The organism is Pseudomonas tremae, from assembly GCF_023278125.1.
In the GTDB taxonomy this organism is placed as follows: domain Bacteria; phylum Pseudomonadota; class Gammaproteobacteria; order Pseudomonadales; family Pseudomonadaceae; genus Aquipseudomonas; species Aquipseudomonas tremae.
Map to the genome: position 1 here is coordinate 947,336 of NZ_CP066270.1, position 57,671 is coordinate 1,005,006.

A 57,671-nucleotide genomic window follows, 5' to 3' on the forward strand; every position below is an offset into this window, starting at 1 on the left:
TTCACAAGATGATCGGCGGCCTGCAAACCGGCTCTCAGCACGCGGTGCTAAACATGAATGAAAGCCAGATATCGAGCCAGGACAATGTCGAAGTCGCCAATCAGGCAGGCAGTCGACTGCGTGACGTGACCCGCCGCATCGGCGAGATCGACGGCATGAACCAGTCTGTGGCAGCCGCCACCGAAGAACAGACTGCTGTCGTCGAAACGCTCAACATCGACATCAACCAGATCAACACCCTCAACCAGCAGGGCGTCGCCAACCTGAACGAAACCCTCAAGGATTGTGCTGCGCTTTCGCAGCAGGCCGGGCGTTTGAAGCAGTTGGTGGAAAGCTTCAAGATTTGAGCAGAATCATTAGACCACTACAGTCAGCGAGACCGGACCACGTGAGTGTGGTCCGGGGTTTGAGGTGGAAGCGATGGGGCGGTTGGCTGAGTCGCCATCAGAAAAGCTGGCCGCTACAGATCCTTTTTAACCTCTTTATCAATGTGCTTATCAGCCTTGTGACGCTCTTTGTCGTCATGCTTCGCGCCCTTGTCGACCTCATCGGCATCGTGTTTCATGCCTTTGTCCACTTCCTTGGCGTCATGATCAACACCTTTATCCAGCTCACGATTATCGTGGCGGACACCCTTTTCGAGCTCGCTTTCTGCAAACGCAACGGGCGCTAAAGTGCCTGCCAGGAAGAGGGCGGCAGTCATTGAGAGGACGAGTTTTTTCATGCTTTGCTCCTTTGGAAAATACTGGCTCTTCATGAGTCAACATTTTCGAGCATAGACCAGGTCTTCAGAGTGACAACGCGATTAAGCGAAAGGCAGGTGAGAGAGGAAGTTGTACGCCAGAAACAAGAAAGCCCGCACTAGGCGGGCTTCTTGTTTGGTCTGCAGACTTCGAAAAGTCATCAGACCGGTACTACACAGTCATTTGAACTGGATGATTAAGCCTCTGTATTTGTTGGTTTTTATACTGGGTCATAAATCTGGGCATACAGGTGGGCATACAAGGGCCTGTTCGTTGTCAGCTTTTTGGGCTTTCCTTGGTGGGCTCCTCAAGAGCCTTCTCCCTAGCCTTCAGATCAGCCTGGCGAACGACCCGACCGGACTTGTCGTCGATTTTAAACACGGTCTGATCGACTAGCAGGAAGGTGCTCTTGCTATCGGCCAGAATGAGATGGCCGGTCAGCCTCACCTGTTTGTCAGTGACGATTGTTTGAAGGCTCTCCAATCCATGTGGTGTTTTCAGATGTGTGAATTTGGTGAAATCCTTTTGACCTTCGTCTATGCCCTTATTTACGCCAATAGCTGGAGCGAAGAATGCTACAAACATCGAGATCCCGATCCACGTAGACAAGCCGATAATCACTTCCGCTTTTAGCCGCTTGGTGATTACCGTAACGAAAACTGCAGCTAAGAGAACGAACGCCAATGCCATCAGGCCAGGGCCAATGATCGGAAAAGAATTCGAGGCCCTGAGAGCACCTGTCAGTATGTTTATGTACCCCTGCAACAACAGGGTGGGCGTGCTTAGCGCAAGCTCATTGGTATTTATCCCGAATTGTTCGTAGTACCCCACCATGTGTGAGTACCCGTAAATCACTAGGGCCGTCTGCGAGGCGACTGCACCTAAAGTCACCAGCTTTAACGCCAGATCCGTATTGGTTTTGGAGTCCTGAGATGTTGCCGTGCTTGGAGCTGGGGGTGGTTGGTTGGGTGAGTGTGAGACTTCAAGGGCCACGGGTGTCATCAGTTTCACGTTGATCGTTTTATCTCTGTTCCAGAACATTTCGCTTCCCTACGAGCATCGAAAGGCAACGAACATACCCTCATATCCCATACCCAGGCCAGAGCCTTTGCAAAGAGCGCTGGGGACCCTGTAGTTTTCACGAAAGCACGGGGCATGAAACCCGCGTGGGTTTGGTAGCTGCTGCTCGGTTGACGTTGGTTGACAGTTGACGGGTTGACAGCAGCACATCAGTAGCTGAAGGAATGAACATCTGGGTTCACCACCCGATTGGGTGAGTTCACCGGGCTCACCAGTTCACTAAGCTGTGAAAACGTCGGCTACTCAAGATGCGCGGGTTCGGGGGTGTAGTGGTCTAATGATTCCGGACACTCATTTAGGCGAGAATATCGCCAGATATAGAGGTGTCTGATGACCAAGCAACGCCGTACCTTCTCCGCTGAATTCAAACGTGAGGCCGCAGGCCTCGTGCTCGATCAAGGTTATAGCCATGTCGAAGCTTCTCGCTCGCTTGGAGTGGTCGAGTCTGCGCTGCGTCGCTGGGTTAGCCAGCTCCAGCAGGAGCGCAATGGCGTGACGCCTCAGAGCAAAGCCCTGACGCCCGAGCAGCAGAAAATTCAGGAGCTGGAAGCGCGCATCGCTCGTCTTGAGCGGGAGAAATCCATTTTAAAAAAGGCTACCGCGCTCTTGATGTCGGAAGAACACGAGCGCTTGCGCTGATCGATCAGCTAGGTGCCCATGAGCCGATCGAATTGCTGTGCGAGATGTTCGAGACACCTCGCTCGTGCTACTACGACCATTGCCAGCGGCGTCGGGCTCCAGACACCGAGCGGGTTCGTTTACTCAGTCGAGTCAATGAGCTGTTCGGGCAAAGTCGAAGCGCTGCTGGCAGCCGCAGTATCGTTTCGGTATTGCAGGAAGATGGCGAGCAAATTGGCCGGTTCAAGGTACGTGGCCTGATGCGGGAACTGGGATTAATCAGCAAGCAACCTGGCTCTCATGCTTATAAAAAAGCAACAGTGGAGAGGCCTGACATTCCGAACATTTTGAATCGGCAGTTCGATGTACCCGCGCCCAATCAGGTTTGGTGTGGCGACATCACCTACATCTGGGCGCAAGGAAAATGGCATTACCTGGCGGTGGTTATGGATCTTTATGCGCGTCGGGTGGTGGGCTGGGCGTTTTCAAACAAACCGGACACGGACTTGGTCATCAAGGCGCTGGACATGGCTTATGAGCAACGCGGCAAGCCTCAGGGCCTGCTGTTTCACTCAGATCAGGGCTCCCAATATGGGAGCCGACAGTTTCGCCAGCGGCTTTGGCGATACCGCATGCGCCAGAGCATGAGTCGCCGAGGTAATTGCTACGACAACTCGCCGATGGAGCGTGTATTCCGCAGCTTGAAAACCGAGTGGATACCCGCCGTGGGCTACATGACGGCCCAAGAGGCACAGCGGGATATCAGTCATTATCTGATGCATCGCTACAACTGGGTTCGGCCACACCAGTTCAATAATGGACTGGCACCCGCTCAGTACGAGAAAAAACTTAACGTCGTGTCCGGGATCAGTTGACCACTACAGGGGGACTCTTTTCTCCGACATTATCTTCCTCTCACTTAAAAGGCTTGCGTACTGCGATAGCCGCACCCTGACCGATTGGCGCCATATTCGGGTGGAGAGAAAGGTACTTGTAGACGGAGGAGGGATAAATCCATTAACGAGTCATGAACTGTTATTCAATTAATACCAACGGGCCGCGTGCTAACGCCTTTTCTCTTCAAATAGCGCACTTACCCACTCGACGAATACCCGCACATTGGGTGAAAGATGACGTCGATCTGGAAACAATACGGAAACGGTCTTTGGCTCGACTGAAACATCCGGCAATACCTCTATCAGACGCCCGCTGTCGATATATCGCTTCAACGCCGGTCGTAGTCCCTGCACCATCCCGATCCCCGCCAACGCGCAGTAAAGCAACGCCTCGGCGTTGTCGACGACAATGCCGCTGCGCATCTTCACATTGATAGTTTTACCGTTGGCCCTAAAGCGCCAGGGCATGATCTGGCGGCGCTGCTCAACCATGAAATTGACTGCCAAGTGGGCCTGCAAATCATCCAGCGTATCGGGTAAGCCATGTTTCTTTATGTAGGCGGGAGCCGCGCAGGTCACCAACGCTACCTCGCCGATACGTTTGGCAATCAGGCTCGAATCATCCAGATCACCGAGCCTCACGGAACAATCGATGCCGTCCGCAATAAGGTCGTTCAGGTTGTCAGAGGCCCCCAAAGATATTTCCAGGCCAGGGTAGCGTTCCATGAACTCGGGCAGTCGAGGGATGATCACCGCGTGACCGAGTACGGTCTGCATGTCGATCCTGAGCTTGCCTCGCGGCGCACGAGTCGGCGAAAACAATTCCAGTGTTTCCGCTAGTTCACTGAGTAATTTTAGGCTGCGTTCGTAGAACTCGTCGCCAGCGGGTGTGGTGTTCACTCTGCGCGTGGTGCGGTGTAAAAGCTGCACGCCCAGTTCGTGCTCTAGATTCTGGATGATCTTGGAGACTGCCGGACGATGCACATTGAGCGCCTCAGCCGCTTTGGTGTAGCTGCCCTGGTCAACCACTGCAACGAACATTTGCATGGCTTCAATCAGGTTCATCGCCAGCCTCCATTTTAGTGGGCGTTGGGCCACACGTACTCTGCACTGAGGACGATAGCGAAGTGATGCTTGTCTCTCCTAGGCAACAAAGTAAAATAAACCATCACCGCGTGGGGAGTAAACATCGATGGCGTACGGCAGCCAATCTGGCTGCCGAAGTATGTTACTCAGTCAACCACGACGACGATCTTGCCGATCTGCGCGTTCGACTCCATTCTGCGATGTGCTGCCGCGATGTCAGTAAGCGGGAAGACCTGATCGATGACCGGCTTGAGTTGACCGCCCGCCAAGCCTTTGGTGACGAACGCCTTGGCATTGGCTAGCTTTTGCATATCCATGGTGATTTCGAATAGCTCGTAGCCGCGCACGGTCAGATGCTTGCCAAGAATGTCAAAGACGGGAACCGGAATATCGCGGTGATCCAGTGCACCGTACTGAAAGAAGATCCCGGCATTGGCCATGGACTTGATAAGCTTGGTTGCCTCGGGGCCGCCAACGGGGTCGAAAACGATACGCGCACCTTTGCCATCAGTGATCGCTGCCACCTCGGCAATCAGATCCTCTTCCTGGGTGGCGATGACATATTTTGCACCCGCATCCAGCAATGCCTGACGCTTGGCACTTGTGCGGGTAAGGGCCACCGGGATCGCTCCCTGCATATTGGCGATCTGGATCGCTGCCAGCCCGACACTGCTCGACGCAGCCGGGATGAGCACGGTTTCACCAGTCTGCAGATTTCCATACTCAATCAAGGCGCCGTACGCAGTAACAAACATCATCCAGCTGGCCGCTGCCTCTACGAAGCTGAGATTGGACGGATGCTTGACGACAGCATGCGCAGGCGCATTGACCACCTCACCATACATGCCGTAATCAGCGAAAGAGAACGCCGGCACGACACTGACTATGTCACCAGGCACAACGTCGCGGACCTCACTGCCAACCGCGCGGACAATCCCGGCCGCTTCATAGCCTAGCTTCGCCGGGAACTGGGGCTCAATCACGTATTGCCCAGTGCGGTACATGATTTCAGCACGGTTAAGGCCGATGGCTTTGACGTCGATCTGGACCTCACTGTTTTTCGGCGCCGGTACAGCGACTTCATCGAGAGTCAGAACATCAGCGTCACCAGTACGGTGAAAGTGGACAACCTTGGACATGGCACACCTCATTAATGGCTACTTCTGAAAAGTTATGCCCATGTTACTGACCTTCTTGCCTGCGAGAGAGCGCTGATCGGCTCACAGATTGGTACTCGAAAAGAACCAATCCCTGGCTGATAGGGAAATGAAAAGGCCACAGGGATACCGTGGCCTTTTCATTAAGCGGGGCGTTATTTAGCGCTCAGAGTTAACTGGGTTTCGGTACTCAACCGGCACCCAGCTTTAGCCCTTTTCTTCTTTGCGCAAATGTCCGATACCAAGAAAGGGCAGGTGAGCCGCTGCCACCTGCAGCGGCGGCGAGGCCAAAGCTAGCGGCGGCACGGTGAGCTTGTCCGCTGGCCGACGCGGGTAACGATTGGGCGATAAAGCCTTCCAGCGTGCGGCGCAGGATGGCGGACCGCGCATGGCGTTTGTCGGGCTCACACAGCGCTATGAGAAAGGCGGTGAGCGGTGTGCGGTAGTATTCGCAACTCGCGCTTTGAGTGCGTTCGACAGCGCCGCTGCGTCATCGAAGCCGTTCAATGCCTCGCACATGCCCAAGACTTTGCTGGCGTCGGCTGGAATAGCGGGTATACGCACTTCCATGCCCGCTTTCAGCTCCTAGTTTGCTTTGGCCATGTGCTGGGCCAGCATATGCCGCAGTGGGCTTGGAAAAAATGAAGGGAGATAGGATGAACAGCCAGAAACAAGAAAGCCCGCACTAGGCGGGCTTCTTGTTTGGTCTGCAGACTTCGAAAAGTCATCAGACCGGTACTTGGTGGCTACACAGGGACTTGAACCCCGGACCCCAGCATTATGAATGCTATGCTCTAACCAACTGAGCTATGTAGCCAAGTGGCGCGCATTATTCTCGGAGAACGCATATGTGTCAAGCGTTGTTGTGAAAAATAATGGCGTGCGATCAACCGGTTAGGTGGCAGCCCTCGCGCATGGTGTGTTTTTCCGGGCTTTAGCGGAACAAGGTATCCAGCAACTCCAGGTCATCGAATTCCTCAGCCCTTTCGAGCAGCTCTGCCATATCCCGCTGAGCCCTAAGCCACGCCTTGAGGTTTTTCGGGTCGGCCAGTTCCTGCAGTTCATCCTGTGACTCATCGAGATGCTCACGAATAGCCTTGAGCTGCTTCGCACATTTGCCGTTGACGGTCTTCGGCCTGATGTCCTCGTAGGGGTCCATCAGGAATCGCTCGCGAATCATCATCTTGCGATCGTGGATTTCGTCCTCCAGCTCCCTCAGTTGCTCACTCAGGATCCGGTTGAAGTGCTTGAGGCGTTTTTCGGAGATGCTGTCGATGTGCGTCTGGTCGATCTGCTCGATCTCCATTTGCATCTGCAGCAACGCCAGCAGGTTTTCATTTTCATAGGCCTCATTGACCCGCTGCATCAGCGCAGTCTTGCGCTCGCGCTCTTCACTGTCCTGCTCCCGGTCCGGATGCAGCGCGCTGGCCAGCTTGCGGTAGATTTCGCGCAATGACTGGGTGCCTTCTGCTGCTTCCTGTTCGCGGCGTATTTCGCTGGCTGTGGGCTTTTTCGGCTTTTGGGCGCCTTGCTCCTGGTCGGCTTGCTCTTTCATCTTCTCGGCAACGTGCCGAGTGACATCCTCTACCGAGCTCAGGTCGACATCGTCGCCCAGTTCCACCCCCAACTCTGCTTCCAGTGAAGCTTTGAAACGTTGGTTTTCAAGACGCTCGTTCTCATCGAAATCGATGCCGGTGTATTTGAAATACAGACGCTTCAATTCGTCGTCGTGGTCCCCGCCCTGAAGCGACACTGTCATGACACAGATGATTTCCAGCAGGGTGGCGCGGTCTTTCTTGCTCAGCCGGACTTGATCGAGGGCGTTGTCGAGCAGGCGTAGCTTGTTTATCTCATTCTCGGATTGTTCGTTGATCATCGGCAGCAATTCGTTGACCCACAGTTGGTCACACGTAGTTGAAACCGAGAGCCATTGCTCCAGAAGCTTGCGTCGGGTTTCGAGCTTCTCCATCAGCGTGTTGAATTTTTTCTGGCCCGCGCTGAGTTGAGGCCTGGAAGGTTGCGCAACGATGCGCGGGGGCTTAGGCGGCGTGATCATGAGACCTCCTTTATAAAGGCGAGATCGCGGATGGCTAATCAGCAAATGTCTGCAAGTCTACTTTTTTAGGGATTCTTCGGCGGTGAATAATTTGCTGCTGTAAAAACGTTTTTCCGCTCATTGGGCGGTCCGGTTCTTGCTTGGGTGTGTTTGATGCGTCAATTACAACGCTATTTGCTGAGCAAGCGAATGAGTGGCATGTATTTCGCCTCAATCTGAGGCGACATGTATCGCCAATGAAACAAGAACATGGCATTTTGCTGTCATTGTATTTCGAAAATAAAAAGGCATCGCCTCTGTTCGTTCAGGTACGGCCGGTGTTCACGGGGAGTTGCAGGACATGAACAGTCTTTTGTCACCGGGCATGCGCCTGATGGGGCGATTTGGTTTTGCTCGCAAGTTTCAGGTCTTGTTTCTGCTGTTTATATTGCCGCTGGTGGGCAGCGCCTGGTTCATCACCAAGGACTACCGCAACAAGCTCGACGTGATTTCAGGCGAGCAGTCCGGTGTACGGCAATTGCTGGCACTTGATGACCTGAACGTCGAACTGTCTGCTCAGCGTGATCACGCGGCGCGCTGGAAAGCTGCCGATATTCTTCGTGAACCGACACCTGCCGCCAAGGAAGCGATGATCAGTGTTGATGCCGGCATTGCGCGCATCACCAAGGCGCTGGAGGGTGTGAGTGCGGCGCTGGCCCGGGAAAACGCGCCTGCCGATACGATGGCCCGTTACAAAGAATTGCAGGCCGCAGTCACTGGGCTGGATACCGCCTCGTTACGTACCGTGGGCTGGTGGCCGGATGGCTATGATCGGTTCTCGACCTTACTGAATCTGGTCCAGGCTCTGCGTGAACAGATCGCAATGGACAGCGGCTTGATCCTCGATCTGTGGCTTGAAACCTACATGCTCATGCAGCTCTCCACGCAGCAAGTGCCTGACTTGATTGAGCGCATCGGTCGCTTGTCCAGCGTTGGCCAGACCTCGGTCGCTGCAGGCCAGTTCAGCCTGCAAAGCCGTTTGCAGATGCGTGATCTGCGTGGCCGAATCGATGACTCGAAAGAACAGATGAACAAGGCAGCCGGCCTGTTGCTCTCCAAGCTGCCTGAGCAACTGCAGCCTTGGGCGGACAAATATGCTGGAGTCAAACAAGTGCTGGAAAGCGAGCTGAAAGTGATTGATGACGGTGTCTTTGGCGGGAGCATAAAGCTCAAGCCGCAGGAGTTCGAGAAGAGCATCGACAACTTGACCGCCAGCACGTCCGATCTGCGCAAACACTCGCTCGAAGCCCTCAATAGCCGGCTCGATTATTACCACGAATCTTCCAATATGGAGTTCATCCCGCTGGCGGTGGTCTTCGGGATTCTCGTGGCCATGGCGGTGTATCTGTTCGCATGTCTGCAATCCTCCATCCGTAACAGCGCCAGCGGCATCACCACGCTGGCCGAGTCCCTGCGTGACGGCAACCTGTGCGTGGAAGTGCCGGTGCAGGGGCGTGACGAACTCGCATCCATCAGTAGGGCGCTGAACGTTGCAGTCGTGCAATTGCGTACCAGCCTGCTGGGTGTCAATCAGGAGACCGTGCGCGTCGGCGACGCTGTGTTGATCCTGACCGCCCAGTCCAGCGGAACGCTAAACGAGGTCGAAGACCAGCAACAGCAGATCAGCCAGATTGCAGCGGCCGCGACCGAACTGGCAGCCACCTCCCAAGGCGTTGCCAGAAGCTGCGAGCAGGCCTCGGAGAGCGCGCGACATACTCGCCGTATTGCCGAGCAAAGCAGCGAGGACAGCCTGCGCACCACTGACAGCATCCAGCAGCTCAACCAGCGTCTGACCGAAACCGCCGCCGCACTGGGGCGGGTCAGTGAGCAGGGCCAGCAGATCCAGTCAGTCGTGGACGCCATTCGTGGCATCGCCGAGCAGACCAACCTGCTGGCACTCAACGCAGCCATCGAAGCCGCGCGGGCAGGCGAGCAAGGCCGCGGGTTTGCCGTGGTCGCCGACGAAGTGCGCAGCCTTTCACAGCGTACTCAGGCATCCACCGCACAGATCGCCGGAACGGTCGACAGCTTGCGCTCGACCGTGACCCAGGCCGTGAACTTGATGGAGGCTGCCTGCGGCCAGGCGGTCAACGATGCGCAATCGGTAACAGGGCTTGGCGTTCGTCTGGGAGAAATCGCCACTGCCGTGCAGAGCGTCGCTGATACGTTGGCGCAGATATCGACAGCCGTAGAAGAACAGGCCTCGACTGCCGATGAAGTCAGCAGCAATATCCAGCAGGTCGATCAGGCTGCCGGACGCTTGCTGGAGGGTGCACGAGCGGTCAATCATGCAGCGGATACGCTGAGCCAGGGCAGCCGGGCGTTGAATGATAATACGGCGCGGTTCCGGTTGAGTTGAGCAGGCAGTTTGACGCCTCAATCAAAAAAACGGCGGAGTCGAACCCCGCCGATTTGCTTGTGTTTGGGGTTGTGATACATGAAAAGTTGGATCAAAGGCCGCGTAATCAATCATTTGATGACTGACGGAATACGATACAAAGCGTAAAATGCGCGGTTTTTGCAGGCGAAAGGTTTCTTGAAAACGCAGCTTCCCGAAGAACAAAGGTCGGACAGTCTCAGCCCGCTGCAAGGTCGAGGCTCGTCCGAGGCTGGCGATCGCTTTTCGGGTCATCCACGCGTCGCCATTTTGATGTGTACCTACAACGGTGCTGCATACCTTCGCGAGCAACTCGAATCGTTCGCTTCTCAGACGCTGCGCGACTGGACTCTGTATGTGTCCGACGATGCATCGACCGATGACACGCTTCGGGTCTTGTCCGAATACCAGACTCGTTGGGGAAGCGAGCGATTGGTGGTGTTCAACGGGCCCTGCAAAGGCTTCGCAGAAAACTTTATCTCTCTGGTTAAACGCCCTGAAATAGACGCCGATTATTTCGCGTTCAGCGATCAGGATGACGTCTGGTTCAGCGACAAGCTGAAGAGAAGTGTCGATTGTCTTGAACTGATAAAACGCGGCACGCCAGCGCTTTACTGCTCTAGAACCCGACTGGTCGATGCAGGCCTGAAAGTAATAGGCGTTTCTCCGCAGTTCAAAAAAACCCCGTCCTTTAAGAACGCCCTGGTTCAGAGCCTGGCGGGCGCCAACACAATGCTGATCAACCAGCCTGCGCGTGATTTACTGGTCCAGTTACCCGAACACGCTCCGCTGATTGCCCATGACTGGCTCACCTACCTTCTGGTAACAGGGTGCGGCGGTCAGGTTTTCTATGATCCCGAGCCCTGCCTCTATTACCGTCAGCACTGCGGAAACCTGATCGGTGCCAACGCCAGTACTCGCGACAGACTGATACGTTTTCGCAAAATGCTTTCAGGACGATTCATCGAGTGGAACGATGCGAACGTGGCGACTCTGAAGGGGATGGAAGCCATGCTCACTGAAGAAAACCGAAACGTGCTGGCGCATTTCGACAATGGCCGTCGGCAGTCTTTTTTCAAGCGAGTGACCACACTCCGCAAGTCCGGGGTGTACCGGCAGACAGTCCAGGGCAACTTGAGCTTGATGTTGGCTGTGTGCCTGGGGCTTGTTTAGACTGCTATATACGTTTGCTGATCACAAAGGTGAGAAGCTATTTCTGTCGGTTTAAAAAGTCGTCTTGATTTATACGGCGACCACACTATTTGTAGCGTCAACCTTTCGAGAGAGTATCTGCGAGCTGGGCTCAATGTTAAGGGCCTGCAATACCTTCACTTGAGACAAGGTCTATGAGGCGCCAGCTTAAACATGTTCCGTCATAATAAAGCCTGGAGCCCATGAGCTGGCAGGGTGCCGTATGCTTATGGGCTCTAGGTTGTACTCAGTTTGCTGATAAATTAGCAAGTTGAGGAATGAGCGAGGTGTCGTAATGCGCCGCGTTGAGAAGGGTTTTAATATGTTGAAGAGTGTCAATGTTTGAGTTTTTTACCACCTCAAATTTTAGAAATGGGAAACCTTCGTTTAAGAGTTTTTCCCAATTAAATACAGTGGCATTATTTTCACTCGCTTTCTGGAAGATACAGTCTGTCTTTAGTCCAGAGGCCCGGAGTATGCTGGTAAAGGTTATCTCGTAATCGCGAATGACTTTGCTTTTGTCGTTATGGTTAACAACGCTCAACCAGAATTTCTTAAAGCTATCTGACTGAATTGCTTTCTCGCGAAAAACTAAAAAGAAGCTCTGCAGGTGACTGGCATGTTCAATATTCTCAACGAGGCCAATGACATCTGCGTCGCTAGACCGTACCTTGTTCATGAGCGCTGGTCCGCTAACGCCAACAGGACCAATGATGCTGTCATTCGTCAAGATCAGCTCTTCGCAGTCCTCTAACCAGCTGTGTGTTTTGATGATGTGTGCCCATGCCGCGAAATCGAATCCTGTGTTTTGTCGTACAACAATGTTCGAGCAGGTTTCGCGAAGGCCTTCAGGTATTGTTACATCGTTAACATCAGAGGCTACTATAAGAAATACAGACAGATCCCCACGAGCAAGCTCTGCCGCGTAATCGCCTACATGGGGTTTTATTTTTCCATCGGGGCTGTGAGTGATTAGCAGCACGACTCGTTTAAATGGGCCTGATTTTTTCAGAGTGTTTATAAAGGCTGACTCCACTTCCTCATGCGCTTGGACAGGTTCTGCTCGCAGTAAAGGAACGCCGGCTTGCATGCCGGTCTGTAGGTAGTGTTTTAATGGGTTTTCAGAACATCCTGTGGTTTTTATATAGGCGGCTGAATCGAACCTTGGAGAAGGATTAAAGCCTTCTTTGCCATGTTTGATGAAGTGCGCCAAGGGTTCTTCAATCCCTATGTATTGTTTGTATTTCGCTGTGTAATATTCAGGTTCGAAAAAGGGGTTCGGCTCATAGCCTAGTCGGCTACCTATTTCCGAATAGTGAAACAAGCAATTCTTGGGGTGTAATTTCGAATCTGGGTGACAATCCATGTACCAGTTAGATCGGAAGAAAAGACTTGCCCACCTGCCCTCAGCACAACCGCCTGTTAGAAAATGCTCCGCTGGATCCAGGCCTGCACTAGCTACGTCAGGATTCTCACTCATGTAGAATTCAGAATCAAAAATACCGAGGCTGCGCAGCTGCTGCTTATCGATAGATATATCCTGATATCTCCGACCTTCTGCACGGCCAAAATCCAGATAATGCTGCGCAGGGTGCATATCTGCGGAAGCGACATCAGGGTTCAGGCGTAGGTATTCGACAGCAGAAAAATCAAAAGGCAGGCGGCTCATAATAGTAAATTGGCTCTTAAATTCAAGGCTAGATGCTACACATGCCGTTCCGGCCTGCGCAAGGTATGAACGTTGCCGGCTGCATTACGAACATCGTTTATAAAGAACTCAATTGTGAACGCTAAAGCACGGGTATACAACCTACCTTCTGTCGGTGCTCGTGTTTTTATCTTTTTAAATCATAAAGTTGCGTTGCTCATGTGATCCGGCACGCAGCGTAATCGTGGCGCTGTCACACTTGGCTGGTGGAATGGGATGCCGTGTTGCGCGTGAGTTTTTCACGAAGATGCGAAGCGACGAACCCTGCCAATGGGATCTCGCTGGCTTTAACTGCTGGCGCTTGACGGTTGTGGCTTATGGCGATGCCGCGCGACTGAGCGGCCATGGCCAATCTGTGCGGTTGAATGAGGCCCACACGCGCTTACTGGTACATCCGCCCGGTGGTGAGATTGATCAGATCCCCAGAATAGGCGTTATGTATCAACAGGTAAGGTGTGATTTTCGTGCGCATGTGGTAATCGAAGGTCAGAACAAGACCCTCCAGAATGATTTGAGTGTTGAGTGTTGAGTGTTGAGTGTTCAGGCTCAGAAAATGAGCGTGTGGAAGAGGAAAATTACAGCATTCTTTTCGTCTTCGCATAAACGCAATATGTGGTAGTTACGCTTGGTTTTGGGAGTCAGTGGGGAAAACCAACTGTGGTCGAAGGAGTGCGCTGGAGGTTTGCAGCGTTCAGCCCGGTTCGAAGGTAGCACGCGGGTCCGCAGACCCAGGTATCGCCCATGTTTAATGATGTTTATCTGGTGTCAGAAGCTGAACCGTCACTGTCAACTCGTGTAATATACGGAGCGTCGAAAGGAGTGCGAGTGACCGTCTTGCCTTAGGAGCAACGTGGTGTATTCGGAAGAAATCAAAAGAAATTACGAGGTCATCGAGTCATGCTTAAGCGTCTCCGCCAAGAGAACTCGCTTCAGAGAAAGCAATCTTCTGCTGTCATAGAACGGCTGCAGCGAGAGCTGGCCCTAGAGCAACAACAACTGGCCAGAAAAGAGGCGGTATTCGCGGCTGCTTTGATTGAGCGGGATACGCACATCCATAATCTGAACCTCACCATTATGGAGCTACAAGGCTCGACCAGCTGGAAGATAACCTCACCGCTTAGAAAACTAGTGGCTGCCATTCGACGCGCGAGCAGCGGAGAGCAAGCACCGGTGGCATTTCCTGCTCATGACGCGCTTTCGCATACGGTAGAGCCAGAGACGCCGGCAGTCGCCCACGCTGAAAACGTACCGGAGCAACTTGACACCTACGCTCGATGGGTCGAAGAGTTCGACACGATTGACGATATTGATCGTCTTTGCATGTATGAGGAAATGGGCGCCTGGAAAACCAAGCCGCTACTTTCCATCATCATGCCTGTTTACAACCCGCCTATCGAGATGCTGAGAGATGCCATCGAAAGCATAAAAACCCAGGTCTACTTTAACTGGGAGTTATGCATAGCCGATGATGCGTCGACCGATCATCGTGTGCGCTTATTCCTGGAGCAGAGTGCTAAATCCGACCACCGGATAAAAGTGGTTTATCGCGAGCAAAACGGGCACATCTCGAAGGCAAGCAACTCGGCGCTCGACATCGCATCAGGCGAGTTCATTGTCCTGATGGATAACGACGACACACTCCCTGAACATGCCCTGTTCTGGATGGCCAAAACGATCAATAATCATCCTGATGCGGCGGTTATCTATTCGGACGAAGACAAGATAGACGAGCAGGGCGTCAGGTCGGCTCCTTACTTCAAAACCGACTGGAACCCATACCTCTTCCGCTCACATAACATGATCTGCCATCTGGGTGCGTACCGCAAAGACCTCGTTGAGCGCATTGGGCGTTTCCGGGTCGGCATGGAAGGCGCTCAGGATTATGATCTCGCGCTTCGCTGCGTTGAACAAGTCGAGGCCGCTCAGATCATTCATATCCCACGTGTACTTTATCATTGGCGTATACATGCAGGCAGCACTGCAATGTCCACCGATGAAAAACCCTATGCACAAAATGCAGGGCAAAAGGCACTGGAAGAACACCTGAAAAGGTCTGGCATCGCCGGGCGCGTCGAGTTACTTGATTTTGGCATGTACCGCGTCCATTACGACCTGCCCGCTGTAAAGCCCTTGGTGAGTTTGATCATACCGACGCGTAATGCTTACGCCTTGGTGAAGCAATGCATTGAGAGCATTCGCCACAAGACGCTGTATCCCAACTACGAAATCATTCTGGTCGATAATGGTTCTGATGATCCGCAGTCGCTGCAGTATTTCGAAATGCTGTCACGTCTGACGGGCGTTACTGTTATTCGAGACGATGGCGAATTTAACTATTCCGCGCTCAACAATAACGCGGTAGAGCATGCCAAAGGTGAACTCATAGGGTTGGTCAACAACGATATCGAAGTCATCAATCCCGAGTGGCTGGATGAAATGGTATCCCTGGCGTTACAGCCTAACTCCGGAGCAATTGGTGCAAGATTGTGGTACCCCGACGAGCGGCTCCAGCATGGCGGCGTAATCATGGGCCCACTGACACTCGCTGGGCATGCTCACAAAATGCTCCCACGTGGTCATCACGGCTATTTTGGCAGGGCGTCGTTAATTCAGGGTATGTCTGCTGTTACCGCCGCATGTCTGATCGTCAAGAAGTCGATTTTTCAGGAAGTGGGTGGGCTTAACGCCAAAGACCTGAAGATTGCGTTCAATGATGTGGATCTGTGCCTGAAGATCATGCAAGCCGGCTACCAGAACATCTGGACCCCTAACGCAGATCTTTACCACCACGAATCCGCAACGCGTGGTTACGAAGACACCCCAGAGAAAATAAAGAGATTCATCAGCGAAGTTGAGTACATGCAGAACAAGTGGCGGGCGATTATCAAACATGACCCTTACTACAATCCTAACCTGACGCTGGCAGCGGAAGACTTTTCGGTTGCTTTTCCACCGCGCACCGCTGACTTGTTTGGTTAAGTTATTACATAATCGCTAACACGTTGTTGACTATCTCGTTGTTAAAGCCAAGGGGATAGTCACGAAGTCCTACTAATCAGATACCAATAAAAATAAGATAAGTCCTCTCCCTTTGTCAGGAGAGAGCGATATTAAAAAAGATCCTCATCATGTAAGTTTTACGTTAGCATTTGGTGAGAAAAATTACTTTTCGACTAGTTACTTTACTCGGTAATAGTTTGGGGTTGTACGGTTCGGGTTTACACACATTTCTACTGTGTTTGCTAAAAAAATTAAAAGGGAGAGTGGCAGATGTCAATGAGTATGACTTCGAACACGCGAGATTTTTCGCTGGATGCATTGAAGGCGATGGCGATCTGTATGGTCGTGATGATACATATAAGCGCACCAGGCTTTGTGAGCTTTGGTGAGCAGTGGAATGCAGCACTTGTTTACGACAGTCTTTCAAGAATCAGTGTTCCGATCTTTTTTATGGTCACTGGATCAGTTTTGTTGGACCGGGAGCATTCCCTAAAGTCTATTTTTTTTAAAGTAAAGCTTGTTTTAATACCTCTTGTTGCATGGTCTGTGATCTATCTGATTTACAATGAGCATGTTCATGGTCAAATTGTTAAAAACTGGGCTTTAGAAATTGTTCAAGGTCCGGTTTTGCATATGTGGTTCGTGTATGCGTTGATTGGAGCATATTTATTTTTACCGTTAACCAGTCGATTCTTTCGCTCAGCAACTCGTAGTGAAAAACTGTGGGTCACGCTGTTGGCAATAGTAGGATCATCCATATTGCCTTTTTTTAAAGATATTACTGGCCAGTTGTGGCTGGGGATTGATATGGCTTATGTGCCAATTTATTCAGCTTATATGCTGATGGGCGCGGTTTTGTACGAGGAATTAAATAAGCGTGACAACGTTGTTAGTCTTGGTTTGGTTGGTCTTGCAGCTTGGGTTGTAGGTACGCTGATTACTATCTTTGGTACATACTTTAAATCTATCGGGGATGGCAGATACAGCATAGTTTATTTTAACTATTACGCGCCGTCGGTGTTGCTGGCTGCGCTGGGCGCTTACACGTTCTTTATTTCTGTCTTCAAACGGAATACTGTTTTTGTCAGTAGGAAAATTGGCTTTTTAGGCCAGCAAACGTTTGGAATATACATGTGCCATATGATACCTCTTCAAATTCTCGGTGAATTGATAAGTAGGACAGGGGGGCTAAGTCCGTGGGTATGGTACCCTTTGATTGTGATGTTAACTATATTTGCCTCGTTGATCATAGTAGCGATTATCCAGAGGATACCAGTCATTAGGCATATATGCCCTTGATTATTCTGCTGTGTATGTTTTGTAAGTTTGCAGTCGCTAGCTCTTTATCGCTAATGCTTTGGAGCTAAAGAGCTATGACGATGTTCAAAAGACTTTCAATGTGTGAGATTTTTTGTGTTTTTCAGCCCAAAGGATGGAGTCAAGACCATGGTTATTGACCTTGATTTCTGAAGACTAGTAAGGGCATCTCGCTGTTGGCTATTTTACTAGGTTTACCTGAAAGTCGCTTTGGTTGCGATGATGCTCTCAGGTTGCCAAGAGGCACCCAAACACCTCGCCAGCGGCAGTCATAGCTTCCCGTTATGCCTCATGCTGCCGCCCGTCGAACAGGCTGACTCGCGTCTACTGGAGCAGATCAGTCTTCTAGGCATCAGGGGAACCATACAAGCTTTGCCGTGCCGATAATGTTCATGACAGCCAGATACTGAGTCAGTAATACGGCCGTTGAAGAATGGACAGCCAGTGATTCCTCTGAGCAAGTGCATCGCAAGTCTCGACGCGGTCTGCCTTGGCTGTTTGACAGCTTCATTACAACAAAAACACGACGTTACGATCAGTTGTTCAGTCGGCTCAAGGAATGTCTGTACACGTTACGAAAAATTGGCAAGTAGCTTTAGCAACACGTTCACACTTGTTTGTACTGAAAGGTGCCCGATGGACGAATTTTTAGACTAGTAGGCTAATAAAGATTCAATGAGGTTACCATTTGAACTTAAAGCGTGTGGTATGACCAGGACACAAAAACATATATGCCTGGCCATGCCAGATTCACGAAATTACATGGTCTTGTTTTTTATTTTAAACCATGCCCAGCCGTCTTGTGTGGAAATATAGGTTAGTGAACTGTTTTTTGTAAGTCTAGTTGCTGATGACGGTGCCACAACCTTGGTCGCAGACAGAACACTAAAGTCGAAAGTCTCAGGGTTCAAAGACACCTTTACAACATCGGGTCTTGGGGTCTCTATCAAGAAAGTTTGCACACCCTTCATGTCGTTATCTATATGAAATGTGAGGTGCTGATAACGATTATATATGTCTGAGTGTAACGATGCTGGGTCGAGTTGTTTCCAGATTGTAGTTTGCGGGTAATAAAATATGCCATTTACTACCTTGGTACCCGATGCCAATAGGTACATTGAGGGAGTTAAAGCTTCCAGTACAAGTACTCTGTCGGCATTGCTTTCGTCTTCTTTCGTTAATGCAGTCGACTTGGCTTTTACATATTGTGGAGCCAATACGACCGGGTTGAAGTCATAAGTGGTGAAGGCAGAAAGACTGAGCATAACGATAAAGTAAGATCGTATTGAGCCACGTGCTAATAGATAGCCTGCTACGAGTGCGGTAGCGGTGATGATGAGTACTAATGAAGTTGATAAAGTGTTTAGTATATTTATATCTTGTTGGTAAGTGACTGTATAAATAGTTACTGCCCATATGATTGCGCTTCCGGCAGCTAAGAAATTCGATTGTTTAATTGGCGTGGAGTTTTTCGTTGTGGCAAGTAATGAGGTCAATACCAGACAAGCAAAACCCAGTGCGAGATCCGCACGTTTGCCCGGTACTCGTCCCCATAAACTGTATTCCGCAAGTTCTTTTGGTATGCCCAAAAACATGAAGCATAAGATAAACGAAATCGTCACAGCCAAAGCTACCTCGACAGCAGACAATTGTTTTCTATAGGCTTTAATTAAAAACAGTGTCATTAGCGGCAGAAGCATGTAGTAAAAGGACGCAATTTCGCTTTGATTTGTGAAAGGGCTAGTAAAAGTATTGAGTGTACCTAGGTTGGTGTAACCCCTCAATAAGAAGTCCAGAGCTACGTCGGCGCCGGTCAGTGTGGTGCGTAATCCAGGATATACCGTACTTTCCATGGTGTGAATTGCATCGCGAGCATCATGCCACCACATGTAAAGTATCAAACCTGAAATGGCTAGGGCAAAAATATAAGCCCCCCCGTGCAGCAATGATATAGAACGGTAAGATTTATCTTTTATAACCTTGCCTACAGTAATTGCGATGAAGACATAGGTGAGAGATATTTGCCAAGGCGGATAGAGAACCAAAACAAAGCCTGCGAACGAAAGACCCAGTAAGCAGCTATAACCAAATACTTTAAATGTGTTTTTGGTTTCTAAGGTTTTTATGAATGAAAGAAAAACCAGGCACGGGAAAAATACCGTGTATGCAGGCCAGTTGGACCATGCCACTACGTAAGCAGCACTACTGAATGTCAGAGAGGCTATGAAGTTCAGACGCCATGACCCAGGATTCAAAGCGCATAGCACCGCCCAGACTGCTAGCAGGCATGCAAAAATTGGAAATAGCCAGTTCCATGATAAAGCGCGCTTTAAATCAAATAGATAAAAGCCCCATGTTGCAGGTTTTACAATTTGCGAGACATGAGCAACCGGCACACCTGTCATGCCGATGATTAGCATATTTTGGCCATCATTCCCGAGGTTTGAGTTGATCACCGGAAAGGGCGGTATATGATTCGCTTGAGCAATTGAATTGGGAGTAAGAACTAGCCATTCGTCTGAACGAATTGGCTTTTCCGAACCCCATAATATAGACGGATTACTGTCTATAAACGAGGCTTGTTTTACTCCAACGCTGAAAGATGAGCCCGTTATTCCAAGTGATAAAAGGATTGTAAATATAAAGAGAACGGCTGCGCAAAGTATCGCTGCGGGATGAAGTTGTTTTGTAAATTTTTCATTTATTGTATCAGTGATTTTTTCCACTTTAACAAATAAATAAAGCAAAAAAAGAAAAAGAGCAATTAGGCTTAGGGGGACTGCGTACGGTGTAATGAGCGTTAGCATGCCAGGGTTTTTGTATCTGACTTCCGCGGTATTGTTATTTAAGGAGAGCGGGGTTATTGTCCCATTTGCATCTTTAACTGAAACCTTCAAGCGGTAGGTCCCACTTTCAAAGCTGCTTGGTATAGCTGTCGTTAAACGCCATCCTGGTGTAAGCCAATCGTCCCGCCCGAGCGCTTTATTGACGTCTGGTCGTGGCATACGTAAAGCCGCAGTTAACGTTCCTTCATATAATGATTTGTCATTTAGAGTGATTATTATATCTTTTGCTTCATTCTTTGAATTGAAAGCTCCGACCCAGCCCTGAAGCGTGATTTCATTGTTTTCAATTGTTGCGGTATCGACTACCCCTTCGACCTGACTACTCTCGTTACGCTCAGTTGAATGCGCGCTTGAAAAGCATGTTAGCAAGAATAAAAAAATAAACTGATTTAAGTTTATTAGTTTTTTTATTTTATAATACATTGGTTGCGTCATGTTTTTTCCTTTGGAATAGCTCTGTGACTACGCTCTTACCGCGATCAATATGCCTATGATTATGATGGCTACGCCGAGGAAATATTGAGGCTGAAACCGCTCGCCGAAGAAAAAGTGGCTACCGATTGGAACGAGCACAAACGCCAGAGCCATCAGGGGATAAACTTTGCCTAATTCTATCTTTTGTAACACCCATACCCAAGCCAATGTAGTAATGCCATAGAGCGCAAATGCAGAGAACAAGGTCAGCAGCGTGTTGGTTTCAAATATTGTTCCACTTTTATGCAGGGCGGTAGCGCTCAGCTTGAACAGTATTTGGCCTGCCGCTATTCCTAGTACACAAATTAACGCAATCAAATAGATAATCATTGTATTATTTGTCGACCTTGTTTTGACGTTTCTTCGTGAGGTGAAGCGGTCTTCTCGGAACCGATTGTATGTCGCTACCTATGAAGGCAAGAATGAGCTGGGTACCAAGAATGATAGGAAGCGCAGAAAGCATCACGGTACCGGCAGATGTTGCAACACCTGACTGAAGTGACTGAATCCAGTGAGTCATACCAAAAGCAGTGCCCAGTAGAACCATGATGAGCCCCAGCGGTAACTCAATTGACGCCAGTGACATGTCTCTCAGGTAATAGTTGTAGAATATTCTTTTGCCCATGTTTCGCATGTGTTTGATGAAGAACTCTCCAATAATCTTCGATATCTTGAGATTACTGACTTCGTCCTCGTATTTAGCGTCCATGGGAATATCAATTACTACAGCGCGAAGCGTATTGAGCCTGAACAATATGTCTGTTTCAAAAAAGTACCGTTTGCTGATTTTTTTGACAGGCAAGTGCCTGGCAATGTCTGAATGTATCGCAGTAAAGCCATTGGTAGGATCGAAAAGGTCCCAGTACCCAGAGGAAAGTTTAGTAAGGAAGGACAATGCCGCATTTCCGAACAGCCGAATTTTAGGCATTTGTCGGATCTCTTCCAGATCAAAGAAGCGATTGCCTTTGGTGTAGTCTGCCTGGCCATTCAGGATGGGAAGAACGAAGTCGGGTATTAGCAGCGGATCCATTTGTCCATCGCCGTCTACCTTGACGATGACGTCTACTTCGTCTGCTATCGCAGCGGCATACCCCGTCATTACAGCGCCGCCTACACCTTGGTTTACCGGGCACTTGATTACCTTGACGCGTGGATCGCTGCATTCTTGCTCAACAAAAGCTCCCGACTGATCGGGGCAGCAGTCGTCCACCACGTAGATTTTATCCACTTCTGGACCAATTCCCGATATGACACCGAGAATATGAGATTTCACTTTATAGCAGGGTATGACTACAGCAATTACTGAATGGTTAATCATTTTATCTTTATCCTGCCAGCACTTGATTTTTTACACGCGGTGGCCACGCCAGCCCAAAGTCTTCGTTTTCCAAAGTCAAGTTTGGGCTGTAGGCATAGTCGTTTATAATATCAGGCCAGCGTGACTTGATGTATTCGATTTCCTTGGCGAAGCGCTCTTGCTTTTGCGGGGTGTCTTCAAGACCACGGGTTGCAGATTCATGGTGGTAGAGTTCCGCAAATGGCGTCCATACGTTCACGTAGCCTGCCTCTCTGACTTTGAGGCAGAAGTCCACATCGTTGAAGGCGATTTTCAAGTGCTCCTCCTCCAATCCTCCGACCTGGTCGAACGTGGATTTTTTGATAATCAAACAGGCGGCAGTTACTGCGGAAAACTCCTGGATCAACTCTGCTCTGCAGAAATAACCAGGTGCGCCTTTGGGCAGGTATTTATGGGAGTGCCCGGCAACGCCGCCCAAGCCAGTGATGACACCACCATGCTGCAGCCGATCATCCGGATACCACAGGCGTGCTCCTACGGCTCCGACGTTGGGCTGTAGGGCTATCGAGACCATTTCACTCAACCATTCAGGGGTGATGACCTCGATATCGTTATTGATAAGCCCGATCAGTTCGCCGTTCGCTATACGCACTGCCGCGTTATTGAGCGCTGAGTAATTGAATGGGCCTTCATCACGCATGACGCGAATGTTCTCTTCCTGATCGAGCTGAGCAAAATACTCGAGCGATTCCGGTTCGTCGGAGCCGTTGTCTATCAGGATGATTTCATAATGAGTATACGTCGTCAGTTGCTTGATGCTGTCGATGCACTGTTTGACGAGGGCATGGGCATTCCGGGTGGGAATTATCAGGCTCACCAGTGGCGGCGACGCTGGCAATGCGTAATGAACACGATACATACCCAAAGAAGACAACTCGGCGATTCCGACGCCGCCTTTGCGCTCCAGGTGTTCATCCAGTGCCTTGACCCCAGCCAGCGCCGCGTAAGGTTTTTCATCACCTGCCATCGCAGTGCTGCCGGCGTGTATGCGCCAATGGTAGAGCACACGAGGGATATGAATAATCTGGTTCCGTTCAAGCTTTTCTACGCACCGCAGTGCCAGGTCATAGTCCTGAGCGCCCTCAAAACCCGTTCGGAATTGTCCGACTTCGTTGACAAGGTCTCTGCGATAGGCGCCGAGGTGGCAAACCATATTCTGCGAGCGGAACAGGAACTCGTTCCAGTCTGACTTGAAGTGGGGCGAACTGCGCTTGCCGTCCGTACTGATCTTGTCTTCATCGGAGTAGATAAGACCGGCATCAGGGTTTTCACGAATCGTTTTAGCAACCCAGTAGAGCGCATGTAGGGGCAGCAAATCATCGTTATCCATCATTGCGACAAATTCGCCCGTGGCGATTTCAAGCGCCGAATTGCTCGCCGCTGAAATATGCCCATTGTGCTCACGAAAAACGACTTTGATCCTGTCATCGAGAGCACTCAACGATTTCAGGTATTCAATAACTTCCGGATCAGTCGATGCGTCGTCCGCAAGGCAAAGCTCCCACTGTGGGTAGAGTTGGGCACGAACGCTCTCTACCGCTTCGCGCAGTAAATCCAGAGGAGGGTTGTAGACCGGCATGATGATGGAAATGACCGGGCCCTCGCCCCAATGAGCTATGTCATCGTTGATGCGGTTTATTTTTACATCGTCGAGAGTGTCGTATTGCTGCACCCATAAAGCATAGTCATTCCTGTTTCCGGGCATTGCCTGCACTGTGCTGGTTTTGGCCCACCGCGCTTGAGCAATGACGCCAGCAATACCTCTCGCTCGCCAAACTCGATATGCTTTCTTTGCTGTGCCTGACACACCACCGCCGCGTCGAATAATCATAGGCAGCGAAGTGAGGATGCTCTTTGCTCTAAAGAAAGACCTCGTCACTTTCCTGAGCGGCGCTGTTACCTTCCAGCTGTAAGAGGACTGCATCGAGATGATATTCAGGTTCAAATTATGAATATGAGTATCTCTGCCTTCCAGCTCAAGGCGATGATTTTCCAGCAGCATCAGGTTTTTGCTTTCAAGGCCATCCAGTACTCGACGCTGATGTTGCTTCAGATTCAGCGTTTCGGTCTCGATACTCGTCAATGCGAGGTGATGACTTTCTTTCAAGGCCAGATTTTTAGTTTCAAGATCCGCCAACGTGGTGTGGTGGTTCTCTTGTAAAGACAGGTGCTCGGCTTCGAACTCCTTCAGCCTGAGATGATGGCTCTCTTGCAAGGCAAGATTTTCGGTTTTAAGCCCCATCAGTGCTGCACGGTGGGTTTCCAGAGCCGCCAGATGCTCGCTTTCGGCTTCCATCAACTTGAGCCGATTGCTTTCCAGAATGGCGAGGTTTTGAGCTTCAAGCTCCTCCCGCTCTTGCCGGTGGATTTCTTGCATGGCCAGTTTTTGGGTTTCAAGGTCTGCCAGCACCTGACGATGGCTTTCCTGAAGCGTTGCATTCGCAGCTTCCAGCTCACTCAACGCCAGGCGGTGGCTTTCCTGAAGCGCTGCATTGGCAGCTTCCAGCTCATTCAACGCCAGGCGATGGCTTTCCTGAACGGACAGGTTTTCAATTTCTATATTGGCCAAGGCGAGGCGGTGGTTCTCTTGCTCCGCCAGATTTGCCGCTTCGACAGCCTCAAGTGCAGAGTGCTCTTTAAGGCTCAGGTCCGAGGTGGTTTCAAGTGCCTGTTTGAGCTCTTCTTCTTGTTGAAGCAGTCGTTCAGCGACCTGACCTTCAGTGAGCAGGGTGAACGAGATCTGGACTTTGAATGACTTACCCGTAATCAGCGAATTCAGATCGGCAGGCAACATCACGTGCGGATCATCGTTGAGTGCCATGAACAACGTGCCGTTGGCATCGCTGGAGAATGCTGTGACGCCTGCGGAAGCCAGTTGAGCATCCGTATTGTCGTACCACGCCCATAACTTCGCGTTCGAACTGTAAACCTTGATGGCGCTGATCGAAAATGACTGCCTCAAGTTGGTGGGGTCGAAACGTAAAGAGGCGCATCGGGCTGAAGCGGGAACTTCAAAAATAACCGTCTGAAAACCGTCGTGAACACGCTGGGTTTTTGTCCGGTCTTCAGCGAATCCTCCTTCAGCATCGCCCAGATAAAGCGTTGCCAGCTTAGGCGCCTCGTTTAACTGCGAACCCGTCTTCTGAATGGTGGCATCGGGTGCCCAGTTCAGAAAGCTGGCAGCCTCACGACCGGTGACTTTTTCCTGGAACATGGCTTCGAGTACAGCAAAGCGATTGAGCTCTTCATCCGTCACTGTCAGGCCGACGCTGGCCATCAACTGGATAATGAAGTCGCGCCTGCTGATCATAGTTGCAGTTGGGTGGAAAGGTACTGCGCTGGCAATCAGCAGCAGCAAACCACGCATCAGCAAATGCCCCAGCTCCACACCTTCGACCATTTCCCATTCGATGTCGATCAGGTGCGGCTGGCCTTCGCTGTCAAGGATGATGTTCTGCGCAACGGCATCGATATAGTGACCTGGCAGGCGCTCGTCTACATGATCAAGTGCAAGATCATGGCCTTCCGATGCAAGCAGCTGTTTGAGGCTGTTTACATACAGTGATAGAAACGGTGTGAAGGTGGCCACGTTCCAGTTGTGAGTTGATGCGGCCTCGTAGAATTTCAGGCTCAGCAGCGAACCCTTGGCGTAACCATGCGCGTCGGGAAGAATGAACTTGTGCGCATCACCAAGACTTTCCGGTACGGGGTTGTCACTAAGGCGGTGGTAGCGAACCTCGATGCCTTCAGGCGTTTCGACGAACACGGTCGCTTTGCAATATTCGGCATTACGGCCTGTGCTGTAGTGGTACGCCAGGATATCGGTCGGCACCATCTGTTCTGGCTGGCAGGAGGCAACTACCAGGAAAGAGTTGGCGAGGTCCATGCCCAAGTGGTTATCAATGACAACGGGCCACGCTCTTTCCAGGTTGAATGTGGTGTTTGCAGGCAGTTGTGGATCTTTTCGAGTGTTCTGGGAGGCGAGCGCAGCCGCGTCGAAGTCTTGCGACTTGAAGCCGCTTTCAGTGATGATCGAGTTCGGAATTTTGTAGTCGGGGTAGGGGGATAGAAAATCCGACGCCTTGAACCCTGCGCGAGCAATCAGCGCTTGCAGCTCTTTTCGACCAAATGTCTTCGGCTGCCGATCTATATATCGTCCCTCGATGCCATACATCGCAACGCCGACATGGTCTTCTGGTGCGCCTGCAAAATATTTGAGGCCCAGCTGATTTTCGATGGCGATGAACAGGTGGCCGTCAGGTTTCAACAGTTTGCGAACGCGATTCAGCATGCCGAAAGCCGGGTCAGCATCTGCGCTGAACATGCTGGCGTATTCGAGAACACCGATCAGTGTCACTACATCGAACTGTTGGTCGACTTTAAAATCGTCAAACCTTTCAGCGAGTACGGTGACGTTATCCAGGTCTCTCGTTCTGCTTGCGGCAATTGCTGCGCGTCGTGGGCTGCCTTCCAAGGACAGGACCGTAGCGTCTGCTTCACCCAGGTAACGGCTTATTGCGCCGCATCCTGCGCCTATCTCAAGGATTGATTTGCCTTTGATGAGACTCTCGAACGGCCGGAAGATATTTCCACGGCTGGAGGTCAGGTGATAAAGCTTGGGCCAGTCAGTGCAGTACTGTGGCAGCTCACTGGACAGTACTGATACATCCTTCGCTTCACGTACGATACTGGCCAGCTCGGTTTCAGAATTATCGCCGTCGCTGTACGCGATGCCTTGATAATCGGAACGCACCCAAACCCCAGTGCTTGCATCAAGGCTATAGCCGTATTTATCCAGTTCAAACATCAGCAATTACCGGTTCTATGTCCATGGAGGCACCCAGGTCTATCAAGCCCAGTAGCTTCGGAGTAGGTTCTACGACGAAATGTATCGAATCATAGCGTCGGTCGTGGGGCACTATGTCTTCGCTTTGCCGGGAGGCAATGCCTATGGAAATGAAGTAATCACCGGTTGCCAGTGCGTTTTTGAATTTCACGCGAGCCTTGGCCTGTTTGCCGGCATTGCCGATCAGCGCGGTGCCCTCGCAGTCCTGCATATAGGAGTTGGTGCCGTAAACGGTGACGCCTTCTTTGGTCTTGATCGTAAAGCCGATAATCGGGTTGACCACCGTGCTGTTAAACCTCAGTGCCAGATCAAGAACGATGTCTTCACCCGACTCGACGCTGTTGGGGAACTCCCGTCCCGAAGCGCTCATATGGAAGTCGAGCAATGTTGCAGCACCGTCCCCCCAGCGGTATTCATGAGGGTTGTAGCCTGGCCTGCTGGCGTACACATCTTCGTCGAAGCGTAGCGCTATCTTGTCGGCTTCGACTGGCGCGGCTTCTACACGCTCGGCTTCGGCAAGGTCCAGGCTTTTGTCGGTAATCGGGCTCTTGTCACGCCCAAACAGAAGATCGGTATAACGATTGATAACAGGACGCGATTCGCCAATCATCTCGATCCTGCTCTTTTCAAGCAAAATCGCGCGATTACAGTGAGTAACGACCTGCTCGCTGGAGTGAGTAACCAAGAGAATACTGGTGCCGTTTTCTTTCAGCTGTCTCAGGCGCTCGAAGCATTTGGCCTGAAAGCGGGCATCGCCCACGGAAAGAGCTTCATCCACGACGAGAATTTCCGGATCGACCTGGGCCTGAACCGCAAATGCCAGGCGTACGGCCATGCCGCTCGAGTACGACTTGACCGGCTGATCAAGGAACTCGCCGATGTCGGCAAACCCTGCGATCGCGTCAAAGCGCTCGTCCACTTCGTCACGCGTCAGGCCTAATACTGCGGCGTTCAGGTACACGTTCTCGCGGCCAGTGAACTCTGGATTGAACCCCGAGCCAAGCTCCAGCAACGCCGCTACTCGGCCACGGGTGTGTATTTCGCCGATGGTAGGGCTCAGCGTGCCGCAGATGATCTGCAGCAAGGTGGACTTGCCCGAGCCGTTGCGGCCGACGATGCCAACCGTTTCGCCTTTACCAACATTGAAGCTGACGTCGCGTAGCGCCCAGAATTCCTTGCCGTAGGTCGTGGTTGCTGCCTGCCCTGACCAGCGCTGAAGTCTCGGTACAAGCGCTTGCTTCAGGCGGTCGTGGGGTTTGTCGTAGGTGTAAAAACACTTCGATACGTTTTGTACGCTGATAACCGGTTGATCAGATGACATCAGCGAATCCTTTACGTGTCTTTTGGAAGAACCAGAACCCGATGACAGCAATTACCGCACCGACGGCAATTGCGATGCCCAGGCTGTCCCAGTGGGGGAGGTTGCCGAACAGCAGTACGCTCCGGCTTTCTTCAATAATGTAGGTCAGCGGGTTCATCTGCAGCCACGGGCGATACACTTCAGGGAGCGCAGCTACAGGATAAAGAACAGGCGACAGGAACAACAGAACGGTAGTCAGCACGGTGATCACGTGGCCGACATCGCGCAGGTATACACCCAGCGAGGCGAGAAACCAGCTGATGCCCAAAGTGCCCAATATAAGTGGCACCAGAATCAACGGGAACAGCAGTGCGGTCCAGTAGAGCGTGTGCGATATCAACAATTGCGCGATCACAAGCACGATCAGGCTGATGCAACTGTGGAAGAGTGCCGAGCCCAAGGTAATGACTGGCAGGATCTCCAGCGGGAAAACCACTTTCTTGACGTAATTGCTGTTGCTCATGACCAGAGACGGCGCCCTGTTGGCACATTCTGCGAACAGGCCGTGCACGATCATGCCGACGAACAGAAGAATGGCAAAGCCGCCTTTGCCAGTGTCTACGCCGACCCAGCGTGCGCTGAAAATTTCGGAAAAAACGAAGGTATAAACCGCCAGCATCAAGACCGGATTGAAGAATGACCAGGCCAGGCCCATTACCGAGCCACGATAGCGGCCAATGACTTCACGCTTGGTCATTTGCGAGATCAATGACCTGTTCGTCCACAGGCTGCTGACCAGGCGTAGAGGTCCCGCCGAGGGTGTTTGGTGAGGATTCATTACGCGAATACCTCAGCGTCTTCGAAGGCGACGGCTTTCTGGTCCTTTGCGGAGAGGGAGGGCGCTTCGCTGAATGGCCATTCGATGCCTACGCTTGCGTCGTTCCACACCAGGCTGCGCTCATGCTCAGGCGCCCAGTAGTCAGTGGTCTTGTACAAGAACTCGGCGCTTTCGGACAGCACGACAAAGCCGTGAGCAAAGCCTTCCGGGATCCACAACTGTTTTTTGTTTTCGGCGGTGAGATGCAGGCCCACCCATTTGCCGAAGGTTGGGGAGCTCTTGCGCAGGTCGACGGCGACGTCAAACACCTCGCCTACGGTTACGCGTACAAGCTTGCCCTGGGGCTGTTGAATTTGATAGTGCAGGCCCCTCAGTACACCTTTTACTGAACGAGAGTGGTTGTCCTGAACGAACTTCACAGGCCGACCCACGACCTCTTCGAATGCCTTCTGGTTGAAGCTTTCAAAGAAAAAGCCGCGTTTGTCGCCGAATGTTTTGGGCTCGAACACGATGACGTCTGGAATGGCGAGGCGTGTTGCATTCATAGGTAACGTATCTCCGAAATGCTCATCAAGGTCTGCTCATGCAACCTTGGTTGGGGCGGGCGCGCGTAGAAAAGCGCCTGCGCCAGGGAATGTGATTGCGCCAGTAAAAGGCGGTTTACGGTATCGAAGCTCATTGGCATCGTGTGCGGCACAGACTGGCCGCCTGGGCGGGAAGTCTTCGCGCTGGATAAGGGGATGGTTCTGTCGTCGCTGAGGGGCGCGGAGCATGCATCGTCTATTTGTAATTTTCCGACGTAGGTTCCGACGATGAGTAACACGAGGTCTTCATTGCAGGACGGTTTTACTAAATAAAGCGTATCCGGTATGTGAACTCATTGCTGTAAGGGCAACTTGGGCCTGGCGTCCCTGGCTGGGCGGTACAAATGACCCTGCCTTTCGACTCTGGTTCCGTTCTGGCTACCGGCTTCATTGCGCTTCTGATACCGAAATCTAAGGTCTGCACATTAACATAAGCGGCCGCTTGAGAACATTCAGCGGCCGTGAAATTAAGCGTCTGCGGCGTGCTGTCCGATGCCCGGCCATAAGTGATGTCTGGCAACCTTTGCTGTCATGCAAAGATACTTAAATGCTGCTTTTTCAAAAGCTTGCGAAAGGCACTTCGCAGGTGGGCAGGGAAATATACAGCTGTGGATGAGCCGGATTTGCAGTCTAGCGATTATCGGGCTGTTCAGGTTTGTTCAGCGTAGCTGCCAGGCAGGCAATTATGAAAAAAAGCTTGTCTCGGGGTCTTCTGCGGCACTCTCGTGCCTTGAACGCGAGGCGAAGAAATAGCCATCGTGTGCCAGCCGTCTTCCCCGTGGGTAGCGCTTCGTTGCCCCCGGTCAACTGGCTGATCAACAGCACCTGTCCGGCCCACCAGCCGTCAGCAATCTTTTTCAGGCGAGTGAGCAGTGAAGCCAGCCCGGTGTTGGCGCCAACCTGGTTATTGGCATGTTGACGATAGTCCATGCCGGGAGCCGGATCGATAAGCCAGTGATAGCCTTGGCTGCGAGCAAATGCGTAGCAGTACCAGTCATGCAAACTGACAGCCTGTGCCGCGTCCCACTGCGCAATAAGCGACGCCTTGAAGGCATCCGCAAGAGGGCGGCTCAAAACATAGGTGCAGCCGGGGCCGGCCGCTTCAAAAAGATGGTCCCATCGAACTTGAGGCTGGGCCTTGTCCAATAATAGGCGTTGCCCATTCGGCCAGAAGGCGATGACATTGCTGGAGTAGGCGTGATGGTTGCCGGGCTTCAGGGCCGATACGGCGCGCTCAAGCTTATCTGGATACCAGATATCGTCCTGATCGGAAAACGCCACGTAATCGAACGAAGAGAAGTCCACATCCCGAATCAGGCGAAAGAAATTGCGCGACGCTCCGCCGAATCGTGCGGCAAGCGGCAGCAGGGTGACGTTTGCATGGCGCTGCGCATAGTCGGCACACCACGCTTCAGTGCCGTCCGTAGAGGTATCGACACTGATGAACACGCTGACGCAGACATGTGTCTGCATCAGAATGGATTCAAGTTGCGCCTCTATCCATGACCTGCCGTTGTAGGCTGCCAACAGCACGGCGACCTTTGGAGTAACAGACGACATACTGTTCGCAGCCCTGCGGTATGGAATAGAGGTTGGCAGTCTTAGAACGAGCCCAGGTCGAGCAGCTTCTGCAGATACTGCCCGTAACCGGTTTTCTTCAGTTTCTGGGCTTGTTCACCCAACTGAGCGGCAGTGATCCAGCCATTGGTGTAAGCAATTTCTTCCAGGCAAGCGACTTTCCAGCCCTGACGTTGCTCGATGGTGTGCACAAAATGGCTCGCTTCCAGCAGCGACTCGTGCGTGCCGGTGTCGAGCCATGCAAAGCCGCGCCCCAGGATCTCTACGGTCAGGCTCTTCTGCTCAAGGTAAGCGCGGTTCACGTCGGTGATTTCCAGCTCGCCACGTTCGGAAGGCTTGATGCTCTTCGCGATTTCAACAACCTGATTGTCGTAGAAGTACAGGCCGGTGACTGCGTAGCTCGACTTCGGCTCTGAAGGCTTCTCTTCGATGCTCAAGGCGCGACCTGTGTCGTCGAACTCGACAACACCAAAGCGCTCCGGGTCGGAAACGTGGTAACCGAAAACGGTAGCACCGCTGGTCTGCTGGCTGGCAGAGCGCAGGTTGTCGGAGAAGTGCTGACCGTAAAAGATGTTGTCGCCCAGGATCAGGCAGCAAGGGTCTTCGCCGATGAACTCTTCGCCGATGATGAAGGCTTGCGCCAGGCCGTCAGGCGTAGGTTGCTCTGCGTAAGTGAGCTGAATGCCATATTGGCTGCCATCGCCCAGCAGCTTGCGGAAACTTGGCAAGTCTTCTGGCGTGGAGATGATCAGCACTTCACGCATGCCTGCCAGCATCAGCACTGACAGAGGGTAGAAAATCATCGGCTTGTCGTAGATCGGCAGCATCTGCTTGGATACGCCAAGGGTGAGCGGGTGCAGACGAGTGCCCGAGCCGCCGGCCAGGATGATGCCTTTACGATTGATGGTGGTCATTTATTCAGAGTTTCCATGAGCATTCGGGCTACACCACTTTGCCAGTCAGGCAGGTGCAGAGAAAAATTGTGGCGCAGCTTTTCTGTGTTCAAACGCGAATTCAGAGGACGTTGCGCAGGTGTCGGATACTCAGCTGTGCCGATCGGGTTGATCGTTTCTACCGCCAGAGGTTCCCCATTGGCGCGTGCGTAGTCAATCACGTACTGCGCGTAGGCATGCCATGACACTTCGCCGGCAGGCGCCAGGTGATAGATGCCACAGAGTTCCGGCCTTGCAAGCGCTTGCTGCAGCGCCGCCGTGGCTATATCGGCCAGCAACTCTGCGCCTGTAGGTGCGCCAATCTGATCGGCGATCACATTCAGCGTGGGGCGGTCTTTTGCAAGTCGCAGCATGGTCTTGGCGAAGTTGTTGCCGCGTGCCGCGTAAACCCAGCTGGTGCGGAAGATCAGGTGCTTGCAGCCTGAAGCAACAATGAGTCGTTCGCCCTCAAGCTTGGTCGCGCCGTAATAGTTGACCGCAGACACAGCGTCGCTTTCTTTCCACGCAGTGGTCCCTGTACCGTCGAACACGTAGTCCGTCGAGTAATGAACCAACAGGGCGCCCAGCGTGTGGGCCTCTTCTGCCAGAACCTGGCTTGCCAGAGCGTTGACCGTATGCGCGAGTTCCTGCTCGGTCTCTGCCTTGTCGACGGCAGTGTAGGCCGCGGCGTTGACGATGACTTGAGGTTGAACGCGGCGAATCGTGTTGCGCAAACCTTCGAGGTTGGAGAGGTCCCCGGAAAGGTCGCCATAGTCTGTAGAGACGGTGTGGCGATCAAGCGCCACGACCTCGCCCAGTACCGCCAGAGAGCGTTGCAACTCCCAACCGACCTGGCCGTTTTTTCCCAGCAGAAGAATTTTCATCATTTATCGGCGCGTGCTGTGTAGTTTTTGTCGATCCATTGCTGGTAGCTGCCGCTCTTGACGTGGGCAACCCACTCAGGATTGTCGAGGTACCACTGCACGGTCTTGCGAATGCCCGACTCGAAGCTCTCTTCCGGTACCCAGCCCAGTTCGCGCTGGATCTTGCTGGCGTCGATTGCGTAGCGCAGGTCGTGGCCAGGACGGTCCTGAACATAAGTGATCAGGCTGGCATGCGGACGATGAGCCGAATCCGGGCGCATCTGGTCGAGCAGGGCGCAGACAGTGTTGACCACTTCGATGTTCTGCTTCTCGTTATGACCGCCGATGTTATAGGTTTCGCCGATCTCGCCTTCAGTCACGACCTTGTAAAGCGCGCGAGCGTGGTCTTCGACATAAAGCCAGTCACGAACCTGATCACCTTTACCGTAGATAGGAAGTGGTTTGCCTTCCAGCGCGTTGAGGATGATCAGCGGGATCAACTTCTCGGGGAAGTGGCACGGGCCGTAATTGTTGGAGCAGTTGGTGACCAGGGTCGGCAGGCCGTAGGTACGGCTCCAGGCACGTACCAGGTGGTCGGAACTGGCCTTGCTGGCGGAGTAGGGCGAGCTTGGCTGGTAAGGGGTGGTTTCAGTGAAGAGGTCTTCCGGGCCTTCCAGATCGCCATACACTTCGTCGGTCGAAATATGATGGAAACGGAAGTTGGCCTTGCGCGCTTCATCCAGCTGGCTCCAGTAGCCGCGTGCAGCTTCAAGCAACACATAGGTGCCGATGATGTTGGTCTGGATGAACTCCGACGGGCCGGTGATGGAGCGGTCTACGTGGGATTCGGCTGCCAGGTGCATGACGGCATCAGGCTGATGCTCTTTGAAGGCCCGATCGAGGTCTTCGCGGTTGCAGATATCGACGTGCTCAAACGCATAGCGCTCGCTTTGATCCGCGGACTGGAGTGATTCAAGATTGCCCGCATAGGTAAGCTTGTCGACGTTGACGACGGAGTCCGTTGTATTGGCAATGATGTGCCGAATGACCGCCGAACCGATGAAGCCTGCACCGCCTGTTACTAAGATCTTCAAAAGAGTATCTACCTTGGGTTGTGACAAGGCTCTGCCCGGTCCGTGGAAACAATCGCTGATCAGTCGCCGTCTTTGACATCTGCTTGCGTCAAACACGAATGTTTAAAATGACGTGGATAAGCGACGATTAAAGGACGATATTTTACATAGAAAAATAGACATCCCCAGCAAATAATTCGAGGGGGTCTGAAATAGTACTGCGGGCTGCTGCGCACCGACCCATAGAAACGCAAAAGCCCCGCTTAACGGGGCCTTTGGGGCGATGGATGAGAGCCGCCTATGGTTTAGACGTTAAACCGGAAATGCATCACATCACCGTCCTTGACGATGTATTCCTTGCCTTCCAGGCGCCACTTGCCTGCTTCCTTGGCGCCAGCCTCGCCCTTGAACTGGATGAAGTCGTTGTAAGCCACGACTTCAGCGCGAATGAAGCCTTTTTCAAAGTCGGTGTGGATAACACCTGCGGCCTGTGGTGCGGTAGCACCAACGCGGACGGTCCAGGCGCGGACTTCTTCGACGCCTGCGGTGAAGTAGGTCTGCAGGTGAAGCATTTCGTAGCCGGCGCGAATTACGCGGTTCAGGCCGGGTTCTTCGAGGCCCAGGGCTTCGAGGAACATGTCTTTCTCTTCGCCGTCATCCAGCTCGGCGATTTCTGCTTCGATCTTGTTGCAGACCGGCACCAGCATTGCGCCTTCTTCTTCGGCAATGGCGCGGACCACGTCCAGCAGCGGGTTGTTCTCGAAGCCGTCTTCAGCAACGTTGGCGATGTACATGACCGGCTTGGTGGTCAGCAGATGGAAGCTGCGAATGACGGCTTTCTCGTCATTGTTCATGCTCTTCATCAGGCTGCGGGCGGGCTTGCCTTCGCTGAAGTGTGCGATCAGTTGCTCGAGCAGGCCTTTCTGGACCACTGCGTCCTTGTCGCCGCCCTTGGCGTTGCGCGTGACCTTTTGCAGCTGTTTTTCGCAGCTGTCGAGGTCGGCGAAGATCAGTTCCAGGTCGATGATCTCGATGTCACGCTTGGGGTCGACGCTGTTGGAGACGTGAATCACGTTCTCGTCTTCGAAGCAGCGCACTACGTGGGCGATGGCGTCGGTTTCGCGGATGTTGGCGAGAAACTTGTTGCCCAGGCCTTCACCCTTCGAGGCGCCTGCCACAAGGCCGGCGATGTCGACGAACTCCATGGTGGTCGGCAGGATGCGCTTCGGGTTGACGATGGCTGCCAGGGCCGCCAGGCGCGGGTCAGGCATTGGTACGATGCCGCTGTTTGGTTCGATGGTGCAGAAGGGGAAGTTCTCGGCTGCGATACCTGATTTGGTCAGCGCGTTGAACAGGGTGGACTTGCCGACGTTAGGCAGGCCGACGATGCCGCAATTGAATCCCATGGTGTTTCCCCTCGAGTGATGTCAGGCCTTCTGGCTGTGCAGGTTTTTCATCGCCCGGTTCCATTCACCGGCGAGGATATCCGGCAGCACGCCGAGGGCAAAATCGATACTGGCGTCCAGTTTTTCCTGTTCGGCGCGTGGCGCTCGACCCAGGACAAAGCCGGATACCTTGCTGGCATCGCCCGGGTGGCCGATGCCAAGCCGCAAGCGATGAAATGTGTTCTGGTTGCCGAGCTGCGCGATGATGTCGCGCAGGCCGTTGTGACCGCCATGGCCGCCGCCCGTCTTGAGTTTGGCAACGCCCGGAGGCAGGTCAAGTTCGTCATGCGCCACCAGAATCGATTCGACCGCAATGCGGTAGAAACCGGCAAGTGCCGCGACGGCCTGGCCGCTGCGGTTCATGTAGGTGGTGGGGATCAGCAGACGAACATCCTGACCCTGATGCGTGAAGCGCCCGGTCAGGCCAAAGAATTTGCGCTCGGGAACGAGATTGACTCGTTGCGCCGCAGCAATACGCTCAACAAAAAAAGCCCCTGCGTTATGCCGGGTCTGTTCGTACTCAGCGCCTGGATTTCCCAGGCCCACGATCAGTTGTATGGCGGTCACGACAGGGGCTCTTCCTTTGGAGTTGTGGTTTCAACCGCTGGCGACAGCGGCAATACTGGCGAAAACTGCTCATTTACCATGATGTAAACTCCGCGATCTCGCCCGCTTTGCCTGCTATTGCTCGCGGTGTTTCCTGAGCAACTCCGACGTTACCAAGTAATGAATTACTCGGCAGCGCCTTCTTCACCTTCGCCTTCTTCTTCGTCTTTGACGATGCGCGGTGCGTGGACGTTGGCGATTGCCAAGTCAGTACCGTGTGCCAAAGCAACGAATTCGACGCCTTTAGGGGCTTTCAGCTCGGACAGGTGAACGTTGTCACCCACTTCCAGTGCGCCCAGATCTACTTCGATGAACTCAGGCAGGTCTTTCGGCAGGCAGGTCACTTCCAGCTCGGTGGTAGTGTGCGAGATCTCGCCGCCTTTCTTGACCGGAGCTTCTTCGTTCAGGAAGTGGATCGGTACGATTGCGGTCAGTTTCTGACCAGCAATAACGCGCACGAAGTCAGCGTGCAGCACATGGCCTTTGGCCGGGTGACGTTGCAGTGCCTTGATGATCACGTTTTGCTTCTTGCCACCAACGTTCAGCTCGATGATGTGGCTGTAGGCCGCATCGTTTTCGAGCAGCTTGGCAACTTCCTTGGCCAGCATGCTGATGGACTCAGGGGCTTTGTCGCCACCGTAGACGACAGCTGGAACCAGGCTGGCGAGACGACGCAGGCGGCGGCTCGCACCTTTCCCCAGGTCGGAACGCTGTTCTGCATTCAGGGTAAATTCGTTCATGTTGTATCTCCAAATTAACCACATCCACCGTCGCGTTTGCGACCAGCGCTCGGGCGGTATGGGCAAAAAAGCCCCGCCCTGACCGGATGTCAGGGCGGGGCGCTTTTCGTCAGCAAAGTGCAGGCTAAGGGAAACCCCTTAGCGGAACATTGCGCTGATCGATTCTTCGTTGCTGATGCGGCGAACCGCTTCGGCGACTACCGGTGCAATATCCAGTTGACGGATACGGCCACAGGCTTGAGCGGCGGCGGACAACGGGATGGTGTTGGTCACCACCAGTTCGTCCAGCACGGAATTTTCAATGTTTTCGATGGCCCGGCCCGACAGCACAGGGTGTGTGCAGTAGGCGAAGACCTTGGCGGCACCATGCTCTTTCAGGGCCTTGGCCGCATGGCACAGTGTGCCGGCGGTATCGACCATGTCATCAACCAGAATGCAGGTACGCCCTTCGACATCACCGATGATATGCATCACTTCTGAGTGATTGGCTTTCTCACGGCGTTTGTCGATGATACCGAGATCTACACCCAGAGATTTGGCAACAGCACGTGCGCGCACGACGCCGCCGATATCCGGGGAAACGATCATCAGGTTTTCAAAGCGCTGGTCTTCGATGTCATCCACCAGAACGGGGGAGCCGTAGATGTTATCTACCGGAATATCGAAGAAGCCCTGGATCTGGTCAGCATGAAGATCAACCGTGAGCACACGGTCGATTCCCACTACGGTCAACATATCGGCAACGACTTTCGCGCTGATAGCAACACGTGCGGAACGCGGACGGCGGTCCTGGCGGGCATAACCAAAGTAGGGAATCACAGCAGTGATTCGGGACGCTGAGGAGCGGCGGAAGGCATCAGCCATCACGACGAGTTCCATCAGGTTATCGTTCGTTGGTGCGCAGGTCGGCTGAATGATGAAGACGTCTTTACCGCGGACGTTTTCATTAATCTCAGTGCTGATTTCACCGTCGGAAAACTTTCCAACAGAAACATCACCCAGTGGGATATGCAGCTGACGTACTACACGCCGAGCGAGATCGGGGTTGGCATTCCCCGTAAAGACCATCATCTTGGACACGCGCAGTACCTAGAGGCTGAGGGTAACCTGGATGAGTATAGAAAATGGCAGGGGCGGCTGGATTCGAACCAACGCATGGCAGGATCAAAACCTGCTGCCTTACCGCTTGGCGACGCCCCTGTATTGAATCAATCGAGTGCTTGACACTCAATTCCTGTTACAGAATCTGTAGCTTGCGATGCAACATCGAGATGTTACTTCCTTTCGCTACGAACCCCGTAAGGGTCTCTGTAAGAAGGGCCGAGACTTTATCAGCTTCAGCTTTGTTTGGGAAGGCCCCAAACACACAACTTCCAGTTCCGGTTAATTTTGCTTCGGTAAAATTACCTAACAAATTCAAAGCGTTACGTACTTCCGGGTAACGCCTCTCTACAACCACCTTACAGTCATTTCGACTGTTTCCCTTGGGAACGGGGCGCACTTTAATGGGCGGCGTGTCGCGTGTCAACAACGGATCTGAAAAAATTTCTGCTGTACTTACAGCGACTTGCGGCACGAGCACCAAATACCACGGTTCTTCCGGGTTTTCCGGGGTCAGGATTTCACCGATACCCTCAGCAAATGCTGCGCGGCCACGCACAAAAACCGGCACGTCGGCACCCAGTGTCAGGCCCAGCGCGGCAAGACGATCTTCATCCCAGCCCAGTTGCCACAAATGATTCAGGCCGAGCAGGGTAGTGGCTGCATCGGAACTGCCGCCACCGATGCCGCCGCCCATGGGCAGGCGTTTTTCCAGCCAGATATCCATGCCCAGCGTACAGCCGGACTGTTGTTGCAATGCGCGGGCGGCTTTGACGATCAGATTGCTGTCATGCGGAACACCGGGGACCTCAGTCTGCAGGCGGATTTCACCGTCTTCACGGATTGCAAAACCCAGTTCGTCGCCGTAGTCGAGAAACTGAAACAGGGTTTGCAATTCATGGTAACCGTCGGGGCGGCGGCCGAGGATGTGCAGCATCAGGTTCAGCTTTGCCGGAGCCGGCAAAACCAGTTGTGGCGCGCTCATGATCATTGCCCCAGCTTGCGGGGCTGCCAGTCCTTGATGACCAGCGTGACGTCGAGATCCTGGCCGTGCAGCTTGACCCGTTCCGGCAGCCAGTAGCCGTTCTGCTCGACGTAGCTCAGGTATTCCACCTGCCAGCCATCCTGATCGAGACTGGCCAGGCGGCTGTCGCCATCCAGCGTCACGCTGCTTTTGCTGTCGGGGGCGGGCAGGCCGCGTACCCACCATACAAGGTGCGATACCGGCAATTTCCAGCCCAGTTGATCTTGCAGGAGAGTTTCTGGCGTAGTGGCCTCATAGCGACCCTGATTGGCCACTTCGAGCACTACCGCGCCCGGCCTGCCGGTCAGGCGCGCAGCACCTCTACCCAGCGGGCCTGACAGGCGGATGTCGTAGTAGTCCTGGCGTTGCAGCCAGAACAGCGTGCCGCTGCCGGAATCCTTTGGTGCGCGGATGCCTACCTTGCCGTTGATCTGCCAGCCGTCAAGGTTGGTCAGTTGCTGTTTGTGTTCGCGCCATTGTGCAGGGTCGCCCTTGCCTTGAACGGATTCGCGAGAGGTTAGCCCGGCGCAACCGGTGAGCAGGGCAATGAGGCTGAATACGATTACGTGGCGCAAAAACATGACGTTAAAGGTTCTCTGATCCGGTCAGGCGCCGCAGAGTGCTGCGCAGGACGGTGCTGTCGGGTTGTTGTTCCAGGGCCTTGGCCCACACTTTTCGGGCTTCGCGCTGTTCGCCTTTGGCCCACAATACTTCGCCGAGGTGCGCAGCCACTTCATGATCCGGGAAGCGTTCAAGTGCCTGACGCAGATAGCGCTCGGCGTCGTCCAGATTGCCCATGCGGTAGTTCACCCAGCCAAGGCTGTCGAGAACCGCCGGGTCATCAGGGCTGATCTGATGGGCTTTCTCGATGAGCTGACGTGCTTCGGCGTAGCGCGTTGTGCGGTCGGACAAGGTATAGCCGAGCGCATTCAACGCCATGGCGTTTTCCGGCTCGCGCTTGATGATGGTTCGCAGGTCTTTTTCCATCTGCGCCAGATCGTTGCGCTTTTCAGCCAGCATGGCACGGGTATAAAGCAGATTGACGTCATCCGGATACTGCTTGAGCGCCTGCCCCAGAACCTGCCAGCCACGATCCAGCTGATCATTGCTGGTCAGCGTCTCGGCTTCGATCAGGTAAAGCTGTATCGCATAGTCGGGCTCTTCGGCCCGCGCTTCGGACAGGCGTTTGGCCGCTTCGGCACCGTTGCCGTTGCTGACCAGAATATCGGCCTGGCGCAATTGCGCGGCAAGGTAGTCGGGACCAGGTCCGACCTGAGCGTATTCGTTGAGTGCGCTTTGCGGGTCTTCGCGCTCTTCGTGAATGCGACCCAGGTTCAGGTGCGCGGAGTCCACGTGGGCGCCGCGCTCGATCAACTCTTCAAGATAACCCGCGGCCTCATCCCAGGCCTTGGCTTCCAGGCAGACCAGTGCCAGCGAAAAGCGCAGTTCGTCGTCATCGGGGTACTGCTTGAGCAGGGAGGAGAACTGCACTTTGGCGTCTTCCATGCGGTTCTGCTCGACGAGCATGCGTGCATATGTCAGGCGCAGGCGCTTGTCGTCCGGGTATTTCTTGATGCTTTTTTCCAGCAGGGGCACTGCTTCCTTGCCGCGGTTCATGCTTTGCAGCAGGCGCGCGCGGAGCAGGATCGGCGCTACTTCACCTTCTTTGGGCGGGTTGTCTTCCAGCAGCTTGAGCGACTGTTCGGCGTCTCCATTCTGCTGAAGCAGCAACGCCTTGCCGAAAATCAGCTGGCTGTTGTTCGGGTATTTGCCCAGCAGACGGTCGAAGCTCTTGAGCAGACCGTTGCGTGTGTCGGAGTCGGTTTCGGCAGCTGACAGCGCCAGAAAGTCGAAATGCGTGTCGCCCTGACCTTGCAGAACCCTCTCCATGTACACCAGAGAGTCGTCGTAGCGACCGGCGCGCGCCAGCTGAATGGCCGCTGCCCGTTGCGCTTCAAGACTGGTCGGCGCGTTTTTCGCCCAGACCAGCGCGGTTTCGAGCGCCGACTGGTCGGCGCCCATGTACTCGGCGATCTGGTAGGCGCGCTCGGAAACACCCGGGTCCTGGGTCTTTATCGCCTGGGTGACGTAGTTATCCAGCGCGATGTCAAAACGATTGCGCTGGCCGGCCAGCTCCGCGCTCAACAGGCTGACCAGCGTGTCCTGAGTGAACGAGCCATAGACTTGCGGCTTGGGTTCAGGCGCTGGAGGCGCGTCTTTTTGAGCGGGCACGGGCTGCGACGAGGCGGGGCCTGTGGACTGGCAGCCGGCTAGAAAAGCAAGAGCAAGGAACAACGCGGAGGATCTATTCATATATAAGAAGGGCGGCTTACCTGCGGTGGGAGCATCATGACACAAGGCTGTCGGCAAAACCCACAGCCGTTGGAAAAACTGATGCAATGCGTGTGTTTGCTGCGCTGCGGACCCGAAAGCGCGGCCTGCAACGAGCGATTGTAGTGGGACAATAATATCCGGTGGTTGTTCTGAGCTTATCGAAGTAGGACAATTACCGGCTTCACGTCACCACCTGCGACCCTGAATGGCCTTCCTTGCACTCGGTATCAACCATAAGACCGCCTCGGTCGACGTTCGCGAGCGCGTGGCATTTACCCCCGAACAACTGGTCGAGGCGCTGCAGCAGCTCTGCCGCCTGACCGAAAGTCGTGAGGCTGCGATCCTGTCGACGTGCAACCGCAGCGAGCTGTATATCGAGCATGATCACCTCGCGGCAGACAGTATTCTGGCCTGGCTTGCCGATTACCATCACCTCAGCCTGGAAGAGCTGCGTGCCAGTGCCTATGTTCACGAGGATGATGCTGCCGTGCGCCACATGATGCGCGTGGCCTCGGGGCTGGACTCTCTGGTGCTGGGCGAGCCGCAGATTCTCGGCCAGATGAAGTCCGCGTATGCCGTTGCCCGTGAAGCCGGCACCGTCGGTCCGCTGCTAGGGCGTCTGTTTCAGGCCACGTTCAGCGCTGCCAAGCAGGTGCGTACCGATACTGCTATCGGCGAAAACCCGGTCTCGGTGGCATTTGCGGCCGTCAGTCTGGCGAAACAGATTTTCAGTGACCTGCAACGCAGTCAGGCCTTGTTGATCGGTGCGGGCGAGACCATTACTCTGGTCGCCCGACACCTGCATGACCTTGGTGTCAAGCGTATCGTGGTTGCCAACCGTACGCTGGAGCGCGCCAGCATGCTGGCCGCAGAGTTCGGTGCTCATGCCGTGCTGTTGTCGGATATTCCGGCTGAACTGGTCAACAGCGACATCGTGATCAGTTCGACAGCCAGCCAGTTGCCGATTCTTGGCAAGGGCGCGGTGGAGAGTGCGCTGAAGCTGCGCAAGCACAAGCCTATCTTCATGGTCGACATCGCTGTACCCCGCGATATCGAGCCTGAAGTGGGCGAACTGGATGACGTTTATCTCTACAGCGTCGATGATCTGCACGAAGTGGTGGCAGAGAATCTCAAGAGTCGCCAGGGCGCTGCGCTGGCTGCCGAGCAATTGGTCAGCCTGGGTGCCGACGATTTCATGTCGCGTCTGCGCGAGCTGGCAGCAGTCGATGTGTTGCGCGCGTATCGTCAGCAAAGCGAACGTCTGCGTGACGAAGAATTGAGCAAGGCACAACGCATGCTGGCCAACGGCAGCAATGCCGAAGATGTACTGGTCCAGCTGGCGCGTGGCCTGACCAACAAATTGCTGCATGCGCCTAGCGTGCAGCTCAAGAAGCTGTCTGCCGAAGGCCGCGTCGATGCGCTGGCCATGGCCCAGGAACTATTTGCCCTCGGTGAGGGCTCGACGGATAAAACCCCGCAATGAAAGCTTCACTGCTCAATAAGCTGGATGTTCTCAGCGACCGTTTCGAGGAACTGACCGCGCTGCTCGGCGACGCCGAAGTCATCAGCGATCAGACACGCTTTCGCGCCTATTCCCGTGAATACGCCGAAGTGGAGCCGGTCGTTGCGCTCTATAAACAGCTGATCAAGGTGCAAGGCGATCTTGAGGGTGCGCAGGCGTTGCTGAAGGACAGCGACCCCGACATGCGTGACATGGCCGTCGAGGAAGTCCGCGAAACCAAGCAGCAGCTGGTCGAGCTTGAGGCGCAACTGCAACGCATGCTGTTGCCCAAGGACCCGAACGACGGCCGCAACGTGTTTCTGGAAATTCGCGCCGGCACCGGTGGTGACGAGGCGGCGATTTTCTCCGGCGATCTGTTCCGCATGTATTCGCGCTATGCCGAACGACGAGGCTGGCGGGTGGAGATTCTGTCCGAAAACGAGGGCGAGCATGGCGGCTACAAGGAAGTCATCGCCCGGGTCGAAGGCGACAGTGTCTATGGCAAACTGAAGTTCGAATCAGGTGCGCATCGTGTACAGCGTGTGCCCGAGACCGAGTCCCAGGGCCGCATTCATACGTCGGCCTGTACCGTGGCGGTGCTGCCCGAGCCCGATGAGCAGCAGGCGATCGAGATCAACCCGGCCGACTTGCGCGTCGACACTTATCGCTCGTCGGGCGCCGGTGGTCAGCACGTCAACAAAACCGACTCGGCCATCCGCATTACCCACTTGCCATCGGGTATTGTCGTCGAGTGTCAGGAAGAGCGTTCGCAGCACAAGAACAGAGCCCGTGCCATGTCCTGGCTGTCTGCCAAGCTGAATGATCAGCAGACCAGCGCGGCAGCCAACGCCATTGCCAGCGAGCGCAAACTGCTCGTGGGGTCCGGTGACCGTTCCGAGCGCATACGTACTTACAATTTCCCTCAGGGGCGAGTGACTGATCACCGCGTGAATCTGACCCTGTACTCGCTGGATGAAGTGCTGGCAGGCGGAGTCGACGCAGTGATAGAGCCCCTACTCGCTGAATATCAGGCTGATCAACTTGCGGCACTGGGTGATTAAATGACCATCATCGCAAGTTTGTTGAGAAGCGCCGAGCTTCCCGAATCGCCGACTGCACGGCTCGATATCGAACTGTTACTGGCGGCAGCTCTGGGCAAACCGCGCAGTTTCCTGCACACGTGGCCCGAGCGCATTGTCAGCACCGAAGCTGCTTTGGCCTTTGCCGGTTATCTGGAGCGGCGACGCGCTGGCGAGCCGGTGGCCTACATTCTCGGTCAGCAAGGTTTCTGGAAGCTTGATCTGGAAGTCGCACCGCATACCCTGATCCCGCGTCCCGAAACCGAAATGCTGGTCGAGGCGGCACTTGAGCTGGTGCCTGCCTTTGCGTCTGCGCAGGTTCTTGATCTGGGCACCGGCACCGGCGCGATAGCACTTGCTCTGGCCAATGAGCGTCAGCAATGGAAAGTCACTGCGGTCGATCGGGTGCCCGAGGCCGTCGCGCTGGCCGAACGCAACCGCAAGCGGCTGCATCTGGACAACGCCGAGGTGCTCGACAGCAACTGGTTCAGCGCGCTGCAAGGGCGGCAGTTCGATCTGATCATCAGCAACCCTCCGTATATTGCCGATGCCGATCCGCATCTGGCTGCCGGAGATGTGCGTTTCGAGCCAAGCAGTGCATTGGTGGCCGGTTCCGACGGGCTGGATGACTTGCGTGAGATCATCCGGCAGGCGCCGACGCATCTCAATGCGGAAGGCTGGCTGCTGCTGGAACACGGCTACGATCAAGGCCCTGCGGTGCGTGAGCTGCTGATTCGCCAAGGCTTCGAGCGCATCCAGACCCGCCGCGATCTGGGCGAGCACGAGCGCATCACCTTCGGATGCAAGTTGTGCTGAGTGATCAGGAGCTGCTGCGTTACAGTCGGCAGATTCTTTTGCAGCATGTCGATATCGACGGCCAATTGCGCCTCAAACACGGTAGTGCGCTGATTGTTGGCATCGGTGGCCTTGGCTCGCCGGTTGCCCTTTATCTGGCCGCTGCAGGGGTCGGCACGCTGCATCTGGCGGACTACGACCATGTCGACATGACCAACCTGCAGCGTCAGATCATTCATGACACGCAGAGCATCGGGCTGGCCAAGGTTGACTCGGCGATGACGCGGCTCAAGGCTATCAACCCCGAAATTACCCTGGTTGCCCATCGCGAAGCTCTGGACGCCGACTCACTGAGCGCAGCAGTGGATGCTGTGGATGTGGTGCTCGACTGCTCGGATAACTTCGCCACGCGCGAGGCCGTCAATGCTGCCTGCGTTGCAGCGGGCAAGCCACTGGTCAGCGGTGCTGCCATTCGGCTTGAAGGACAGTTGTCGGTGTTCGACCCGCGCCGCGCCGAAAGTCCCTGTTACCACTGCTTGTATGGCCACGGCAGCGAAGCGGAACTGACCTGCAGCGAAGCCGGCGTCATCGGCCCGCTGGTGGGGCTGGTTGGCAGCCTTCAGGCGCTTGAAGCCCTGAAGCTGTTGGCCGGGTTTGGCGAGCCGATGGTCGGGCGCCTTTTGCTGATCGATGCCCTGAGCACCCGTTTCCGTGAGCTGAAGGTCAAGCGTGATCCGGGCTGCGGTGTGTGCGGTCTGGCGAGCGGGCAGGGCGCGCATGCCTGACGTTCATATGAGCCATGGTTGCAACGCGCCGGTCGGCATTTTCGATTCCGGTGTTGGCGGTTTGTCAGTGCTCAATGAAATCCGTCAGTCATTGCCCAATGAGTCGCTGCTGTATGTGGCGGACTGCGGGCATATTCCCTACGGCGAGAAAACTCCTGAGTTCATCATCGAGCGTTGCCTGACCATCGCCGGGTTCTTCCGTGAGCAAGGTGCCAAGGCATTGGTTGTGGCCTGCAATACTGCGACGGCTGCAGGCGTGGCGCATTTGCGGCAGCGCTATCCGGATTGGCCGATCGTGGGGATGGAACCTGCCGTCAAACCGGCTGCCGAGGCCACTCGCAGCGGCGTGGTGGGTGTACTGGCAACCACGGGCACCTTGCAGAGCGCACGGTTCGCGGCGTTGCTGGATCGCTTTGCAAGTGATGTGCGGGTGGTGACCCAGCCGTGTCCTGGCCTGGTCGAATTGATTGAAACCGGTGATCTGATAAGCCCGCAGATTCGGCAGTTGTTGCAGCATTACGTCGAGCCTTTACTGGCGGCGCAGTGCGACACCATCATTCTGGGCTGTACCCATTACCCCTTTCTCAAGCCCTTGTTGCGGGAAATGCTGCCTGAATCGGTCACGCTGATCGACACCGGGGCCGCCGTAGCACGCCAGTTACAGCGGCTGTTGTCTCGCTCCGGTCTGCTGGCCAGCGGTCCTGCGCGTGACACTTTGTATTGGTCTAGTGACATACCGGACAATTTCAGAAAAATCCTACCTTTTCTATCGCAAAGCTCCTGCAATGTGAGAAGCTTCCGTTTGTAAAAAAAATGTGAAAAAAGCGCTTTGGGGCTGAACTTACTTCTTATCGCTGGCTTCTATACGTGCGACTGACGAATTCCAATATTTTCTACAACTTCATACAATTTAGGACGTTTCTCATGAAGAGACTCTTTTGCCTGGCCGTGCTCTCGGCCCTTATGGCAGGCCAGGCTTCACTGGCGCAGGCCGACGGCGTTGAATTTTCGGTTGGGCAGACCGGCGAGTCCACAATGGCTTATCGCCTGGGCGTGCAATTCGACTGGGACAAGACCTGGCTGCAAAGCGACATCGGTCGTCTGACCGGTTACTGGGATGGCGCTTACACGTACTGGGATGGCAAGGACTATAAGGACAACCACAGCCTGTCGTTCTCCCCGGTTCTGGTCTATGAATTCGGCAACGGTAACGTCAAGCCTTACGTAGAAGCCGGTATCGGCGTCTCGGTGTTCTCGAACACTCAGGTTGAAGATCGCAAGTTCGGTTCAGCGTTCAACTTCGAAGACCGTATCGGTTTCGGTTTGCGCTTTGCAGGCGGTCACGAAGTCGGCATTCGCGCCACTCACTATTCCAACGCCGGCATCAAAGAGCCGAACGATGGTATAGAAAGCTACGCCCTGCACTACAAGATGCCGTTCTGATCGGTATATACAACTTTTGTGGGAGCGAGTCTGCTCGCGAAGAGGTCCGTGCAGCCCCGGTAACATGGGGTATTTAAATGTACGCCTTCGTGAGCAAGCTCACTCCCGCAGAAACTCATGTTCAGCCAGCAACACTGATCAAAGATAAGCCGTCGCAATCCCTTTGCGTTCATTCAGGCAGTCTTCCGCCCCGGCTTCGAATTCGCGGCAGATCAATGGTCGTTTCTCGTAGATCGTACACATCATGGTGTTGCGATCCAGTGCTGCACACCAGCCATCGTCCAGCCGTAACATGACCTCGCCACCCCATTCATCGTTATCGATGTAGCGTTCAGGCACGCCCGTGTCAGTGATCAGCATCACTTCCAGTTGGCAGCAACAGGCCGCGCAGGTCGAACAGGTGACTTCCGACTCGACGGGCACCTCTGCGAGCGGAATAAGCGTGGGGTTCAGAGCGTGTCTCCCGGGTGTCTGGCTGAAGGGCTGAGGGTTCGCGCGGCGAGCCATTGGAGCAGGGGGAATACACCTGCCCAGACCAGAGCCAGCACTATCATGCTCGGCCACAACCCGAGGGGAAGGTGGACCTGCGCCAGCTGCGAGCCGGCATAGTACGACATCGGGCCGCCAATAGCGCCCAGCACGACGGCTCGCCATACGGGTTTGGCAGTCCATGCCAGGCAATGATTGAGCGTGGTACCCATGACTGCCCACAACAACGCCAGCCACAGGGGAAGCAGATAGCCGTCGACGCCGAAGTCGAACACCCCGAGCGCCATCAGGGCACTGTCGATCACGATGCCGACCAGCGTGACCGTCAGAATCAGCCGGCCTTCCGCTGCCCAGGAGCTGATCCACAGGAAGTGAATGGCCAGCACGCCGACCGCAATCAGCAGCCAATAGCTGTTACCGCCCAATACACAGGCAAACCAGCCGATCTGGAAGAGCACGGCATTGGCGAGTGATTTAAGCATTGAAACGCCCAAGCAAGGGTTCGCGCAGTGCTTCCGGCTTGGCCAGCAGCAACTGAGCCGTACCGATCGTTCGCTCCAGAAAGCCACCTTCGCAGTAGCACAGGTAAAACTCCCAGAGGCGCAGGAAATAGTCGTCATAACCCAGTTCGGTGAGTCTGCCGTGCGCGCTCTTGAAGTTGTCGTGCCACAGGCGCAGCGTACGGGCGTAGTGCAAGCCGAAGTCTTCCATGTGCAGCAGATTCATGTCTGTGTCGCTGCCGACGATGTCGAGCATCTTCGCTACCGAGGGCAGGGCGCCACCCGGGAAGATATAGCGCTGGATGAAATCGACGTTGCGTTTGGCCTGTGCATAACGCTGCTCGCGAATAGTGATCGCCTGCAGCAGCATCATGCCGTTGCTCTTGAGCAGGTTCGCGCATTGCTTGAAGTAGGTCGGCAGAAAGCGATGGCCCACCGCTTCGATCATTTCTATGGACACCAGCTTGTCGTATTCACCGGTCAGGTCGCGGTAGTCGGTCAGCAGCAGCGTGACGCGATCCTGCAAGCCCAGCTTGATCAATTGTTGCTCGGTATAGGCAAACTGCTCTTTCGACAGTGTGGTGGTGGTCACGCGACAGCCGTAATGTTGCGCGGCGTAAATGGCCATGCTGCCCCAGCCTGTGCCGATCTCCAGCAGGTGATCAGTAGGTTTGAGGGCCAGTTTCTGGCAGATGCGCTCCAGCTTGTTCAGCTGGGCCTGTTCCAGCGTGTCGCTGTCGCTGAGGAACTGCGCCGCTGAATACATCATGGTAGGGTCGAGGAACTGCTCGAACAGCGTATTGCCCAGATCGTAATGGGCCGCAATGTTTTTCTGCGAGCCTTCGCGGGTGTTGCGGTTGAGCCAGTGCAAACCATGAATCAGCGGCCGCGTCAGGCGCGCCATGCCGCCTTCCATTGCGTCCAGCACATCCAGATTGCTGACAAACACCCGGACTACTGCGGTCAGATCCGGCGTGGTCCAGTAGCCGTGGATAAATGCCTCGCCTGCACCGATGGAGCCAGTGCTGGCGATCATGCCCCAAGCGGCGGAGTCAACGACATGCACCTCGGCCTGAATCAGCGCGCCGGTCTTGCCGAACACATGTCGCTCGCCCCTTTCAACGACCACCAACTGACCGTTGCGCAGGCTTGCGAGTTGACGCAGCACTCCGCGACGCAGAATGTTTGCCGTCAGACCATTGGTACCCAGATTGGCAGAAAAACTACTGCTACTGCTTTTCATGGTGTTGATCCTTGGATTGCGCGGCGGCTGCACGGTATTCGCCGTCGGCGGCCTGATGAGAAAAAATGGGAATGCGTTTTACCAGCAGACGCATTGCCTGCCAGTAAATCGCCAGACAGGTTTTTGCGGTCATCCATGGATAAGTGATCAGGTAGCGATGCAACGTCTGGCGGCTGAGGTCCTGACGCGTGAGATTGAGCGTGGCGTCGAACATTTTCAGGTCGCCTTGCCAGTCAGCCATGTGGACACCGATCCTCTCGCCCGGCTGGCGGAAACTCATGCGGTATTCCAGATCGCGCGGCAGAAACGGGGAAACATGAAAGGCTTTGGCCACCGCAAAGTATTGATGGCCGGCCCCGGTCGCAGGCAGGACGTAGCTGTAACGCTCGCCCCACGGCGTATTGGTGACTTCGCACAGAATCGCAGCCAGTGTGCCGTCAGCCTCGTGGCAGTAGAAAAAGCTCACCGGGTTGAACGACAGGCCCCAGCTGCGTGCTTGCGTCAGCAGGCAGACACGACCCGACGGCGTGCGGCCCAGCGCCTTGCCGACGCTCTCGCGGACGGCGTCTATGAGCGACGTGCCGTGCCCAGTCAGCTCCGGTAGATAGTCGCGTTCGCGAAACGAGAACGGCGCGAAACGTTTGCGCCCTGCCAGCGGTGAAAGCCCCAGCACGGTGTCCTGTTCGTCCAGGTCCAGGTAGAGCAGACCTATGCGATAGGTGAACTCATGGGCACGGGGCGAAAACCGTCGATGGCTGATCCAGCCGCTGTAGAGCGCGCTGTTCACAGTGTTTCACCAAAGGCTTCGGCCACCCGCAACCCGCTGACCACGCCGTCTTCGTGAAAGCCGTTGGCCCAATAGGCGCCGCAATACCAGGTGTGGCTGACGCCGTTGATGTCCTGCCAGCGCGCCTGCGCGGCTATGGCCTCAAGGCTGTATTGCGGATGCGCGTACTGATAGCTACCGAGGATTTTCGCCGGATCAATGGCTGATGTCTGGTTAAGGCTGACGCAGAACGTGGTATCGCTTTCGATGCCTTGCAGGATGTTCATGTCATAGGTGACGGCGGCCTGCTGTTGCTTTGCACCGCCAAGACGGTAGTTCCAGCTTGCCCAGGCCAGGCGGCGGTCAGGCAGCAAGCGGGTATCGGTGTGCAGCACCACGTCGTTCTCGGCATAGCGCAACGCGCCGAGGATCGACTGTTCGGCGCTGGACGGATCGCCCAGCAGTGCCAGTGCCTGATCGCTGTGACAGGCGAACACCACTTTGTCGAAACGCTCACTGCCTGCAGCACTGTGTATGGTCACGCCTTCACTGTCGCGCTCTACGCGGGTGACCGGGCACGACAGACGAATGCGATCCCGGAATGAAGCGGTCAATGGTCCTACATAGCTTCGCGAGCCGCCCTCGATCACGCACCATTGCGGACGATGCGTCACCGACAAAAGGCCGTGGTTCTTGAAGAAGCGCACGAAGAATTGCAGGGGAAAGCCGAGCATGTCGGCCAGCGACATGGACCAGATCGCGGCGCCCATGGGCACGATGTAATGATCGATGAAACGTTGGCCGTAGCCGCCGCTTTTCAGGTAGTCGCCGAGTGTGGTGTCTGCGGCGATGCGCTGCTGTTCCAGGTCATCGACCGATTGGCGGTTGAAACGCAGGATATCGCGCAGCATGCCCCAGAACCTGGGCGAAAACAGATTGCTGCGCTGGGCGAACAGACTGTTGAGGTTGTTGCCGTTGTATTCCACACCGGTGCGCGGGTCGTGCACCGAAAAGCTCATTTCAGCGGGTTTGAAACCTACGCCCAACTGACCCAGCAGGCGAATGAAATTCGGGTAGGTCCAGTCGTTGAAGACGATGAAGCCGGTATCGACAGCATAAGGACGCCCTTCGACCACTACATCCACGGTGTGGGTGTGCCCGCCGATCCAGTCGGACGATTCGAAAACCGTCACTTCGTGAGAGCGATTGAGCAGGTAGGCGCTGGTCAACCCTGAGATACCGCTGCCAATGACTGCGATTTTCATGGAGTGTCCTTATGGCCTGTCTCGCTGCGCGCCATGCGTTTGCCGATGGCCAGGCGGGCGCGTACCGGGAGCAGGGCCAGCAGACGCATGGCGAGGATGAACACAGCAGGGAAGGAGACTTCCAGCGGACGACGAGTACGGCTCAGGTTATCGGCAATGTAGCGAGCTGCCTTTTCGACCGGCCAGCGCATAGGCATCGGGAAATCGTTTTTTTGCGTCAGCGGGGTGTCGACAAAACCGGGACTGACGATCGTGACGTCGATGTTTTCGCTGGCCAGATCAATGCGCAGAGCTTCGTAAAGGTAGCGCAGGCCCGCTTTTGATGCGCCATAGGCTTCTGCCCTGGGCAGCGCCAGGAATGTCACCGCGCTGGCAACGCCCACCAGGTGTGGCTGGTTGCCGTTGCGCAACAAAGGCAGGGCTTCTTCAATGCAGTAACTGCTGGCGAGCAGGTTGGTGCGCACCACGCGCTCTACCATCGCTGCCTCGAAGTGGCGGGCGTCTATGTATTCACACGTACCGGCATTGAAGATCGCGGTGTCCAGCGCTCCCCATTCCTGCGCGATACGCTCGGCCATGGCTTTGACTTGCGAGCTGTCGGTAATGTCACCCGTGACCAGCAATACCTGCAGCGGGTGGCTGTCTGCCAGTTTCTGCAGGGGGTCCAGCGTCCTGGCGGTCAAGGCCAGTCGATGCCCGGCGTCGAGCAGCTCTTTGGCCAGCGCCAGACCGATGCCGCTGCTTGCTCCGGTCAACCAGATGCGTCGTGCAACAGGAGTGTTCATCCCAACCTCTTCTTCAGCCAATGGATGACTCGACCCATCACGGGCAGATGTTCATAGAGCAACGCGCCGGCATCGAAGTAATCCCGATGGCGGTAAACCTTGTCGCGCCACTTCAGGTGCGAGCAGCCTTCTACCCGAATCGTCCGGCCACCGGCAAGACGTGGGTGCGAGTAGCTCATGGTCCAGACCAGATAGCCCTCGCCGGGACGTACTTCGTCGAAGGCATGGAAGTCGAAATGCAGATCGTGCACGTTGGCATATAGCTGCGCGAAATAGCGCTGCATGGCCGCAAGGCCATGAATGTCATGCATCGGGTCGCTGAAGGACACATCTTCGCTGTAAAGCTCGGCCACCCGCTCAAGGTTATCCTTGTTCAGTGCGGCAAAGCCTTCGGCAAAGCTATGCAGGAATTCAGCCATTGTCGGGTCCTGCAGCAGGCTGGCGGGCTGGAAGCGCCTTGAAGGCGGCCAGGGCGCGAGCGCGGCTTTTGCTCAAGTCGACGATGGGTTTCGGGTAGTCGGCAGCGCCGAACAAACCGCCGATAGATGAAGGGTCATGCAGCTGCTTTTTGTTCAGGTCGGCCAGCTCTGGCAGCCAGCGCTTGATGAACACGCCTTCGGGGTCGAACCTTTCTGATTGCGATAGCGGATTGAAGATACGGAAATACGGGGCCGAGTCGGTGCCAGTGGAGGAACTCCATTGCCAGCCGCCATTGTTCGACGCCAGGTCGCCGTCAATCAGGTGGCGCATGAAAAAGCGCTCGCCTTCGCGCCAGTCGATCAGCAGGTTTTTAGTGAGAAACATTGCAACGACCATCCTTAGCCGATTGTGCATCCATCCGGTTTCCAGCAACTGGCGCATCGCGGCGTCGATGATCGGCAGGCCGGTGCGCGCTTCTTGCCAGGCCAGCAGTTCATCGGGCGCATCGCGCCATTTGAGAGCCTCGGTTTCTGGCCTGAAGGCGCGATGACGTGAAACCCGCGGAAAGCCCACTAACGTGTGTTTATAGAACTCCCGCCATAGTAGCTCGTTGATCCAGGTCACGGTGCCGACATCGCCAGTTTCGAACTCACCCTGATTGCTGGCCAGAGCGGCATGCAGGCACTGGCGTGGCGAAATCACTCCTGCTGCAAGATAAGCCGACAACTGGCTGGTGCCAGGTTTGGCCGGAAAATCGCGGTCGGTCTTGTAATAACTGATCTGCTCATCTGCGAAGGCAGCCATCCGGCGACTGGCTTCGGCTTCTCCTGCTGGCCACAGATCACGCAACGCTTTTGACGGCGTGGCAAAACCCTTTACCTGCTCCGGGATCGCATCGCTTTTAACCGACAGTGGCTGTTGCGCCGGCGGCGTGCGCACCAGGCGCGGCATGGCCTCGTGCAGACGGGTATAGCAGACTTTCTTGAACTGGGTGAAAACCTGAAAATAGTTACCGGTCTTGGTCAGAATGCTGCCCGGCTTGAACAGCAATTGATCCAGATGGTGGGTGACGTGAATGCCGTCTTTTTCCAGGGTCTGCTGTACCGCTTGATCACGACGGGTTTCGTTGACGCCATATTCCTGATTGAGGTGTACGCCTTCGACCTTGAGCTCTTTGCACAACGTCGACAGCACTTCGGGCACCTTATCCCAGGTGTCGGCTTCGCGGATCAGCAGCGGCACATTCAGTTTGCCAAGCGCTTTTTCAAGTTCCACCAGATTGCGCAGCCAGAAATCCACTTTGCAATCGGCGTCGTCGTGGCTGCGCCACTGCGCCGGGCTGAGCAGGTACACCGCCAGCGTCGGGCCCCGCTGCAGGGCGGCCGTCAGGGCAGTGTTGTCGTGAACGCGCAGGTCGCTGCGCAGCCAGATCAGTTGCATGGGAAGTCCTTAGATAAGTCCGAGCCTGCCTAGCTCGATCTGCGCACTGAGCGCGTCGTGGGCGAGGGTCAGGCCAGTTATCTCGTTTGCATGTACGAGCAATTCGGCGTTATGGATCTGCACCGTTGGTCCGCCGAGCACTACAGGGCAGGTAATATTGGCCAGCAGCCGCGGCAGTTGGGCGACGTTCAGCGCTTTGCTGGAGTAGAGCAATATGCCGCGTGGCTTCAAGTACTCGGCGGCCAGTGCCAGCTCGCCGACCGGCAGCGGCCAGTCGAACACTTCTACCGGGCAATCAGCGCTGCTCACCAGCCAGGCTGCGAGCCACAGGTGCGGTTCGAGCGGCAGGTCGGACTGATTGACCAGCAACAAGGGGCTGCCGCTGAGCTGGCGATTGTTGTGGTAGATCCGTGCGCCAAACTTGCTGCGCAGCCACGAAAAGAAGAACGTACGCTCCAGACGGGCGCCGAATTTGCCTTGCCAGCGCTGTTCCAGTTCGGCCAGCAGGGGCAGCAGCAATTGTTCGCACAACGTTCTTGGCGGGTAGAGAGCCATGGCCTGATTAAACACGTCATCGACGCGCCGTTCGGCCAGTTCACCGATTGCGATCAGCAGCGTCTGACGCAACGCGTCCCAATCGTTGGTGGGGGGCAGGGCATCCTGCGCATTGTCGTCAATCAGGCCTTTGACCTGACTGACCGACACGCCACGGTTGAGCCAGGTGAGGATCTTCATGACGCGCTGGACATGTTCGTCCGAGTACAGCCGGTGGCCCTTGGCTGTGCGGTGCGGGACGATCAGGCCATAACGGCGTTCCCATGCACGCAGGGTGACCGCGTTGACGCCTGTCTGCCGGGCAACTTCCCGAATAGGCAGCCAGTCGCCCGGCAGCTCGGCGTCTTTTTCTGCTTCATTACTCATGAGTGTCAAATCGCATTTCGCAAGCTGAGGTTTTCCGGGTGGGGCTGCATGTAAACCTGCAGTGCCACATAAGGATCAGGGTGTTGGCGAAAATGATGCTTGAGCAGGGTCAGCGGTACGATTAGCGGCACGATGCCCTGATGGTACTGACTGATCACTTGCTGGATTTCCTGTTTATCTTCACTGGTGATGGTCTGCTTGAGATAACCGCAAAGGTGCTGCAACACATTGGTGTGGGTGCTGCGGGTGGCGCACTTCTTCAAGGCTGCCATCAGTTCGCTGAAATACAGAGGGGCTATTTCGTTAGGGTCACTGCGGCCCATGCTGCCCAGCATCTTGCCCAGCGCCTTGTACTGCACCGGGTCGTTGGCCATCAACTGATATTTGTAGCGTGAGTGGAATTCGGTCAGCGCGCGTCGGGTAACGCCATCTTTCAACAGTTGCTGCCAGGCCGCGTAGGCAAATACCCGCGTCACGAAGTTTTCCCGCAGTACGGCGTCGTTGAGACGCCCGTCTTCCTCGACCGGAAGGTTGGGGTGGCGCTCGCAAAAGGCTTGCGCATAGATACCGCGCCCGCCGCCGTCGACCGGCGCGCCGTTCTCACGGTACACCTTGACCCGCTCCAGACCGCAGGACGGGGATTTCTGCATGAAAATGTAACCACAGATATCGCCCAGCTCCTCGGCCATCTGTACGCCGTACTCCGCAAGGGCCTCTGTAACATCCAGCTCGCGATTGACCGAGCCCAGCGCTTTAGGGTTTTCTGCGTCGCCAACCAGCCTGATCGGCTCTCGCGGAATACCCATGCCGATCGCCACTTCAGGGCAGGCCTGGACGAAATCGAAATATTTGCTCAGTGCCTGCGTACACAGGTGAGACTCCTTGTGTCCGCCATTGAAACGAACCTCGGCGCCCATCAGGCAGGCACTGATGCCGAGTTTGGGTTTTTCGATTGCAGGCATGGGCATCAATCACCTCTACAGAAGACTTGTACAGATTAACTGTGCTGTACAACTTCTCCTCATCATAGGGGGATAGGTGTACAAGTCAAATTCTTTGTAGAGGGTTTTAAAGGCTGCTGCCGACTGCCTTTGATTCTCGTTCCGCACGTATTGGCACGAAAATCATTTCCAGCCCATCTGCCAGATGTCCGACTGCTGCAGCACCTGCCACGGCAGCCGCTCGCTGCGCTGGGTCAGTACGGCTTGCAGTTCGATCTCCAGCACGGTGCCTTCTTCATCCTTGAACAGTTCAGTCACCAGAAAGTGCTTTTCACGATTGAGCGGGGTGGCTGCGGTCCATTTCGACAGCAGCAGTTTGCGCGGGTTTATCTGGTTCATTGCATGTGTTCCAACAAACGGCGTGCGGCTTCCTGGCCACTGAGCCAGGCACCTTCCACGCGTCCGGACAAACACCAGTCGCCGCAGACATAAATGCCCAGGTCGGCATCCGACAAGGCGCCCCATTCATGTGAGCCGGCAGGTCGGGCGTACAGCCAGCGGTGCGCCAGACTGAACACCGGGGCGGGGATCACGCAGTCGATCAATTCGGCAAAGGCGCCATGCAGGTGCTCGATGACCTGTTCTCGTGAAGCGTCGAGGTTTTGCCTGCTCCATTGACTGGTGGCGTGCAGGACCCAGGTGTCGAGGGTGTCGTCACGTCCGGGTTTGCTGCGGTTGCGGGCCAGCCAGTCGAGCGGGCTGTCCTGAACGAAGCAACCTTGCATGGGAGTCTGCAACGGCGTCTCGAAAGCGAGCGCGACCGCCCAGGTCGGGTCCATCTTGACGCCTGCGACCACGCTGGCCAGTTTCGGGGCGGCAGCCAGCAATGCACTGGCCTGCGGGGCAGGGGTGGCGATGATGACATGGCTGAACGGGCCGTGATTCTTGCCTTCGGCATCCAGCAGGTTCCAGTGCTCTTCACCGCGAAACACTTCGGCGATGCGGCACGAGAATGACACCGGCAGGTCGCCACGCATGGCGCGGGTGATTGCGCTCATTCCGGGCTTGCCGACCCAACGCACTTGTTCATCCGGAGAAGGGCTGAGCCTGCCACCGTGGAAGTTATAGAGCAGCGGTGTCCATTCGGCAACATGCCCTTGGGCCTGCCACTGCTTGACTGCTGTGGCGAAGCGTCGGTCACGCGCGGTGAAATATTGTGCACCCATGTCCAGCGACCCCGCATCGCTGCGCTTGCTGGACATCCGACCACCGCTGCCGCGGCTTTTATCGAATAGGTGTACTTGATGCCCGGCAGATGTAAGCGCCTGGGCTGCTGAAAGTCCGGCGATACCGGTACCGATGATTGCGATAGGGACAGTCATAGGGGCCTCGTTACCTTGTCTGTACAGACTACGCCGTAGTGAAAACCTGTACAATCTTCTTGTTTGGTATAAGTTGCAGTGGTTTTTGAGTCTGCACAGTGAGTCACATTGCAACCTGCAAGGTCGAACCGTCAGCCACCGGGCAAACGGTCAAAACAGCGACCTGTTCAGGTGTGGCCTATGGTTCAGCAAACAGTTTCCTTTTCCTGACAAGCGAAGCTGTTGAAGATAAGACTGTTCAATTGTCATGCACGCCACGCGAGGTTATCTGCCATGCATATATTGCTGACCGGTGGTACTGGTCTGATAGGACGGGCACTCTGTCGTTTCTGGTCCGCTCAAGGCCATGAGCTGACCGTGTGGAGCCGAAAGCCTGCTGATGTGCCCGAGCTGTGCGGTCCGTCCGTGCGTGGCATTGCCGGTCTCGATGAGCTGGGTACACAGTCGGTGGATGCCATTATCAATCTGGCTGGCGCACCGATTGCCGATCGCCCCTGGACCCGCAAGCGCCGTCTGCTGCTGTGGGAAAGCCGTATCGGCCTGACCGAACAGTTGTTGACCTGGCTGGGCACCCGCTCGCAAAAGCCTGCGCTGATGATCTCCGGCTCTGCCGTGGGTTGGTACGGCAACTGCGGCGAGCGGGAAATCGACGAAACGTCACCACCTGCCAAAGAAGATTTCGCCAGCCAGCTGTGCAACGCCTGGGA

Annotated in this window: 49 protein-coding genes, 2 tRNA genes and 1 pseudogene (2 of these 52 running past the window's edge); 13 read left to right on the forward strand and 39 right to left on the reverse strand. The window is 54.7% G+C overall.

Annotation, left to right across the window (positions count from 1 at the left end):
- Nucleotides 1-347: the final stretch of a methyl-accepting chemotaxis protein gene (locus I9H09_RS27080; protein ID WP_413469779.1), read on the forward strand. 439 nt of this gene lie to the left of the window's left edge; the window shows 347 of its 786 coding nt (coding positions 440-786); the start codon falls outside the window, past its left edge; the stop codon is at nt 345-347.
- A gap of 113 nt (nt 348-460) precedes the next feature.
- On the opposite strand, the gene I9H09_RS04380 is transcribed toward I9H09_RS27080, so the two are convergent.
- Together I9H09_RS04380 and I9H09_RS04385 are read right to left on the reverse strand one after the other, a co-directional pair.
- Nucleotides 461-724, reverse strand: coding sequence for a hypothetical protein (locus tag I9H09_RS04380; RefSeq protein ID WP_005887007.1), 264 nt, complete (start codon nt 722-724; stop codon nt 461-463).
- Between the two features lie 295 nt (nt 725-1,019).
- A complete protein-coding gene (locus tag I9H09_RS04385) occupies nt 1,020-1,784 on the reverse strand; it encodes a hypothetical protein (RefSeq protein ID WP_005891064.1) in 765 nt (254 codons plus the stop codon).
- 369 nt (nt 1,785-2,153) lie between these two features.
- Between I9H09_RS04385 and I9H09_RS04390 the strand changes: the two genes are divergently transcribed.
- Nucleotides 2,154-3,316, forward strand: a protein-coding gene (locus I9H09_RS04390) for an IS3 family transposase (RefSeq protein ID WP_122346372.1) whose coding sequence is annotated in 2 segments (ribosomal slippage) — nt 2,154-2,409 and nt 2,409-3,316 — 1,164 coding nt in all. Because the reading frame shifts where the segments join, the coding sequence is not laid out codon by codon here.
- A 189-nt stretch (nt 3,317-3,505) separates the two neighbouring features.
- Here I9H09_RS04390 and I9H09_RS04395 read toward each other — a convergent pair.
- From I9H09_RS04395 to I9H09_RS04415, 5 genes and pseudogenes are all read right to left on the reverse strand, one after another.
- Nucleotides 3,506-4,402: a LysR family transcriptional regulator gene (locus I9H09_RS04395; protein ID WP_053931880.1), complete on the reverse strand. Its 897-nt coding sequence runs from the start codon at nt 4,400-4,402 to the stop codon at nt 3,506-3,508.
- A 167-nt stretch (nt 4,403-4,569) separates the two neighbouring features.
- Entirely contained in the window at nt 4,570-5,562 is a 993-nt protein-coding gene (locus I9H09_RS04400) for a zinc-dependent alcohol dehydrogenase family protein (protein ID WP_122347658.1), read from the reverse strand.
- A 286-nt stretch (nt 5,563-5,848) separates the two neighbouring features.
- Nucleotides 5,849-6,195: pseudogene (locus tag I9H09_RS04405) on the reverse strand (hypothetical protein); the annotation flags it as partial.
- A gap of 125 nt (nt 6,196-6,320) precedes the next feature.
- Nucleotides 6,321-6,397, reverse strand: a tRNA-Met gene (locus I9H09_RS04410).
- Nucleotides 6,398-6,514: 117 nt separating this feature from the next.
- Nucleotides 6,515-7,636, reverse strand: a complete 1,122-nt coding sequence (locus I9H09_RS04415; protein ID WP_122347656.1) for a J domain-containing protein — start codon at nt 7,634-7,636, stop codon at nt 6,515-6,517.
- A 1,372-nt stretch (nt 7,637-9,008) separates the two neighbouring features.
- Here I9H09_RS04415 and I9H09_RS27085 point away from each other — a divergent pair.
- Both I9H09_RS27085 and I9H09_RS04425 read left to right on the forward strand, forming a co-directional pair.
- Nucleotides 9,009-10,034 carry a methyl-accepting chemotaxis protein gene (locus I9H09_RS27085; protein ID WP_371906479.1) on the forward strand — a complete coding sequence of 342 codons (1,026 nt, stop codon included), beginning with the start codon at nt 9,009-9,011 and terminating at the stop codon, nt 10,032-10,034.
- 177 nt (nt 10,035-10,211) lie between these two features.
- Nucleotides 10,212-11,225 (forward strand): glycosyltransferase family 2 protein, encoded by a 1,014-nt coding sequence (locus I9H09_RS04425; RefSeq protein WP_122347397.1) that lies wholly within the window; start codon nt 10,212-10,214, stop codon nt 11,223-11,225.
- 265 nt (nt 11,226-11,490) lie between these two features.
- Here I9H09_RS04425 and I9H09_RS04430 read toward each other — a convergent pair whose 3' ends face one another.
- Complete coding sequence (locus I9H09_RS04430; RefSeq protein WP_122347086.1) at nt 11,491-12,912, reverse strand: rhamnan synthesis F family protein; 1,422 nt, start codon at nt 12,910-12,912, stop codon at nt 11,491-11,493.
- Nucleotides 12,913-13,848: 936 nt separating this feature from the next.
- Here I9H09_RS04430 and I9H09_RS04435 point away from each other — a divergent pair.
- Together I9H09_RS04435 and I9H09_RS04440 are read left to right on the forward strand one after the other, a co-directional pair.
- Entirely contained in the window at nt 13,849-15,930 is a 2,082-nt protein-coding gene (locus I9H09_RS04435; protein ID WP_122347087.1) for a glycosyltransferase, read from the forward strand.
- Nucleotides 15,931-16,227: 297 nt separating this feature from the next.
- Nucleotides 16,228-17,250, forward strand: coding sequence for an acyltransferase (locus I9H09_RS04440; RefSeq protein WP_144114436.1), 1,023 nt, complete (start codon nt 16,228-16,230; stop codon nt 17,248-17,250).
- Between the two features lie 776 nt (nt 17,251-18,026).
- On the opposite strand, the gene I9H09_RS04445 is transcribed toward I9H09_RS04440, so the two are convergent.
- The 19 genes from I9H09_RS04445 to I9H09_RS04535 all read right to left on the reverse strand — a co-directional run bounded on the left by I9H09_RS04445 (nt 18,027) and on the right by I9H09_RS04535 (nt 41,188).
- Complete coding sequence (locus I9H09_RS04445; protein WP_122347088.1) at nt 18,027-20,549, reverse strand: DUF7657 domain-containing protein; 2,523 nt, start codon at nt 20,547-20,549, stop codon at nt 18,027-18,029.
- A 27-nt stretch (nt 20,550-20,576) separates the two neighbouring features.
- The gene (locus I9H09_RS04450; RefSeq protein WP_024670106.1) at nt 20,577-20,915 is read right to left on the reverse strand and encodes an EamA family transporter; all 339 of its coding nucleotides are present in this window, start codon (nt 20,913-20,915) and stop codon (nt 20,577-20,579) included.
- Between the two features lie 7 nt (nt 20,916-20,922).
- On the reverse strand, nt 20,923-21,906 hold the full coding sequence (locus I9H09_RS04455; RefSeq protein ID WP_024670107.1) for a glycosyltransferase family 2 protein: 984 nt from the start codon (nt 21,904-21,906) through the stop codon (nt 20,923-20,925).
- Nucleotides 21,907-21,913: 7 nt separating this feature from the next.
- Complete coding sequence (locus I9H09_RS04460; RefSeq protein WP_122347094.1) at nt 21,914-26,752, reverse strand: glycosyltransferase; 4,839 nt, start codon at nt 26,750-26,752, stop codon at nt 21,914-21,916.
- The gene (locus tag I9H09_RS04465; RefSeq protein WP_024690458.1) at nt 26,745-28,112 is read right to left on the reverse strand and encodes an ABC transporter ATP-binding protein; all 1,368 of its coding nucleotides are present in this window, start codon (nt 28,110-28,112) and stop codon (nt 26,745-26,747) included. Before I9H09_RS04465 ends, I9H09_RS04460 begins: the two co-directional genes overlap by 8 nt.
- Nucleotides 28,102-28,929, reverse strand: a complete 828-nt coding sequence (locus tag I9H09_RS04470) for an ABC transporter permease (protein WP_024670109.1) — start codon at nt 28,927-28,929, stop codon at nt 28,102-28,104. Before I9H09_RS04470 ends, I9H09_RS04465 begins: the two co-directional genes overlap by 11 nt.
- Nucleotides 28,929-29,474: a dTDP-4-dehydrorhamnose 3,5-epimerase gene (gene rfbC / locus I9H09_RS04475; RefSeq protein ID WP_053480645.1), complete on the reverse strand. Its 546-nt coding sequence runs from the start codon at nt 29,472-29,474 to the stop codon at nt 28,929-28,931. Before rfbC ends, I9H09_RS04470 begins: the two co-directional genes overlap by 1 nt.
- Nucleotides 29,475-30,143: 669 nt before the next feature.
- A complete protein-coding gene (locus tag I9H09_RS04480) occupies nt 30,144-31,073 on the reverse strand; it encodes a glycosyltransferase family 2 protein (RefSeq protein WP_055002211.1) in 930 nt (309 codons plus the stop codon).
- Between the two features lie 41 nt (nt 31,074-31,114).
- On the reverse strand, nt 31,115-32,005 hold the full coding sequence (gene rfbA / locus I9H09_RS04485) for a glucose-1-phosphate thymidylyltransferase RfbA (protein ID WP_005891123.1): 891 nt from the start codon (nt 32,003-32,005) through the stop codon (nt 31,115-31,117).
- Nucleotides 32,002-32,907, reverse strand: a complete 906-nt coding sequence (gene rfbD, locus I9H09_RS04490) for a dTDP-4-dehydrorhamnose reductase (RefSeq protein WP_122347089.1) — start codon at nt 32,905-32,907, stop codon at nt 32,002-32,004. The genes rfbA and rfbD overlap by 4 nt, the downstream gene beginning before the upstream one ends.
- A complete protein-coding gene (gene rfbB / locus I9H09_RS04495) occupies nt 32,907-33,980 on the reverse strand; it encodes a dTDP-glucose 4,6-dehydratase (RefSeq protein WP_122347090.1) in 1,074 nt (357 codons plus the stop codon). The genes rfbD and rfbB overlap by 1 nt, the downstream gene beginning before the upstream one ends.
- Nucleotides 33,981-34,264: 284 nt before the next feature.
- On the reverse strand, nt 34,265-35,365 hold the full coding sequence (gene ychF / locus I9H09_RS04500; protein ID WP_024670112.1) for a redox-regulated ATPase YchF: 1,101 nt from the start codon (nt 35,363-35,365) through the stop codon (nt 34,265-34,267).
- Between the two features lie 21 nt (nt 35,366-35,386).
- On the reverse strand, nt 35,387-35,971 hold the full coding sequence (pth, locus tag I9H09_RS04505) for an aminoacyl-tRNA hydrolase (protein WP_024670113.1): 585 nt from the start codon (nt 35,969-35,971) through the stop codon (nt 35,387-35,389).
- A gap of 164 nt (nt 35,972-36,135) precedes the next feature.
- Nucleotides 36,136-36,750, reverse strand: a complete 615-nt coding sequence (locus tag I9H09_RS04510; protein ID WP_005891139.1) for a 50S ribosomal protein L25/general stress protein Ctc — start codon at nt 36,748-36,750, stop codon at nt 36,136-36,138.
- Nucleotides 36,751-36,888: 138 nt separating this feature from the next.
- A complete protein-coding gene (locus I9H09_RS04515; protein WP_003317125.1) occupies nt 36,889-37,830 on the reverse strand; it encodes a ribose-phosphate pyrophosphokinase in 942 nt (313 codons plus the stop codon).
- A 45-nt stretch (nt 37,831-37,875) separates the two neighbouring features.
- A tRNA-Gln gene (locus tag I9H09_RS04520) sits at nt 37,876-37,950 on the reverse strand.
- A gap of 37 nt (nt 37,951-37,987) precedes the next feature.
- Nucleotides 37,988-38,836, reverse strand: coding sequence for a 4-(cytidine 5'-diphospho)-2-C-methyl-D-erythritol kinase (gene ispE, locus I9H09_RS04525; protein ID WP_122347095.1), 849 nt, complete (start codon nt 38,834-38,836; stop codon nt 37,988-37,990).
- 2 nt (nt 38,837-38,838) lie between these two features.
- Nucleotides 38,839-39,456: a lipoprotein insertase outer membrane protein LolB gene (lolB, locus tag I9H09_RS04530; protein WP_122347091.1), complete on the reverse strand. Its 618-nt coding sequence runs from the start codon at nt 39,454-39,456 to the stop codon at nt 38,839-38,841.
- A gap of 4 nt (nt 39,457-39,460) precedes the next feature.
- Nucleotides 39,461-41,188: a tetratricopeptide repeat protein gene (locus I9H09_RS04535; protein WP_024670116.1), complete on the reverse strand. Its 1,728-nt coding sequence runs from the start codon at nt 41,186-41,188 to the stop codon at nt 39,461-39,463.
- Between the two features lie 226 nt (nt 41,189-41,414).
- Between I9H09_RS04535 and hemA the strand changes: the two genes are divergently transcribed.
- The 6 genes from hemA to I9H09_RS04565 all read left to right on the forward strand — a co-directional run bounded on the left by hemA (nt 41,415) and on the right by I9H09_RS04565 (nt 46,812).
- Nucleotides 41,415-42,692, forward strand: a complete 1,278-nt coding sequence (hemA, locus tag I9H09_RS04540; protein ID WP_005891147.1) for a glutamyl-tRNA reductase — start codon at nt 41,415-41,417, stop codon at nt 42,690-42,692.
- Nucleotides 42,689-43,771: a peptide chain release factor 1 gene (prfA, locus tag I9H09_RS04545; RefSeq protein ID WP_053480649.1), complete on the forward strand. Its 1,083-nt coding sequence runs from the start codon at nt 42,689-42,691 to the stop codon at nt 43,769-43,771. The genes hemA and prfA overlap by 4 nt, the downstream gene beginning before the upstream one ends.
- Nucleotides 43,772-44,605: a peptide chain release factor N(5)-glutamine methyltransferase gene (gene prmC, locus I9H09_RS04550; RefSeq protein WP_005891153.1), complete on the forward strand. Its 834-nt coding sequence runs from the start codon at nt 43,772-43,774 to the stop codon at nt 44,603-44,605. It abuts the gene before it with no gap.
- On the forward strand, nt 44,599-45,369 hold the full coding sequence (locus tag I9H09_RS04555; RefSeq protein WP_183142445.1) for a molybdopterin-synthase adenylyltransferase MoeB: 771 nt from the start codon (nt 44,599-44,601) through the stop codon (nt 45,367-45,369). The genes prmC and I9H09_RS04555 overlap by 7 nt, the downstream gene beginning before the upstream one ends.
- Nucleotides 45,362-46,177, forward strand: coding sequence for a glutamate racemase (gene murI / locus I9H09_RS04560; protein WP_054997682.1), 816 nt, complete (start codon nt 45,362-45,364; stop codon nt 46,175-46,177). The genes I9H09_RS04555 and murI overlap by 8 nt, the downstream gene beginning before the upstream one ends.
- A 116-nt stretch (nt 46,178-46,293) precedes the next feature.
- Complete coding sequence (locus I9H09_RS04565) at nt 46,294-46,812, forward strand: acyloxyacyl hydrolase (protein WP_005891163.1); 519 nt, start codon at nt 46,294-46,296, stop codon at nt 46,810-46,812.
- 138 nt (nt 46,813-46,950) lie between these two features.
- On the opposite strand, the gene I9H09_RS04570 is transcribed toward I9H09_RS04565, so the two are convergent.
- From I9H09_RS04570 to I9H09_RS04625, 12 genes are all read right to left on the reverse strand, one after another.
- Nucleotides 46,951-47,265 (reverse strand): YkgJ family cysteine cluster protein, encoded by a 315-nt coding sequence (locus tag I9H09_RS04570; protein ID WP_032618548.1) that lies wholly within the window; start codon nt 47,263-47,265, stop codon nt 46,951-46,953.
- On the reverse strand, nt 47,262-47,783 hold the full coding sequence (locus I9H09_RS04575; RefSeq protein WP_053480651.1) for a DUF2878 domain-containing protein: 522 nt from the start codon (nt 47,781-47,783) through the stop codon (nt 47,262-47,264). The genes I9H09_RS04570 and I9H09_RS04575 overlap by 4 nt, the downstream gene beginning before the upstream one ends.
- Nucleotides 47,776-49,044 (reverse strand): SAM-dependent methyltransferase, encoded by a 1,269-nt coding sequence (locus tag I9H09_RS04580; protein WP_053480652.1) that lies wholly within the window; start codon nt 49,042-49,044, stop codon nt 47,776-47,778. Before I9H09_RS04580 ends, I9H09_RS04575 begins: the two co-directional genes overlap by 8 nt.
- A complete protein-coding gene (locus I9H09_RS04585) occupies nt 49,031-49,831 on the reverse strand; it encodes a DUF1365 domain-containing protein (protein ID WP_024690451.1) in 801 nt (266 codons plus the stop codon). The genes I9H09_RS04580 and I9H09_RS04585 overlap by 14 nt, the downstream gene beginning before the upstream one ends.
- Nucleotides 49,828-51,075 carry an NAD(P)/FAD-dependent oxidoreductase gene (locus I9H09_RS04590; RefSeq protein WP_005891178.1) on the reverse strand — a complete coding sequence of 416 codons (1,248 nt, stop codon included), beginning with the start codon at nt 51,073-51,075 and terminating at the stop codon, nt 49,828-49,830. Before I9H09_RS04590 ends, I9H09_RS04585 begins: the two co-directional genes overlap by 4 nt.
- A complete protein-coding gene (locus I9H09_RS04595; RefSeq protein WP_053931895.1) occupies nt 51,072-51,860 on the reverse strand; it encodes an SDR family NAD(P)-dependent oxidoreductase in 789 nt (262 codons plus the stop codon). Before I9H09_RS04595 ends, I9H09_RS04590 begins: the two co-directional genes overlap by 4 nt.
- A complete protein-coding gene (locus tag I9H09_RS04600) occupies nt 51,857-52,279 on the reverse strand; it encodes a nuclear transport factor 2 family protein (protein ID WP_005891187.1) in 423 nt (140 codons plus the stop codon). The genes I9H09_RS04595 and I9H09_RS04600 overlap by 4 nt, the downstream gene beginning before the upstream one ends.
- Nucleotides 52,272-53,720 carry a deoxyribodipyrimidine photo-lyase gene (gene phrB / locus I9H09_RS04605; RefSeq protein ID WP_054997683.1) on the reverse strand — a complete coding sequence of 483 codons (1,449 nt, stop codon included), beginning with the start codon at nt 53,718-53,720 and terminating at the stop codon, nt 52,272-52,274. Before phrB ends, I9H09_RS04600 begins: the two co-directional genes overlap by 8 nt.
- A 9-nt stretch (nt 53,721-53,729) precedes the next feature.
- Nucleotides 53,730-54,641 carry a MerR family transcriptional regulator gene (locus I9H09_RS04610; protein ID WP_024670460.1) on the reverse strand — a complete coding sequence of 304 codons (912 nt, stop codon included), beginning with the start codon at nt 54,639-54,641 and terminating at the stop codon, nt 53,730-53,732.
- Nucleotides 54,642-54,646: 5 nt separating this feature from the next.
- Nucleotides 54,647-55,603 carry a YbgA family protein gene (locus I9H09_RS04615; RefSeq protein WP_005891200.1) on the reverse strand — a complete coding sequence of 319 codons (957 nt, stop codon included), beginning with the start codon at nt 55,601-55,603 and terminating at the stop codon, nt 54,647-54,649.
- A 162-nt stretch (nt 55,604-55,765) separates the two neighbouring features.
- On the reverse strand, nt 55,766-55,981 hold the full coding sequence (locus I9H09_RS04620; protein ID WP_005891201.1) for a TIGR02450 family Trp-rich protein: 216 nt from the start codon (nt 55,979-55,981) through the stop codon (nt 55,766-55,768).
- Nucleotides 55,978-56,964 (reverse strand): NAD(P)/FAD-dependent oxidoreductase, encoded by a 987-nt coding sequence (locus I9H09_RS04625; RefSeq protein WP_024690448.1) that lies wholly within the window; start codon nt 56,962-56,964, stop codon nt 55,978-55,980. The genes I9H09_RS04620 and I9H09_RS04625 overlap by 4 nt, the downstream gene beginning before the upstream one ends.
- A gap of 273 nt (nt 56,965-57,237) precedes the next feature.
- Between I9H09_RS04625 and I9H09_RS04630 the strand changes: the two genes are divergently transcribed.
- Nucleotides 57,238-57,671: the start of a TIGR01777 family oxidoreductase gene (locus I9H09_RS04630; protein ID WP_024670458.1), read on the forward strand. Its footprint extends 469 nt past the window's final position; only the first 434 of its 903 coding nucleotides appear in the window; the start codon lies at nt 57,238-57,240; the stop codon falls past the right edge of the window.

Coding starts and splice junctions, on each gene's coding strand:
- I9H09_RS04380 (WP_005887007.1), bottom strand. CDS start 724: ATGAAAAAACTCGTCCTCTCAATGACTGCCGCCCTCTTCCTGGCAGGC.
- I9H09_RS04385 (WP_005891064.1), bottom strand. CDS start 1,784: ATGTTCTGGAACAGAGATAAAACGATCAACGTGAAACTGATGACACCC.
- I9H09_RS04395 (WP_053931880.1), bottom strand. CDS start 4,402: ATGAACCTGATTGAAGCCATGCAAATGTTCGTTGCAGTGGTTGACCAG.
- I9H09_RS04400 (WP_122347658.1), bottom strand. CDS start 5,562: ATGTCCAAGGTTGTCCACTTTCACCGTACTGGTGACGCTGATGTTCTG.
- I9H09_RS04415 (WP_122347656.1), bottom strand. CDS start 7,636: ATGATCACGCCGCCTAAGCCCCCGCGCATCGTTGCGCAACCTTCCAGG.
- I9H09_RS27085 (WP_371906479.1), top strand. CDS start 9,009: ATGGCGGTGTATCTGTTCGCATGTCTGCAATCCTCCATCCGTAACAGC.
- I9H09_RS04430 (WP_122347086.1), bottom strand. CDS start 12,912: ATGAGCCGCCTGCCTTTTGATTTTTCTGCTGTCGAATACCTACGCCTG.
- I9H09_RS04435 (WP_122347087.1), top strand. CDS start 13,849: ATGCTTAAGCGTCTCCGCCAAGAGAACTCGCTTCAGAGAAAGCAATCT.
- I9H09_RS04440 (WP_144114436.1), top strand. CDS start 16,228: ATGAGTATGACTTCGAACACGCGAGATTTTTCGCTGGATGCATTGAAG.
- I9H09_RS04445 (WP_122347088.1), bottom strand. CDS start 20,549: ATGACGCAACCAATGTATTATAAAATAAAAAAACTAATAAACTTAAAT.
- I9H09_RS04455 (WP_024670107.1), bottom strand. CDS start 21,906: ATGATTAACCATTCAGTAATTGCTGTAGTCATACCCTGCTATAAAGTG.
- I9H09_RS04460 (WP_122347094.1), bottom strand. CDS start 26,752: ATGTTTGAACTGGATAAATACGGCTATAGCCTTGATGCAAGCACTGGG.
- I9H09_RS04465 (WP_024690458.1), bottom strand. CDS start 28,112: ATGTCATCTGATCAACCGGTTATCAGCGTACAAAACGTATCGAAGTGT.
- I9H09_RS04470 (WP_024670109.1), bottom strand. CDS start 28,929: ATGAATCCTCACCAAACACCCTCGGCGGGACCTCTACGCCTGGTCAGC.
- rfbC (WP_053480645.1), bottom strand. CDS start 29,474: ATGAATGCAACACGCCTCGCCATTCCAGACGTCATCGTGTTCGAGCCC.
- I9H09_RS04480 (WP_055002211.1), bottom strand. CDS start 31,073: ATGTCGTCTGTTACTCCAAAGGTCGCCGTGCTGTTGGCAGCCTACAAC.
- rfbA (WP_005891123.1), bottom strand. CDS start 32,005: ATGACCACCATCAATCGTAAAGGCATCATCCTGGCCGGCGGCTCGGGC.
- rfbD (WP_122347089.1), bottom strand. CDS start 32,907: ATGAAAATTCTTCTGCTGGGAAAAAACGGCCAGGTCGGTTGGGAGTTG.
- ychF (WP_024670112.1), bottom strand. CDS start 35,365: ATGGGATTCAATTGCGGCATCGTCGGCCTGCCTAACGTCGGCAAGTCC.
- I9H09_RS04510 (WP_005891139.1), bottom strand. CDS start 36,750: ATGAACGAATTTACCCTGAATGCAGAACAGCGTTCCGACCTGGGGAAA.
- ispE (WP_122347095.1), bottom strand. CDS start 38,836: ATGAGCGCGCCACAACTGGTTTTGCCGGCTCCGGCAAAGCTGAACCTG.
- lolB (WP_122347091.1), bottom strand. CDS start 39,456: ATGTTTTTGCGCCACGTAATCGTATTCAGCCTCATTGCCCTGCTCACC.
- I9H09_RS04535 (WP_024670116.1), bottom strand. CDS start 41,188: ATGAATAGATCCTCCGCGTTGTTCCTTGCTCTTGCTTTTCTAGCCGGC.
- hemA (WP_005891147.1), top strand. CDS start 41,415: ATGGCCTTCCTTGCACTCGGTATCAACCATAAGACCGCCTCGGTCGAC.
- prfA (WP_053480649.1), top strand. CDS start 42,689: ATGAAAGCTTCACTGCTCAATAAGCTGGATGTTCTCAGCGACCGTTTC.
- prmC (WP_005891153.1), top strand. CDS start 43,772: ATGACCATCATCGCAAGTTTGTTGAGAAGCGCCGAGCTTCCCGAATCG.
- murI (WP_054997682.1), top strand. CDS start 45,362: ATGCCTGACGTTCATATGAGCCATGGTTGCAACGCGCCGGTCGGCATT.
- I9H09_RS04565 (WP_005891163.1), top strand. CDS start 46,294: ATGAAGAGACTCTTTTGCCTGGCCGTGCTCTCGGCCCTTATGGCAGGC.
- I9H09_RS04575 (WP_053480651.1), bottom strand. CDS start 47,783: ATGCTTAAATCACTCGCCAATGCCGTGCTCTTCCAGATCGGCTGGTTT.
- I9H09_RS04580 (WP_053480652.1), bottom strand. CDS start 49,044: ATGAAAAGCAGTAGCAGTAGTTTTTCTGCCAATCTGGGTACCAATGGT.
- I9H09_RS04590 (WP_005891178.1), bottom strand. CDS start 51,075: ATGAAAATCGCAGTCATTGGCAGCGGTATCTCAGGGTTGACCAGCGCC.
- I9H09_RS04595 (WP_053931895.1), bottom strand. CDS start 51,860: ATGAACACTCCTGTTGCACGACGCATCTGGTTGACCGGAGCAAGCAGC.
- I9H09_RS04600 (WP_005891187.1), bottom strand. CDS start 52,279: ATGGCTGAATTCCTGCATAGCTTTGCCGAAGGCTTTGCCGCACTGAAC.
- phrB (WP_054997683.1), bottom strand. CDS start 53,720: ATGCAACTGATCTGGCTGCGCAGCGACCTGCGCGTTCACGACAACACT.
- I9H09_RS04610 (WP_024670460.1), bottom strand. CDS start 54,641: ATGAGTAATGAAGCAGAAAAAGACGCCGAGCTGCCGGGCGACTGGCTG.
- I9H09_RS04615 (WP_005891200.1), bottom strand. CDS start 55,603: ATGCCTGCAATCGAAAAACCCAAACTCGGCATCAGTGCCTGCCTGATG.
- I9H09_RS04620 (WP_005891201.1), bottom strand. CDS start 55,981: ATGAACCAGATAAACCCGCGCAAACTGCTGCTGTCGAAATGGACCGCA.
- I9H09_RS04625 (WP_024690448.1), bottom strand. CDS start 56,964: ATGACTGTCCCTATCGCAATCATCGGTACCGGTATCGCCGGACTTTCA.